The following is a 57,671-nucleotide window of genomic DNA, read 5'->3' on the forward strand; positions in this document are numbered from 1 at the left end:
TTGGGTCTGCGGTTATCCTTTCGTTTTTCCGGCATGCAGAAATCAAAACAGAGCATAAGAGGATATAGGCAATTACTACACGCATAATTCAAATATGAGAAATTATTCAGCGAAAGCCAATGCCGCAATGCTAACTTTTGCTGCGCCTTGTGCCAATAGTTCATTTGCACAAGCTTCAAGCGTTGCGCCCGTGGTAATCACATCATCTATCAGTAAAACATGTTTATTTAAAACAGTTGCTGCATCGGTTACTTTAAAAACCGATTTCATATTTTCATATCGGGTGTACCGGCTCTTTTTGGTCTGGCTATCCGTGGCAACGTCTCTAATTAAAGTATCTTCAACTACTGGAATTTCCATCGCTTTAGAAACACCTGCTGCAATAAAGCTGCTTTGGTTGTAACCCCTTGTTCGCAGTTTCTTTTTATGAAGTGGCACCGGGATAATCAAATCTACCATTAAATAACCCTCACCGGCTTTTAATCGGTTTCCCAATAGCTCCCCTAAAACTACCCCTAAATCTGTTTTACCATTATACTTTAAATTATGCACCAGGTTCTGAACCTTGGTTGCCTTTCTAAAATAAAACATCGCCATGGCGGCATGAATAGGTAATCGTCCCCAAAGTTGTTTGGCTACACGGTTTTCAGCGTAAAGGTGATAGTCGGTAAAAGGCAGGTCGTACAAGCATTTGGTGCAAATAAGCTGCTCTTGCCGAAGCAAGCTTACCCCACAGGCATTGCAAAGATTAGGGAAAAGTAATCCCAGTAAATCAGCTGGCCATTGTTTGAGCGTTAACATACCTAAATCTATATAATAATTGTTTGATCTCCAAAACCTGCATTATTTCTCCCTGTTCAGGTCCTGATTAGAAAATCAGTATCCTCTGTACTTCGGTTGCAGCAGTCCCGCCTTCCTTCCAAATCCCTGGTCTCGTAAACTCAGCCAGGGGTTTTCCATCCAGTCGGGTTTAGGGCACTCAGCTAAGGCGCGCTTCTGTCACAACCTTTCCATCGCTTCATTGAAAATCTCAAAGCCTTTTTCAGTCTCATCAATTGCCCTTCTTTACGGGCGCTTTGGATTTAGGGTTTATGCCCATCCACATGCTCATTCTATTCTATCTTGTTTCTTCTTCTTTATTTTTTTGATTCACTTAAACCGCTCCAAACACCATTGCTTCAATAAAGTTTTAATTTATTAATATTTTTTCTTGTTGATAATCATTGTTTTAGGTGTTTTATTAAAAATAAAAGTTGCCTGGTGTTTGCAGTTGCAAATTGTTTTTCTACCTTTGCAATCCCAAACGGAAACGAAAGGGGTTCCCGGAACGGCGGATGTCGGAAAGGGTTTAAAAAAGAGATACAGACGAACTTCGGTTCAGAAGATATAAAAGAGATCGGCCGTGAGGTTTACCAGATCAATAAGTTCTTAAAAGAGATGTCAATGTAGCGTAGCGGGGTAATGAAGTACGCATTCAAGTACAGAATACCGTCGCTTTATTTTAAAGTCAGTGACTAACAGACAAAATTAAAAAAGAAGACTATTTTTAACATAGTTAAAACTGGTCAGTTTCAAAACACATTTTACAATGGAGAGTTTGATCCTGGCTCAGGATGAACGCTAGCGGCAGGCCTAATACATGCAAGTCGAGGGGTAGAGGAGAGCTTGCTTTCCTTGAGACCGGCGCACGGGTGCGTAACGCGTATGCAACCTACCTTTATCAGGGGGATAGCCCGGAGAAATCCGGATTAACACCGCATAAAATCACAGTACAGCATTGTACAATGATCAAATATTTATAGGATAAAGATGGGCATGCGTGTCATTAGCTAGTTGGCGGGGTAACGGCCCACCAAGGCGACGATGACTAGGGGATCTGAGAGGATGGCCCCCCACACTGGTACTGAGACACGGACCAGACTCCTACGGGAGGCAGCAGTAAGGAATATTGGTCAATGGAGGCAACTCTGAACCAGCCATGCCGCGTGCAGGAAGACTGCCCTATGGGTTGTAAACTGCTTTTATCCGGGAATAAACCTGCTTACGAGTAAGTAGCTGAATGTACCGGAAGAATAAGGATCGGCTAACTCCGTGCCAGCAGCCGCGGTAATACGGAGGATCCAAGCGTTATCCGGATTTATTGGGTTTAAAGGGTGCGTAGGCGGCCTGTTAAGTCAGGGGTGAAAGACGGTGGCTCAACCATCGCAGTGCCCTTGATACTGACGGGCTTGAATGGACTAGAGGTAGGCGGAATGAGACAAGTAGCGGTGAAATGCATAGATATGTCTCAGAACACCGATTGCGAAGGCAGCTTACTATGGTCTTATTGACGCTGAGGCACGAAAGCGTGGGGATCAAACAGGATTAGATACCCTGGTAGTCCACGCCCTAAACGATGAACACTCGCTGTTGGCGATACACAGTCAGCGGCTAAGCGAAAGCGTTAAGTGTTCCACCTGGGGAGTACGCCCGCAAGGGTGAAACTCAAAGGAATTGACGGGGGCCCGCACAAGCGGAGGAGCATGTGGTTTAATTCGATGATACGCGAGGAACCTTACCCGGGCTTGAAAGTTAGTGAATTATCCAGAGATGGATAAGTGAGCAATCACACGAAACTAGGTGCTGCATGGCTGTCGTCAGCTCGTGCCGTGAGGTGTTGGGTTAAGTCCCGCAACGAGCGCAACCCCTATGTTTAGTTGCCAGCATGTAATGGTGGGGACTCTAAACAGACTGCCTGTGCAAACAGAGAGGAAGGAGGGGACGACGTCAAGTCATCATGGCCCTTACGTCCGGGGCTACACACGTGCTACAATGGACGGTACAGAGGGCAGCTATACAGCAATGTAATGCGAATCTCACAAAGCCGTTCACAGTTCGGATTGGGGTCTGCAACTCGACCCCATGAAGTTGGATTCGCTAGTAATCGCGTATCAGCAATGACGCGGTGAATACGTTCCCGGGCCTTGTACACACCGCCCGTCAAGCCATGGAAGCTGGGGGTACCTAAAGTATGTAACCGCAAGGAGCGTCCTAGGGTAAAACCGGTAACTGGGGCTAAGTCGTAACAAGGTAGCCGTACCGGAAGGTGCGGCTGGAATACCTCCTTTCTGGAGTAGCATTGACTACTCGCTGCGCAACATGATACTCTAATAAAAAGTTAAAAAGTTGAACGTATTAAGTTATAAGTTGAAAAGGCCACCTGGTCTTGATAGGATATACTTTATACTAACGACTAAAAAAGACACACCCAAAAGATTAACCACTCAGTGGCTTTAACAAATCTTTGAGAGGCGAGATTGAAATTGAATTACGATTTTTGATTTACGGTTTGCGATTGCATTAAATCTAAAATCGTGGGTCAGGAAATCTAAGATCAGAAAGTCCCGTAGCTCAGCCTGGTTAGAGCACTACACTGATAATGTAGGGGTCTCCAGTTCAAATCTGGACGGGACTACAAAAGAGGATATCTTTCGGGGAATTAGCTCAGCTGGCTAGAGCGCCTGCCTTGCACGCAGGAGGTCAACGGTTCGACTCCGTTATTCTCCACTGGAAGTTATAAGTGGTAAGTAATAAGTTATAAGTTATAAAACTTGCAACCTGGAACTTACAACGGTTATAAGTGTTAATTATAAGTTATAGGTTTTAAAACTTACAACCTGGAACTTAAAACTTACAACTCGAAACTTACAACTCAAAAACAAAGCTACCTGGATTGGTAGTATACATTGACATCAAAAAAAAGAAGAGAATGCCATCGGGGCACAGAGAAACGGTTCGAGCCCGCAATTTTCACTAACGAAGCTGTGACAAGGCTTAGGTTGGGGCACATGACACCCTACACCTTTATACCCTTGGTTTTCGGTTTCAGTAAAGTTCTTTGACATATTGGAAGAAGTTAAAAAAGAAGAGCAAACAACAATAGGCGACTGTTGTGTTTGTGCTCACCATTGAAGGGGCAACCTGGATATGGTATGAGACATCATAACAAGAGCAAAAAAGCATACCATACGGCGCAAAAGGCGTATGCGTAGAAGAAAGTAAAGAAGAGTACACGGGGGATGCCTTGGCTCTCGGAGGCGATGAAGGACGTGATAAGCTGCGATAAGCACCGGTGATCTGCAAATAGGAACTATACCCGGTGATTTCCGAATGGGGCAACCCGGCATGTTGAAGACATGTCACCATAATGGAGCAAACCTGCCGAACTGAAACATCTAAGTAAGCAGAGGAAGAGAAAATAACAATGATTTCCTGAGTAGTGGCGAGCGAAAGGGAAAGAGCCCAAACCACACCTGTTACGGCATGTGTGGGGTTGTAGGACTGTGATGTGGTTACAATGTAATGAAGTGGAACGGGATGGGAAGCCCGGCGACACAAGGTGATAGCCCTGTACACGTAAATACCATTGGCCTAACAGTATCCTGAGTACCGCGAGGTCGGAGACGCCTTGTGGGAATCTGCCGGCACCATCCGGTAAGGCTAAATACTCCCGAGAGACCGATAGTGAACCAGTACCGTGAGGGAAAGGTGAAAAGAACCCCGAACAGGGGAGTGAAATAGAACCTGAAACCGTGTACTTACAAGCGGTCGGAGCATCCAGGTGGTGTGACGGCGTGCCTTTTGCATAATGAGCCTACGAGTTACTCTTCTCTGGCAAGGTTAAGTGCTTCAGGCACGGATCCGAAGCGAAAGCGAGTCTGAATAGGGCGTATAGTCAGAGGAGGTAGACGCGAAACCTTGTGATCTACCCATGGACAGGTTGAAGGTGCGGTAACACGTACTGGAGGACCGAACCGATAAACGTTGAAAAGTTTCCGGATGATCTGTGGGTAGGGGTGAAAGGCTAATCAAACTGGGAAATAGCTCGTACTCCCCGAAATGTTTTTAGGAACAGCGTGGATATTAAGTTTCATAGAGGTAGAGCTACTGATTGGGTGCGGGGGAGTCAAATCCTACCAAATCCAGACAAACTCCGAATGCTATGAAATATGATCTGCAGTGAGGCGCGGGGTGCTAAGGTCACGCGCCGAGAGGGAAAGAACCCAGACCATCAGCTAAGGTCCCCAAGTTACAGTTAAGTTGAACTAACGAGGTCCGGTTGCACAGACAGCTAGGATGTTGGCTTGGAAGCAGCCATTCATTTAAAGAGTGCGTAACAGCTCACTAGTCGAGCGGCCGGGCATGGATAATAAACGGGCATTAAATTGTACACCGAAGCTATGGGATTGAAATATATCGGTAGGGGAGCATTCTAGCGGCAGTGAAGGTACCTGGTAATGGGTGCTGGAGCTTCTAGAAAAGCAAATGTAGGCATAAGTAACGATAAGGCGGGCGAGAAACCCGCCCACCGAAAGGATAAGGTTTCCTGATCAACGCTAATCGGATCAGGGTTAGTCGGGACCTAAGGAGAACCCGAAGGGGATATTCGATGGACAACTGGTTAATATTCCAGTACTTTTTATAACTGCGATGTGGGGACGGAGTAGTGACACTGCCGCGATCTGACGGAATAGATCGTTGAAGGCTGTAGGTATACATTTGGTAGGCAAATCCGCCGAGTGTGCTGAACGCTGATAGTACCGCGAGCCTTCGGGTAAGTGGATAGTGCAGGTAATCAGACTTCCAAGAAAAACCGCTAAGCTTCAGGTTATAAAAACCCGTACCGCAAACCGACACAGGTATCCGGGAAGAGGATTCTAAGGTGCTCGAGTGAATCATGGCTAAGGAACTCGGCAAAATGGCCCTGTAACTTCGGGAGAAGGGGCGCTGGTAGCAATATCAGCCGCAGTGAAAAGGCCCAGGCGACTGTTTAACAAAAACACATGGCTTTGCAAAATCGAAAGATGAGGTATAAGGCCTGACACCTGCCCGGTGCTGGAAGGTTAAGAGGGGATGTCATCCGCAAGGAGAAGCATTGAATCGAAGCCCCAGTAAACGGCGGCCGTAACTATAACGGTCCTAAGGTAGCGAAATTCCTTGTCGGGTAAGTTCCGACCTGCACGAATGGTGTAACGATCTGGGCGCTGTCTCAGCCATGAGCTCGGTGAAATTGTGGTCCCGGTGAAGACGCCGGGTACCCGCAACGGGACGGAAAGACCCCATGCACCTTCACTACAATTTAACATTGACATTGGGTACAGGATGTGTAGGATAGGTGGGAGGCTATGAAGCGGTGTCGCCAGGCATCGTGGAGCCAACGTTGAAATACCACCCTTTCTGTATTCGGTGTCTAACTCCCTTAGTGGGAGGACATTGTTTGATGGGTAGTTTGACTGGGGTGGTCGCCTCCAAAAAGGTAACGGAGGCTTTCAAAGGTAAGCTCAGTACGCTTGGTAACCGTACGGGGAGTGCAATAGCATAAGCTTGCTTGACTGTGAGACATACAGGTCGATCAGGGTCGAAAGACGGATATAGTGATCCGGTGGTTCTGCATGGAAGGGCCATCGCTCAAAGGATAAAAGGTACGCTGGGGATAACAGGCTGATCTCCCCCAAGAGCTCATATCGACGGGGAGGTTTGGCACCTCGATGTCGGCTCGTCACATCCTGGGGCTGGAGAAGGTCCCAAGGGTTCGGCTGTTCGCCGATTAAAGTGGCACGCGAGCTGGGTTCAGAACGTCGCGAGACAGTTCGGTCCCTATCTGTTGTGGGCGTAGGAATTTTGAGTGGGGCTGACCTTAGTACGAGAGGACCGGGTTGGACCAGCCTCTAGTGAATCTGTTGTTCCGCCAGGGGCATTGCAGAGTAGCTACGCTGGGAATAGATAAGCGCTGAAAGCATCTAAGTGCGAAACTAGCCACGAGATGAGAATTCCATATAGGGCCGTAGCAGACTACTACGTTGATAGGTTACAGATGTAAAGATGGTGACATCACAGTCGAGTAATACTAATCACCCGAAGCTTTCAAAGCAACACAAGTTGTTTGCTCTTCGAAACTTAACTTCTTTCAATAATATGTCATTTAAGTTGATGGTTATAAGTTATAGGTTTTAAGTAAGTTTTACTTACAACTTAATACTTACCACTTATTACTTAAATAAAAATATTCAGGTGCCTATATCGGCGGTGTCCACCTCTTCCCATTCCGAACAGAGAAGTTAAGCCCGCCAGAGCCGATGGTACTGCGGTAACACGTGGGAGAGTAGGTCGGTGCCAGATCTTAAACGGAACCCCTCAGTTAACTCTGAGGGGTTTTCGTGTTTTATAGGGGGTTTGGAGTATCCAAGGGCACATGGTTGAAAACTTTGACCTTTCAGCTCTTGACTCAAGACTCATGACTTAAGACTCAGAACTCACGACTCACGACTCCCAACTCCCAACTCCATACTCAGAACTAAGGACTCTTTTTAATAAAATCCCTTATCTTCGCAGCAAATTAAACACAGATTAGTGCAGACTTTAAAACAACTCCTGAATGGAGAATTGAAAGGAGCGATTTCTTTAAAGCTCTCTGAAAATCTCACCGAATTTCCTGAGGCCATATTCAGCTTAGCGGATACATTAGAAACACTGGATTTATCCGCCAATAAATTAACAACCTTACCCAAGGATTTTGGTAGGTTAAAGAACCTTAAGATTTTCTTCTGTTCTGATAATGGCTTTCGGGTTTTGCCGGAAGTATTGGCAGATTGTCCGTTATTGGATATTGTTGGTTTTAAATCTAACCAGATTGAATACGTCCAAGGAAAAGCTTTAAATACTAATCTAAGGTGGCTTATTTTAACCAATAATCGCCTCGCAAGCCTACCTGATGAAATAGGAAATTGTAAAAGATTGCAAAAATTGATGCTTGCAGGAAATCGTTTATCCGAGTTACCTGAAGCCCTTGGCAATTGCAGTAATTTAGGCTTACTTCGGATTTCAGCCAATCAAATCAAGGCATTGCCAGGCTGGCTGTTCAAACTGCCGAAACTGGCCTGGTTAGCTTTTTCTGGTAATCGATTTAACAGACAACCTATTCTTAACCATTTACCAGTAATTAATGACGATAGCTTACTGCTTAATCATAAACTAGGAGAAGGAGCATCAGGAACTATTTATCAAGCCAGAAGATTGAATAACGAGCATAGTCCTTTAGTGGCAGTCAAGATTTTTAAGGGTAGTGTAACCAGCGATGGCTTTCCGGAAGACGAAATGAATGCATTTATCGCAGCAGGAGAACATCCAGGCCTGGTAAAACTGCAGGGAGCAATAGCATTGAAGGAAGAAGGAAAAAAGGGTTTGGTAATGGATTTGATCCCCGGAGATTATTATAACTTAGGAAATCCGCCCAGTTTGGTAAGTTGTACCCGGGACGTCTTCAGTTTAGTAAATCCACTTTCGATAGCGCAGGTTATAAAAATAGCTTCTACAATCGCCTCGGTTGCTGCACAATTACACAGTAAAGGAATTAAACACGGCGATTTGTATGCACATAATATTTTGGTGAATGCCAAAGGAAGTACCTTGTTTGGTGATTTTGGAGCAGCATCATTTTATGATGAAAAAAATGAAAGCCAGGCATTTTTTCTGGAGCGAATAGAAATCAGGGCTTATGGTTACCTTTTAGATGATTTATTATCCATATCAATCCAAAGCGATGCATCCGGCATACTTCCAATATTGGAAGATATCAGAAACAGGTGTTTAGCGATGGATCCGGCAAGCCGGCCCTCATTTAAAGAGATAGTAACTGCGTTAAATCACTTAGACTAATTCAAACTTGAAAATTAAGCTTCTTTAACCGCAAGCTGGCCACAGGCTGCATCAATATCTTTCCCCCTACTGCGGCGAATATTGGTTGTAATGCCCTGGCTTTTGAGGTAATTAGCAAAAGCATCAATTTTATCGCCTTCCGCATTTTTAAAATCGGCAAAAGAAATGGGATTGTACTCAATCAGGTTTACTTTACAAGGGATATGCTTACAGAATTTAGCCAATTCCATAGCATCTGAAAGTTCATCGTTAAAATGATTAAAAACAATGTACTCGTACGTTACAGGATTTTTGGTTTTAGCAAAATAATATTTCAGGGCTTCAGAAAGTGCTTTTAAAGAATTAGCCTCGTTAATAGGCATTATTTCATTCCTTTTCTGATCATTAGCGGCATGTAATGAAAGGGCCAGGTTAAACTTAACGCCATCATCGCCTAATTTCTTTATCATCTTTGCAATACCTGCTGTAGATACGGTAATGCGTTTATAACTCATGTTTAAGCCATCAGGAGCTGTAATCCTTTCAATTGACTTGAGTACATTGGCATAATTAAGCAAAGGTTCACCCATCCCCATATATACAATATTGGTTAAGGGATAATTATAATTCTCTTTAGCTTGCTTATCAATCAATACCACCTGATCATAAATTTCATCTGCATTAAGATTGCGTTTCCTGTCCATGTAGCCTGTTGCGCAGAACTTACAGGTTAAACTGCAACCTACCTGCGAACTTACACACGCAGTCATGCGATCATCTAAAGGAATTAAAACCCCTTCAACAATATTACCATCTGCTAAACGAAAAGTGTTTTTTATGGTTTGGTCATTACTAAACTGAGAATTATTAACCTGTACGGCATTAATGGTAAAGCTGTCAGATAAGGCCTTGCGCAGATCCTTTGAAAGATTGCTCATCTCTTCAAAACTCGTTGCTGATTTTTCCCAAAGCCATTGATAAATTTGTTTGGCCCTGAATGCAGGTTGCTGCATAGCAACAAGATGCTGCTGTAATTGAGGCAAATCTAGTGCACGAATATCTGTCTTTTTTGCTGTTACCATTTGTTACAAAGGTACTTAAAAAAGCGGTAAGGTAGAAAGAATGAAGCTTTAACTCACTATAATTGATTAAATTTTACATTAATAGGCGGCAAGGAAAAATTCTGATACCGCAAGATAACCACACAAAGGAACATAGTATTGCCGATCGTAGCGGGCAAATAAGGTGTTATTTATCTTTCTGAAAATGCCAATATATCGAAAATCGCCAATCGTACGGATGAGGAAGATGAAAGCGATAACATAGCGCAGGTAATGCGGTACATCAATTTCAAAATGAAAATTATGGGCAAAAGTAATTGCTGCAAATGCTACCAGCCCCAAGGCCACAACTAATGTGCCCCATTTACCGGGATTAAAAACCAAATTGTGATCAGATGTGGCAGGTACTGCAGCTTCTATGCCCCATCTGCCACCCGTCATCCAATAAAAATGTAAGCCTGCCAGAAAAAGGAAAATAGCGGTATTAAAATAGATGATACTGTTCATTAGCGGCCTCGTTTTCTGTGATGTGATTTATCCGTTGACTTGGGTTTTGATGGTCTCGCATTTCGGTTACCCGGGTTACTTTTACCAGCTGTTTTTGATCCTCCTGTAGCAGGATGTTTTTTACCAGCTGTTTTTGAACCGGTAGATTTCGAGTGTGTAGTAGACTTTTTCGCAGGGGCAGCTTTAAATTCAGGAAGCTCTTCCCAGCTATTAACTTTCTTTTTTGACGGCTTAGCAGGTTTAGTTTTACCCTCCGATGATGATTTCTCAACCATTTTCATGATTGAAGCCATTTCCTGCCCATCAAGCTCACGCCATTCACCCAGGGGAATTCCTTTTAAGCTGATATTCATAATCCGAACGCGCTCCAGTTTGGTAACCTCATAGCCGAAATATTCAGCCATCCGGCGGATTTGTCTGTTTAAACCTTGTATCAAGGTAATGTTGAAAACATTTGCGCTAACGCGTCGTACCTTACATTTTTTAGTATTAACACCTAAAATGGGTACACCATTGGCCATGCCCTCAACAAATTCATCCGTTACAGGCTTATTTACGGTTACAATATATTCTTTCTCATGGTTATTACCTGCCCTAAGAATCTTATTAACGATATCCCCATTATTGGTTAGAAAAATAAGACCTTGAGAATCTTTATCTAAACGACCAATGGGGAAAATGCGTTGGCTGTAATTTACATAATCGACAATATTGTCTCTCACATTGGCCTCTGTAGTACTGGTAATACCCACAGGCTTGTTAAAAGCTAAAAGCACAAAGTTTTCCTCCTCCTTGGGCTCAATATGATTGCCATTTACAGTTACCCGATCTCCTGCATAAACCTGGTCACCAACCTTCGCTTTCTTTCCATTGATGAAGACGTTGCCACGCTCAATAAATTTATCGGCCTCTCTACGAGAGCACAATCCACTTTCACTTATAAATTTATTTAAACGGGTGGCAGAAGTATGTTGCATAGCTTTTTTAAGTTATGACAAATATAAACTAAAAGCCTAAATTGATACAGTACTTTCTTTTTGGCTGAGCCACTTAGCGCAGGGCCGGATGATTAGGAAGGGAACCTTATCGGTAATCTGACAGGTTGGAGAAAAACTCGGCCAGGAAAATCATCCCGGCCGAGTAAGCAAACGGCTAAAAGCTTTGACTATCGGCACTAGGGCCGTAACTTCCCGGAATAGGAATATTTAAAAGTCTTAAGTAAACACCCAACTGGGCACGGTGATGGGAGGTTTGGCTCAAAGAATGGCGAATTGTTTCATATTTGGAATAATCTGCCAATACCTGATCGCCATTTTTCAGCACCCAACGGCCATTCAAATCTTCTTCTTTAGCATTTTCTAAAGCAGCCTTACCAGCAGCAACACTTTTTTCCAGAATAGCCAGAATTTCAGCAGTATTGTTAACTGATGTTGGTTCAAAACCAGTAACGGCAAAATCTAATTCATCAGTAGTTAAGGCTAAAGTTACCCAGTTCGGAATATCTGCTAAATGGGTAGCTAAGAATTCCATCTTCATGCTTTTTTCATGTGGTGCCCAATCATATTTATCCTCCGGCACCAAGGCTAAAAATTTACGGGTAGTTTCTGCCTCACGCTCGTATTCGGTGAGTAATAGTTGAATAATGTCCATAGTTTTATGTTTTGTTTTTTCCATTAAGTTTAATTCCATTAGTAATAAATCGGGCATGCTCATGGTCTGTAGGGTTTTGTTAACACAAAGAAAATACCCCGGAGTGACAACCCTATGGCAGTGTAAAAAACGAAATGAAAAAAAATTAAAAATTAACAGGAAGCATGCTCATATAATCGTTTAATGGCATATGATCAACTTTAAGAAAGGGTTTTTCGAGTGATTTTAAACAGATAATCCGGGTTAAATTAAAATCCCGATACTGCCCGCGCATATGGCACCAGGCAATCAAGTGCCAGCTAAAAGCATAAAAAATGAGCCCGATTGGCTCTACCTCTCGCTTACTCACTTCCGCCTTGGCATTTTTATATTCCAAACTCACCATCAGTTTTTCTGAAATGGCATGTTGAATCAGCGATAAGAAATCAAAATTATAAGTTAATCTTTCTGGAACCTGCAAACGAATATGTTGGTTCAGCTTTTCCAGTTTTTCCTTTTGAGCAGATTTGAGTACCGCCTTAACTTTGGTCAGCGCAGAGGAATAATGATTGCGGATAGAAAGATCTGCAAATCCATCTACCAGACTTTCTACCAGCAGTAAGGCGTTTGCTTCTTCCATATTAAAAGATACCGGAGGCAGAAAATAGCCTTGCACCAAAAAATAACCCCGATGTTGCTCAAATCCTACAGGTATTCCTTGCTCTTGCAGGGCCTTTATATCCCTGTAAACCGTACGAACACTCATGTTAAAGCGATCAGCAATCTTATCTGCTGAAATGTATTTCTTAGACTGTAAAAGGGTCAGGATTCCAAATAGGCGGTCAATGCGGTTCATAGGTTAGGGCTTAAGCTAAATTAATTAAATATTTCGTTCTATTGTGCATTTTGCCTTACTTAATGAATGAAAACTAAAATGCCCTTGGTATGTTATTTGTGTGGAAATGGTATGCTTTGCTCAAAAAATACGTTTAATAAATATAGAGCAGGTAAATGGTGATTAAATGGCAGTAGAAATTCAAAAGCGCTTCTTAAGGGCAGTAAAAGGCAAAGTAATTATCGGATTTCTTTTTGCCTGTTTTGCGTTGCTGATGGCTTGGGGCATCAGTAAATTTGCTTTTACCAGAATGCTGGATACTGTTGAGGAAATTTCGGCGCCTAATGACCGGCTGCGTTTGGTGAACGACCTCTCCCATAAAATTGCGCGTTTAGATCAGCTGCAGCGTGATGAAGCAATTAATAAGCAAGGCAATCAGACTTTTTTAAAGGAATCACGAAAGCTTAGGGCAAGTTTAGATACACTCAAGAAATTATATGTGGGAGATTCTGCTCAGCTGACCAGGATAAAATCCATCAAGAATTTACTCAGCGACAGGGATAAGCAGTTCATCATGTACCTCAAAGTACGTGAAACCCTGGTGAATACCAAGTCTTTTTCTGAAGAAGTACAAAAGCTAAATGATTTGGTAACTACACGTGCCAAACAAACGGACAGTGCCGTTTTAACTACCGAAACCACTACCTCTACTACTACGGTTGCTCCCGATGAAGAACAAAAATCGCGGGGCTTTTTAAGTAAGCTCTTCGGTAAAAAGAAAGCCGATGTTTATAAAATCATCAATGAAGAGTTTAAAGTAAAACGCGATACCCTTAATGCCAAAGCCGAAGACAGCATTATGAAGAGTATGACCGGCTCTTTAAAAAATATTGAAAAGGAACAACGGCAGAAAAGTCAGAAATTCCTAAAACGAGAGGCCGATTTATCTATAGCCAGTAATGCCCTTACCGGACAAATGCTTCAGATTTTAAGAGAAGTAGAAAGTGAAGCTGTTGCCCAGGTAGATTTGAATGGCATTCAGGCTAAACAGGTAGTTAACGACGGTATTACACAGATTACCGCTATTATTATTGCATTCTTTTTAATTACTGTGATCTTACTATACCTCATCCTTACTGATATTACAAAAAGCAATCGGTATAGGAGAGAGCTGGAGCAGGCCAAAGACGAGGCAGAATATCATGGTAAAGCCAAGCAAAGGTTTCTATCGAATATGAGTCACGAAATCAGAACCCCTTTGCAATCCATTTTAGGTTATGCCGAACTCATTTCTCAGCAGGATAATCCCAAGAAAAAAGATATTGATGCTATTTATCAATCCTCCATACATCTTTTGCAAATTGTTAATGAGGTTTTGGATTACAACAGGATCATTTCAGGTGAGTTTAGTTTTCATAACCAGGATTTTAATATCCGTAAGGTATTGGATGAAGTTGTTTCGGTTATGCGGCCACTCGCCGAGCAGAAATCGTTAAAACTCATTACCCAACTGGATATTGATGACATTGAATTTGTAAAAGGAGATGCCTTCCGCCTAAAGCAGATTTTGTTTAATTTATTGGGTAATGCGGTAAAATTTACCCTTAAAGGTGAAATCAGTTTATTGGTTTCATGTAAAAAACAAGGCCAGGATCTCCATTTCAATTTTAGCATCAGGGATACTGGGATTGGTTTCGCTGAAGCAGATATTGACCGTATTTTTAATGAATTCGAACAGGTTGAATCTCCGGAGAAATATGTAATTAATCAAACGGGTACAGGTTTAGGATTACCAATTGTAAAAGCGTTAATTGAAAGTCAGGGGGGAAGGATTTATGTGAAGAGTAAACCTAGCAAAGGCACTACATTTAATATTTATCTGAAATATGAAGCCTCAGATCAAAAAAATCAGGATATTTTCGATCTGGAACACTATGCTGTAGTAAATTCTGGTACAGTATGGATTATTGATGATGACCGGTTGATCCTGGATTTATGCGGATTAATTTTTGAAAAGAACAGGATCCCGTTTAAACGTTTCAGTCATGTGGCGGATATTTTACATGAAGTTCCGGATAACGAGCTGAAGTACGTACTTATAGATATGCGTATGCCTGAAATGACGGGTATTGAGTTGTGCCATTTACTCAGAAAAAGACTTCCAGAGCATGTAAAATTCTATGCCATAACTGCTCAGGTGCTTCCCGAAGAACGCGAAATGGTATTAAGTGAAGGATTTGACGGGCTGATTTTAAAGCCATTCAGAGCAGCAGACCTGTTATCAATTTTTGACAAGATGGCCATTGCGAATGAACCCCAACCTGAATTTGACTTTTCATCAATTGAAAAAATGACTTTCGGTGATCAGCAGATGCTGGAAAAAATCCTGAATCGATTTAAGCAAGATTGTATAGATGATGTAGCAGTACTTCGTGATGCTTTGACCCAACAAAATGGAGAAAAAAGCCGGCTAATTGTTCACCGATTAGCGGGAAGAACTGCACAAATGGGGGCTAAAACTCTGGCTTCCGCACTCAGACAGCTTGAGCTTGAGATTGCGCATGACGGACTTAATCTGCAAATTAATGCAGCTGTTCTGGCCGAACTTAAAAAACTCGAAGCCTTAATCGCTTTTATGCAGGAAATGGATTATGCCACTGGCTAAAGGTTTTTATTCAATTCCGTAGCGTTCCATCTTGGCATACAGTGTTTTTCGGTCAATATTCAGCATCTTGGCCGCCTTAGATTTATTGTGTCTTACTTTAATCAGTGTTTCAGCAATCAATGTCTTTTCGTTTTGCTCATTCAATGCTTTAAGATCAGACGGATTACCGGCTGAAGTTTGCTGTTGTACAGCAATAGTCATTTCATCGGGCAGGGCAGCAATTTGTGCTGTTTCACCAGGCGTAAGCAGAACCATCCTTTTAATTACATTACTCAACTCACGTAAATTGCCTGGCCAATCATAATTTAACAGAAGCGATTTGGCCTCAGCAGAAATATTTTTCACATTTCTGCTCAAATCACGGTTAGAAAGCTGAACAAAGTGGTTAATAAACAACTCGATATCACTACCACGGTCTCTTAATGGAGGCAATTGTATTTTAAATTCATTTAAACGATGGTATAAATCCTCCCGAAACTCTCCCTGTTGCATGCTTCCGGTTAAATCGTCATTGGTAGCGGTAATAATTCTAACATTTACGGGAATTTGCCTGGTGCTGCCCAGGGGTTGAATTACGCGTTCTTGTAAAGCCCTGAGCAATTTAATCTGTACTTCATAGCTCAAATTCCCAACCTCATCCAGAAAAAGGGTACCGCCATCAGCAGCTTCAAATTGACCAATTTTATCATTAAGTGCTCCGGTAAAAGCGCCCTTAACATGGCCAAATAGTTCGCTGGCGGCTAAATCTTTAGAAAGTGCACCACAGTCAATAGCTATAAACGGCTTATCTGCACGTTTGCTTTCCTGATGAAGTGTTCTGGCTGCAAATTCTTTCCCTGTTCCACTTTCCCCTTGAATAATAACCGACATGTCTGTAGGGGCAACCAAAGCAATGTGTTCATATAATCGATCTGCAATGGCACTTTTGCCCCTGATTAAATCAGATTCTATTACCTGACGCTCAGTAGCGATATGGTCTTTTTTGGTTAAGGAGTTTTTGATTACCATCAAAAGCTCGTCAGGATTTACAGGTTTGGTAATATAATCAAATGCACCCATCTGCATAGATTTTACAGCTGTTCTTACATCATTAAAACTGGTCATGATAATGAGCGGAATAGCTAAACCTAAATCGCGGATATGGGAAAGCACATCTAACCCAACACCATCTGGCAGGCGGTAATCAATTAAAAGGAGATCGAATTCCTGGCTTTCTATCGCTTTAAATGATTGTTTGATGTGGGTTACCAGTGTAATGGTATGCCCGTTTTTAGTTAAAAAACCTTCAAGTAATTGAGCAAATGTTGTATCGTCTTCTAAAATCAGGATTCTCGCCATACACAAAAATAAGAAAAGCCAGTTAAAAACTGGCCTTTCTTGTACTAGGTAGATGTAATATTTAAGGGTTATTGTACGGGTTTACCGTCTTTATCAATTTTCACTGAACCTGTTTCAGCTTCTTTTTTAACATTGATCAGGTAATATTCTTTTGTACCTTCTTTTACCGACCATGCTTCTGTAGCGGTCCAGCCTTTATAAGCATCAGATTTTAATGCTGTTGTTACCGGCTCAGGTAGTTCTTCTAATTTCACTGGGGTTTTAACCGCACTATCCTGAACAGCTACGATTGCTGTAGTTTTCAAATCTTTTACTTCGCTTGCGTTTGCTGCTGTTAATCCGGCTAGAGCTAAGAATGTAGCTGATAAAATGAACTTTTTCATGTTGTTTTATTTTAGTTTGCAACGCTAGGCATTGCTGTTATCAATTCTATTTAGTTTTAGAGCGCGTTTATTTAGCGTAATCTTATTGAACAGGCTTACCGTCTTTATCAATTTTCACTGAACCTGTTTCAGCTTCTTTTTTCACGTTGATTAAGAAGTATTCTTTAGCACCTTCTTTAACCGACCATGCTTCTGTTGCAGTCCATCCTTTGTAAGCATCAGATTTTAATGCTGTTGTTACCGGCTCAGGTAGTTCTTCTAATTTCACTGGGGTTTTAACCGCACTATCTTGAACAGCTACGATTGCTGTAGTTTTCAAATCTTTTACTTCGCTTGCGTTTGCTGCTGTTAATCCGGCTAGAGCTAAAAATGTAGCTGATAAAATGAACTTTTTCATAGATATATATTTAAAATTATTTGTGTAACAATACTGGCTAAGGTTTCATAATGATGCCAAAGCAAGGGTTTGCATTTATGTTACTGATAACCAACATTTTAAGTGTGTGCCAGAAATTTATAAACTGTGGAATTTCTCCACATATTGTGGGTATCGGCTACAAAAAAGGTAGATTATATTGTGAAGGCAATAAGGCAATAGCAGTGTTATATGCATTATTAAGTTGGTCCCGCTGTAGATATCCTTTTTTATCCAGCTTTAACCAATACATTATCAAACAGCGATAATGCTTTGATCATTGGTAAAGCAGAAAAAAATAAAAATTCCCTTTTCAGAAAAGAAGTTTTTTTTCTATACTTGCAGCCCGAAAGAAAGCCTCCTTAGCTCAGCTGGTAGAGCAACTGACTTGTAATCAGTAGGTCATTGGTTCGATTCCGATAGGAGGCTCTTTTTTACGTCATCAGGCATAATTTTTCCCTCTTTTTTACAATTCTTTAGGAAAATCAGCGCCAAATAATTCTTTTGCATCAGTGTATTCCGCTTAATTTGTACCCATGCTTAAGTATATTTCTGCCGATTGGATTTTTCCTGTTACCAGCAAACCCATTAAAAACGGAATAATCGTATTTAATGACAAGGGCGAGGTTAAAGCCATTTTAACACCTGAGGATGCTACTGATATTAAAGAGGATATTGTTGCTTATAAAGGCGCAATTATTCCTGGTCTGATCAATACACACTGTCATTTGGAGCTATCTCACCTGCTTGCGAAAATTCCGGAGCATACCGGGTTAGTTAAATTTGTGCAGCATATCATTAAAAATAGGAATGCTGAGGTTGCTGAAATAGAAAATGCCATGTACAGGGCCGATGCTGCCATGTACCAAAACGGAATTGTCGCTGTTGGCGATATTTCCAATCAGACAGTTTCCAGGAAGATCAAAAGCAACAGTTCCATTTACTACCATACCTTTATAGAAGCGATGGGCTTTAATCCCGAAAGGGCAGAAGCCATTATGGAACATGCCAGACTAACAAAGACACATTTTGATCCTCTTCCTGCCTCTATTGTTCCGCATGCCCCTTATTCTGTTTCTGCCGAATTATTTAATTTAATTGAGCGTGAAGCTGAAAAAGACAACAACATATTGAGTGTCCATAATCAGGAATCATCGGCAGAAGACGCTTTCTTCAGAGATAAAACAGGCGATTTTCTGAAATTGTACGAATTTTTAGGTTTAGACATTCATTTCTTTCAACCGGCTGGCAAAAGCTCATTACAAACCTGGCTGCCCTATGTAAATCGACATAAAACTTTACTGGTACATAACACATTTACCCAAGAGGCAGATATTGCATTTGCAGAAGCTCAAAATCCGAATGTGTACTGGTGCCTTTGTCCGCAAGCGAACCTTTATATAGAGCATGCTTTACCAGATGTAGATTTATTACGAAAGTCTACCGTAAAAATTACTTTAGGTACCGACAGTCTGGCGAGTAATCAGCAACTGAATATTTTGGCAGAAATGATAATCCTTCAGGAACAAAAACAGGTGCCATTTGAGGAATTACTCCGCTGGGCAACTTACAACGGCGCCCAATTTTTAGGTGTAGAGAATCAACTGGGCAGCATTGAAGTAGGCAAAAAGCCGGGTTTAAATTTAATACAGATCAGCGCTGACTGGAAAATTTTGAATGATCAGGTAGAAAAGATAATTTAAGGTTTATGAATCTCATCTGTAAACTCTTCAATATAAAGTATCCCATTATACAGGCCGGAATGGTATGGTGCAGCGGCTGGCGCTTAGCTTCAGCGGTTTCCAATGCGGGCGGTTTAGGGATCATCGGTGCAGGTTCCATGTATCCTGAAGTACTCAGAACACATATCCGGAAATGTAAGGATGCAACAGCTAAACCCTTTGCGGTTAATATTCCATTGCTGTATCCGAATATACAGGCAATCATTGATATTGTGATTGAGGAAGAGGTAAAAATAGTTTTTTCTTCTGCCGGTAATCCAGCTACCTGGACAGGTTTTTTAAAAGAAAAAGGAATTACAGTGGTGCATGTTGTGGCCAATACCCGGTTTGCCTTAAAAGCACAGGAAGCCGGCGCAGATGCAATTGTTGCAGAAGGCTTTGAGGCAGGTGGGCATAATGGTAGAGAAGAAACCACAACACTTTGCCTTATACCGATGATTAAAGCCGCGGTAAAAATTCCTGTAATTTCAGCTGGTGGCATTGGTAGTGGCAAGGCTATGCTGGCAGCTTTTGCATTAGGTGCTGATGGTGTCCAGGTGGGCTCGGCATTCGCTATTGCAGAAGAATCGTCTGCGCACCCTGCATTCAAAAATAAAATCATTGCAGCAGCAGAAGGTGATACCAAACTGGCCATGAAGCAACTGGTTCCGGTAAGGCTGTTAAAAAATGAGTTTGCGGAAGCTGTTGCAACTGCAGAGGCTAATGGCGCAAACAGAGAAGCACTAATAGAGCTGTTGGGTAGAGCCAGGGCAAAACTCGGAATGTTTGAGGGCGATATGGAAAATGGCGAATTGGAAATCGGACAAGTATCGGCGATGTTAAATGAAATTAAACCCGCGGCAGAAATCTTACAAAATATCTGGGAAGAATTCCTGGCTGAAAAAGATCGGATTACGAAACTCGGATTTTAATGCGAAAGGCAAATCTCTCTACTTAAAAAGATAAAATCAGAAATTAGTTTTACTTTTGAACGCAGCAATCAGGCTTAAAATCTATGAGTAAACAAGGAGAACATAACGCTTCATCAGGACTTAAACACCTTAATATAGTGGTTACGGGGAAAGTGCAGGGTGTATTTTTCAGGGCCAGTACCAAGGCTGTGGCCGATCAAATGGGGATTAAAGGTTTGGTGAAAAATCAAAAAGATGGTACTGTTTACATCGAAGCAGAAGGAAAGCCTTTCCTGCTAGATGCGTTTGTTGATTGGTGTAAGGAAGGGCCGGAAAAAGCAGTGGTAGAGGATGTTACTGTAACCGAGGGTGAGTTAAAACCACATCAGAACTTCGATGTTGTGAAAAAAAATCTCCTTTGGTAACCTGATTGTATTAAATAAATAGTGTGAACAGATTTATCCTATTGGAACGTTCTGATAGGTAAGCATAAAATTAAATCCATTGTCTGTATATAAGAAGTTTTTGGGTCAAACCATGGTTTATGGGATCAGTACCATCGTATCAAGGTTGCTGAACTTTATTCTTACACCCATTTTTACAAGAAGTTATGGCGCAGCATCATTAGGGATTTTCACCAAAATGTATGCCTATGCCTCCTTAATAAATGCTGTGCTTGCCTTTGGGATGGAAACTACCTTTTTCCGGTATCTTAACAAGCACGAAAACCAGAAGCAACAGGTATACAATAACTCCTTTATTATCGTTGCATTCATCTCCACCTTATTTTTAATCACTGGCCTGGTATTTATTGATCCCATAACAAAATGGTTATTGAATAATGATATGTCTCATTATCAGGACCAACGGCGATACGTGCAGTACTTTTTATGGTTACTGTTTTCGGATGCCATTTGTGTAATTCCATTTGCTAAAATCAGGGCCGATGGAAAACCTTTTCGCTATAGCATTATCAAGTTCATCAATATATTCAGCTATGTAAGTATCAGCTTGTTTTTTATATATGGTATTCCGCTAATTATTAAAAACAACTGGCCATTTGCTGAATTTTTTGAGAGCTGGTTCAGAGATAAATGGGTAGGATATGTATTTATAGCCAATTTAATTGCCAGTGTAATTACTTTTATTTTACTCGTACCCGAATTTTTAATGGTTCAGTTCAGGTTTAATAAAGCAATGTTTAAAACCATGCTTTCCTACAGCTGGCCGGTTTTGGTTGCAAACCTTTCCTTTATCATTAATGAGAATTTAGATAAAATTTTATTGGATAAATATACTACTGAAGCACAGGTAGGTATTTACGGCGCAGTTTGTAAGCTGGCCATTTTTATCAGTATTTTTAATATGGCTTTCAGATTAGGTGCAGAGCCCTTTTTCTTCAGTTATGCGAAAAATGCCAATGCTAAGGATACCTACGCTAAAATTCTTCAGTACTTTGTTATCGCATTATCCATCATTTTTGTAGCCTTAACGGCCAACATAGAAATACTCAAGTATTTTATCAGCAGAGATGAAAAACACCTTGCCGAGTACTGGGTAGGGCTGCCGGCAGTTCCTTATTTGCTTTTAGGTTATGTATGTTTAGGTGTTTATATGAACCTATCCATCTGGTACAGGCTGTCAGATCAAACGAGGTTTGGCCTATATATTTCCCTGGTTGGTGCAACAATTACGATCGTTTTCAATATGGTGCTTATTCCCCGCTATAGTTACATGGGGTCGGCCTGGGTATCAATGGCTACTTATGGTACCATGATGATAATCTCCTATGTACTTGGTCAAAAATATTATCCCATACCTTACAACCTTAAAAAAATACTTCTGTATTTAATTATATCTACGATTATCGTATTTACATCATTCTTTGTCTTTAATCGGAATATCTATATTGGAAATGCCATGCTGCTCGCTTTTGTTGCCGGCATATTTTACCTGGAGAAAAAAGATTTAATGAAGATCCTGAGAAAGGGATAAAAAAATAATTTATGCAAATCAAAATCATCAATAAATCGGCACATGCCTTACCTCAATATGAAACTGCTCATGCTGCTGGTATGGATTTAAGGGCTGCAGTTTCCGAACAAATTATACTTAAACCTTTACAGCGGGCCCTGGTTCCAACCGGTCTTTTTATAGAGTTACCTGTTGGTTATGAAGCACAGATCAGGCCCAGGAGTGGTTTGGCTTACAAACATGGAATCAGTATTGTAAATGCACCCGGAACCATTGATGCAGATTATCGTGGAGAATTAAAAGTTTTACTCGTAAATTTATCTGATACGGATTTTACCGTTAATGATGGTGACCGGATTGCACAAATGGTGATTGCCAAACATGAAACGGTTACCTGGCAAGCGGTAGAAGAACTCGGGGAAACAGCCAGGGGTGAAGGTGGATACGGACATACGGGTAAATAGTTTTGAATGAGTGAGGGATTGAAGGAGTGAATGAGTGGATGATTGAATGAGTGAGTGGATGATTGAATTTTAGAATGTTGCCATGTTAAAAGGATATTTATTTATTGCAATAACTTGCCTGAGTGCTCAGTTGTATGGGCAAGGGCTTCCTTTGCCTGCTACCAATCGGGACAGCAATATGGTAAAGCAACTCTTTTTTGCTGGCTTACGCGAAAAAATGTCTGATAATTACCTTTCTGCATCAACCAGTTTCAATAAAATTATCGGCCTGGATCCCAATAACCATGCAGCATATTTTGAACTGGCCAACGCTAATCTTAAACTGGATAAGTTAACAGAAGCTGAATTCAATATCCAAAAAGCAATTAAGCTCAGTCCGGATAATAAATGGTACTGGCGGTTTTTAGGCGAATTGGATAAACGAACCAATAAGATGACCGACCTTATAACGGTATTTAACCAATTGATTCGTTTAGAACCTCAGAATGATACTTATTATTTCGATAAAGCCAATGCACAATTTTTGGCCAATCAACCCGAAGAAGCCAAAAAAACCTATAATGAAATTGAAGCTAAATTTGGAGATAGCAGGGATTTAGCTAACGCCCGCAAACGCTTTCTTCAGGCGGGAACATCTACCGAAAGTGATATTGTTAAGCTGTTAGAAGGTAACCAGGCGGATGTAAAGAACTACCTTTACGCAGCAGGTCTTTTACTGCAAAAAGGTAATCATCCTGAAGCTTTAAAGGTGCTGGTTAAAGCCCATGAGCTTGAACCGGAGAATTTTGAAGTAAACCTTGCGCTGGCAGACATCTATCGCAAGCAGGGTAACGATGAAGCTGCCTTTTCCGCTTTAAATAAAGCCTTTCAAAGCAGTCAGATGCCATTAACAGAGAAGTTCAAGATCATTGCAGGGCTTTTCCCTAAAATGAACCAGGCAGCTGTTGCTAAATATGCGCTTGAACTAAGTAGGTTGCTGGCAGAAAAAAATCCAAATGACGCCAAAGCCTTAGCGCTTTATGGTGATGTACTTTACCAGCAGAATAAGCTTAAAGAAGCCTTACCTCAATATCAGGCAGCGTTAAAATTAAATGAACAAATTTATGCCGTTTGGGAACAGATTATTAATATTCAAACCTTATTGGGGCATTATGGCGAGGCCGTGAAGGTGGGCGATGAAGCCTTAACTATTTACCCTAACCAGGCAGGCTTATACTATTACATGGCTTATGCTTTATTTAAAACAGGTAAGCTGGAAACTGCCCAGAGTAATCTAAAAACCGCACTTCAGTTGGATGTAGACAATAAGAGCCTGCAGGCGCAGGTTTATGCTTTGCAAGGCGATATCTATATCAATCAAAATAACTTTGCCGCGGCTAAAACTGCTTTTGAAAAAGCCATAACTGTAGAGCCAGATAATTATCTCATCATGAATAATTATGCTTATTATTTGGCGTTAAGGAATGATGATTTAGCCAAGGCTGCAAAATATGCAGAAACAGCTGCCAATGCTATGCCGAATAATCCCTCTGTAATGGATACCTATGCGTATATACTCTTTAAACAACAGAAGTACGACCTCGCAAAAGGTTGGATAGAAAAGGCCTTGCAAAACAATAGCGATAAGAACGGTGTTTATTTGGAGCGATACGGAGATATTCTTTTTATGAAAGGTGAAAAAGAAGCGGCAATCATTCAATGGAATAAAGCAAAGGAAGCAGGAAATGACTCTGAGTTATTAATTAAGAAAATAAATGAAAAGAAGTATTTTAAATAGCGTTTTGATATTAGCTGCAGCCAGCTTTTTCTCGGCCTGCAAACCCAAAAAAGAAATCGTAGTAGCACCACCTAAACCAACAGAAACTAAAGTTGATAATACTAAAGCAGAAGCATTAGCACTATTAACGAGCAAACAACTTAAATTCACTACGCTCTCAGCAAAAGCCAAAGCCACATTGGATTTAGATGGTAAATCTAATGACGTGACCATGAATCTGCGCATTAAAGATAAAGAAACCATTTGGGTAAGCATCACTGCATTAGGAGGTATGGCCGAAGTTGCCAGGGCTTTAATTACGCCAGACAGTATTAAAATTATCAATAGATTATCAAGTACTTACCTCAATAAACCATTTAGCTATATCTATAAGTTCACTAACAAGCAGGTTAATTTCAATACGCTGCAAAGCATCCTAACCGGAAATGCAATTGATGACTTCATGACAGAAAAGTCTGACCTGAAGCAAGCAGCCGGAGTGTGGGCCTTATCGGGTAGCAAGGAAGATCTGGATTATCGCTTGCTTTTTAATACCTTGTTTAAGGTGACAGAAACCAACCTCAACGATGCCAAAAACGGTCAGGCACTTAAGGTAACGTATGGCGAGTACCAGAAATTAAATGACTATTTATTTCCAAGTACCCTGGAAATCAATACCCTTTCAAAGGCTAAGAAAATCAATATCAGCATGCAGTTTACCAAAATAGATGGCAATGTTCCGGTTGAATTTCCGTTTACAGTACCAAAGCGATTTACTTTAGCAAATTAGTCACTTGTTTTACTTTGCTGCAGCAGAATGAAGATTGGATGAAGCGGGTTTCTATCTTGAAGATTATGGCTTTAGTATCTCAATTTTAATACTTTTTACTGTAAAATTTTTATACTTTTGGCTTAATGAAGCTACACAAACTTGTATTTATCCTGTTTTTAAGCGTATGTGCCTTTTCGGCTACTGCACAGACCGAGAGTCAGCTTAGGCGAAAAAAAGAAGCAATCCAACGTGAAATTGAGCAACTTCAAAAGAACTTAAATAAAGCTGCAAGTGGTAAAAAACTTACTTTGCAGCAAATCAATGCCATTAACGCGCAAATTCGTCTGCGCCAGGATAAAATAGGAACCATCAATTCTGAAATAAAAAATCTCGACGGACAAATCTCCCAGAACACCAATACCGTACATACTTTACAAGGTCAGCTTGGTGATCTTAAAAAGGAGTATGCGGCTATGATTCGCTTTGCACAACGCAACAGAAACTCATACGATAAAATGATGTTTATTTTTGCAGCAAGAGATTTTAACCAGGCGTATAAAAGAATTAAATATTTGCAACAGTTTAGCCAATACCGCAAAAAGCAGGCAGGCTACATTGAGAATACACAGCAAGAGCTAAACGGTAAGATAAAGATCTTAGACAGAACACTAAAAGAGAAGAGCAATCTTTTAAGAGAACAAGAGCGGGAGAAAGAAAGATTAGGCAAGGACAAGAGTGAGCAGGCGGTTACCTTGAATAAACTGAGTAAACAGGAAAGACAATTTAAACAGGATATTGCCACACGTAAAAAGCAGCAGGTTCAGATAGATAAAGCTATCCGTGCAGCCATTCAGCGTGCTATTGAAGAAGCCAGAAGAAAAGCGGCAGAAGAAGCGAGAAGAAAAGCCGCAGAAGAAGCCCGTATTGCAGCAGCGAAAGCCAAGGCAGAAAATAAACCAGCGCCTACCGCAACACCGGTAAGAGAGAAAACAACTAACGAATTGTTAACCAATGATGCCGGTTCGGCAAAACTGGCAGCAGGATTTGAAAATAACAGGGGACGTTTGCCTTACCCGGTTGCAGGTACCATTACAGAGCATTTTGGTGTGCACAAGGTAGACCAGGCTTCGATGAATAATGAAGGGGTAAACATTACGGCTTCAGAAGGCGCAGCGGTAAGGGCGGTATTTGATGGAGAAGTGTTGGCTGTAAGTTCAATTTATGGTAAATATGTTGTGATCATTATGCACGGAAATTACTTTACCATCTATCAGAATTTAAGGTCTGCAAGTGTGAGTAAGGGAGATAAAGTATCTACAAGACAGACGATTGGCGTGTTGGCCAACACCGGAGATGTAGCCGAACTTCACTTCGAAATTATGAGGGGGCAAACGAAGTTAAACCCGGAAGCTTGGATTAGTAAGTAAACATTAGACATATTAATTGTCTATATTTGTATAAATTATATTAGTGATGTATCAAGGCACGTTATTAGAGTTTTTAAACATGGGCGGATCAGAGATTGTGCTCATATTAGTGGTAGTACTTTTGTTATTTGGAGGTAAAAAATTACCCGAATTAGCAAGAGGGCTAGGGAAAGGAATCAGAGAGTTTAAAGATGCCTCAGACGGTGTTAAACGTGAAATTCACAGAAACATCAATGCAATGGATTTAGATAAAGAGGAAGACGAAGCAGTAGCGAGAAATAATCAGCGTCATCATCCAACAGAAGAACCTGCTGCTGATGATAAAGTCGGTTCAGATGTACCATCCCCTTCAAGTACTCCAGTTGACGAAAAAATTGAAACTGACAACCAAAAAGTTTAAACAAAAAAGTTATGTTAAATACAACAATAGCAGCAATGCTTGGCACACCAGAACTAATCATTATCGGAGTAGTGGTTCTTTTATTGTTCGGTGGTAAAAAAATTCCTGAATTGATGAGAGGTTTAGGTAAAGGTGTTAAAGAATTTAAAGAAGGTAAAGATGGTGTAGATGGCGATCAGGTTGATCCATCAAACCGCGATAAAACCGTTTAATTTCAATCATTTTTAGTTTTGAAAAAATACAGCTCTCTTAAGGAGATTCAAGCGCTCATTTCAGAAGGAGCTTTAACTTTACCGGAATTATTGGCTTATTATTTTAAGCAAATTGAAGAACACCAACACCTCAATGCATTCAATGAGGTGTTTTTTTATTCGGCCGAAGTTCAAGCCAAAGCAGTGCAGAGCAAGATAGAAGCAGGTACCGCAGGTAAGCTGGCAGGTATGGTTATCGGTATTAAAGATAATATCTGCTACAAAGATCACGTAGTAACTGCCTCCTCCAAAATGTTGGAGGGCTTTGTTTCGCCGTATTCTGCCACCGTGGTGGAGCGATTGCTTAAAGAAGATGCTGTAATTATTGGCCGCTTAAATTGCGATGAATTTGCAATGGGTGGTTCAAATGAAACTTCTTATTATGGTGCCGTTAAAAATGCGGTAGATCATGAACTTGTTCCTGGCGGATCATCAGGAGGTTCTGCTGTTGCTGTGCAGGCAGATATGTGTTTGGCAGCATTGGGAACAGATACTGGTGGTTCGGTTAGGCAGCCGGCAGCTTTCTGTGGTCAGGTAGGTTTAAAACCTACTTATGGCCGTATTTCCCGTTATGGTGTTATTGCCTATGCATCATCATTTGACCAGGTAGGGCCAATTACTTCTTCGGTAGATGACGCTGCCGTACTTTTGCAGGTTCTGGCAGGTGCGGATGACAATGATTCTACTGTATCTCCTATAGAAGTGCCTGATTACCCGGCATTACTTCAGCAGGATGGCAAGAAGAAAATTGCCGTACTAAAAGAAACCATTGAAAGTGACGCCCTAGACCCGGAAATTAAAACCGCTATTTTAAACGCAATAGAAGATTTGAAGGCCAACGGACATACCGTTGAATATGTCTCTTTTGACTTGTTAGATTACCTGGTTCCGGCTTATTATATTTTAACAGCGGCAGAAGCCTCTTCTAACCTTTCCCGTTACGATGGCGTTCATTATGGCCACCGCAATATGGAAGCTAAATCTCTGAATGAGCTTTATAAAAAATCGCGTGCAGAAGGTTTTGGAGAAGAAGTTAAACGCAGGATTTTATTGGGAACTTTCGTGTTAAGTGCCGGTTATTACGATGCCTATTATCAAAAGGCTCAAAAAGTGCGAAGATTGATCAGAGAAAAATTAGATGAACTTCTGGCCAGTTATGATTTGATCTTATCTCCGGTAGCACCAACAACACCATTTAAAATCGGCGATAATATGCAGGATCCTTTGGTAATGTATATGGCCGATATATTTACCGTATTGCCATCGCTGAGCGGAAATCCAGCCATAGCTTTGCCTTTGGGCAATAATTCGGAAGGTTTACCGTTAAGTATGCAGTTTATAGCCAAACATTTTGAGGAAGATAAGCTCCTGGCTTTTTCTCAGGCTTTTTTAAAATAAGCGTAATTTTTATCCAGTTACGCCCGGCATTGTATTAGGTTGAATGGCTCTATAGCTTAAAAGGTTAAGCCAGATCACATTAATTCAATGCTGAATTAAACAAATAGCCCATGATTAAAAAATTACTTTTTACCTCTATCTGTGCATTATTAGGACTTGTAACTTACACTTCAGCGCAACAAACACTTAAATTAGATAGCCTCCCAAAAGGGCAGAACAACATCTTCATCAATACCGATACCATTGCCATGCCGCAGGTTATCGAAAATCCGTTGATGATGAGCCAGAATTATATCTATAAGCTCAGGCTCGATTCAATTTCTAAATCAGTTCCGCTTCCTTATAACGAATACGTTCAGCAATATATAGATATATACGCCAAGCGAAAAGATATGTTTGGCAAAATGCTGGGCCTTTCCAACTACTATTTTCCCATCTTCGAAAAGGCTTTAAAAGAATATAATATTCCAACAGAGATAAAATACTTAACCATAGTAGAATCGCAAATGAATCCGCATGCCATTTCAAGGGTAGGCGCCACAGGAATCTGGCAGTTTATGTTTGGAACAGGGAAAGCTTATGGCTTAAAAATGGATAATTTTGTTGATGAACGTAAAGATCCGATCCAGGCCAGCTATGCTGCCGCGGCTTATTTTAGAGATGCCTTTGAAGAATTGGGCGATTGGCTGTTAGCCATTGCTGCCTATAATTGTGGCAAGGGTAATGTAACCCGGGCCATTGATAAAGCCGGTTCAAGAGACTTCTGGGAGATCAGGCAGTTTCTCCCTAAAGAAACCAGAAACTATGTTCCTGCCTTTATTGCTGCAATGTATGTAATGAATTACCCCGGCAAGCACCAAATAAACGCACAAGCCTGCAACATGTTCTTAAAAACAGATACGGTACAAACCAACCGTTTTGTTTCATTGGAAATGTTGGCAAAAGCCTTGAATGTAGACGAAACCGCACTTTTCGCATTAAACCCATCATACAAAAAGAAGATTGTAAACGGAACGGAAGATGAACCTAAGCGTATTGTAATGCCTAAACTTAAAGGCATCGATTTCGCCAGCGTTTATGAGGTACTCAATAATGATGCTGAAGTTGATATGAGAATTATCCAGGCCAGTACAGATGATGTGCGGGAACTGAGAAAAAAACGCGTAGTAACCGCCGGTAAGAATATGGTTTACCATAAGGTTACACCGGGGCAAAATCTTACTGCAGTAGCACTCAAATATGGCGTTGAAGTACAGGATTTAAAAGTTTGGAACGGCTTAAAAAGTAAAACCATTGTACCCGGACAGAAGCTCAAAGTTTATACAAAAAACCGTAATACATTAAAAGCACCCGCCTCTTTCTTAAGTTATAAGGTACAGGCAGGTGATACACTTTCGGGTATTGCCGAGAAATTTAACGGCGCAACAGTTCAGAGTATCAGAAAAGACAATGGCCTAAGCAAAGCATCTTTGCAGCCGGGTATGATATTAAAAATTAGTAAGGGCTAGTTTTCTATAGCTAATCAGGTAAAATTCCTAAATACATCAAAGCTGATTTTCATTTAAACTCGTTTAGCCAGCCTTACTGTTTTAAAAGAAACTCCAAAATGCGGTAAAGACATCTGGGTTTTCTCTCTTAATTGGCAGTACAACGCTATTGAATAAATTTGCTTGCCAAAGACTAATACGTCAAACGGAACCAACATAGGCGTAATAATTCTTCTATTAAAAACAATCCTCTTCGGGGAAAATTGTACCCAAATCGGGGAAAAAATGTAATGTTTATTTAGGCGGCAATAAAGTGCGAGAAACGGCTAAGTGTTTTCTCTGCTATCAGCAAACGATTTCTTTGCTGAAAATACCATTGTAGAAAGATTGGCACATTTATTTGACTCTTCCCCAGAGGAAAAGTGCCATCGACATGAGAAATATAACTTATAGTAACCGTTATGTTATCGGCTTTATTTTGATAAGTCTGTTATCATTTATAATCGAAGTATACCTGTTTATCGGTGCTGATACCTCGCAATCTTTACTTAATACTTCAAAGTACTTAGGCTTAACGATTACCTTGATGGTGGTTGTGATTGGTGTAGCCTACATACACTCGCTTATTAGCAATAATCGCCAATTGCAGCAAGCTGCCCATACTTGTTCGAAATATTGTTTACTCATTATTGCCCTTTATTCCTGGATTTTTCTGGTGCCCTAACACTAAACCTATGAAGACATTAATTACCCAATTGTTTATTCTTCTGCTTATTCCTGGTGCATTTGCCCAGCAATTAAATCATGAAGATTTTAACCCCAATAGCAGCTGGATCAAAACGAAAGGGGTTAAATTTTCTGAATCATCTGAGGTAGATAGCTTATGTGATAAGGCTAAAATGCATTATATTAAAGCACAATACAATGATGGTATTTTACTTTTAAAAAAGGCGAATGCAAAAGAAGAAGGTAATTACCGGATCAAAACAGCCATGGCATGGGCCTATCTTCAAATAGGCGATTATGATTCTGCCATAATGGGTTTTAATACGGCGCTTAAGCTCCAGCCTAATGACAGTTGTGCCCGGCGGAACTTAATTTTATGCTATGCACAAAAGCGCGACTATAAAGGTGCTTGTGCAAAGGCGCGTGAATACATCAGGAGCTATCCCGATGATCCGGGTGGTTACTATACTTTTATGCTTGCGCAGTTCAGCCATGATCGCTACGGCGCAGCCATCGAAAATGGACAAAAAGCGGTAGCACTATTCAGGAAAACTAACAATAAGGCCATTTATTCTGCACAGTACTGGCTGGCCAAATCCTATTATGCAGAAAAAGATTATGCCCATTCCGATGAAGTATTTCAATGGTTAAGGGATCAGGGTGTAAAGGTAGAAGAGAAGTACAGGGTACATTTGTGATGTTGCAGCTGAAATCCAAAACCATAAACACCACCTTCGTTCCGTTTTAACCACTCAAATTTATAACCAGATATTCCGGTGTAGCTGCTCATGGCAGTGCTTTGCCTTTCATCTGGGGTAAATGAAATCCAGGTATGAATATAGCTTCCCTATTCATACATGGATGTCAATCTGCTCTACACCATCACTTCTCCTGGTGCCGCCAATTTAAAATATGCCCGCTGGTCTTTTGCACTCGTAAGACCTGGCCGCATGCTGTGCAGTTATCATTCGCAGTTTAGATTTGAAATTGTATTCAACCCTGATAAAGGGAATTAAGGGCTGGAGGAAATACTGCATCCATGTAAAACCAGTTCTGCAGGCCTTTTGATTAACCGTGCTCTTTTTGTTTTTTGAACTTAAGCCCGGTACGGTAATGCTTCCATATCTACTTTTCCTATAAACCACTATTGATTCCGTTCTTAAATGTTCCCAAGATATGCAAAGGGTTATAAGCTGGTATCTATCTCAGTAAATTTAGTTCAGGTTTAAAACGCATTTTGTTCGGGTACATTTGTCACAAGTCCGAACCAACCCCGTACTAACCCCGTTTTAATTTCGTTTTAAGGGATATTCTTTCTTGCTCGTTTTCCATTTTAACCAACATGACTTGGGCAAGTTAATCTAGAAATCTCGCCCAATTTAAATCTCAAATTGGGGAAATTTTGTGGATTTATCTCCACAAAAGGTAATAAACTATAAATCTTGATATTGCTCTATCAGGTGTATTTATGGATAATAATGTGTTGGCATGGTATTTCTATTTAATTTAATAGGATCACTTCAAATTAACCTTACTATGAACCGATTTATTACCCAATCAGTCTTTGAAAGCTTAATATTTTATGGTAAGATTTTTTAAAGGGAGCTGTTTGGTTCTAAGTTTGTTGATCTTGCATATTTTGCTAAAAGCTTGTTCTCAAGAGCACTCCAGAGGGGATATTGAAGAAAAATTACAGGGCACCTGGGTAGGAGTGGTCAGGGACTTTGATTATTCCCTTAGAAATAGGCTAGAGATTAAGATTTCTGGGAACAACTTTGCTGTGAGGAAAAATGACTTTTTCAAAGGCAATACACCAATGATTAAAGTTCCTGATTATGACATGTCTTACCGTGTTTTTATTCATTCAAAAGGAGATACGATTGTGGAAAGGAGATATGGCTTACCAAAATCGCTCAGTAATGAGCCTACATATGCAAAACTAGAGATGATCAATCTTGATACAATAAGGCTTATTTTCCTCTTTAAAATGAGAGAAGGCGTGTTTACTAGCGATCAGGTAACAGGTTTGTATTTAAAGAAAATCAATTAAATCTGCATATCGGGCATTGCTATGGCTTTTTCTGGATTAATCTGGAATAGCCCAAATCATGGTGTTAAAGAATGTTCAATTCGACTAAAAAGCAATACATGAAATTAATAGCCATCTGCAACAGGTGGCTACATCGATTTCCAACAGATATAGACTCGTACTACATACGCGGCATTTATGCGGAAAGGGCAGGCGAGTTGACATCAGCAACTACTGATTTCATGCTTGTTCTGGAAAGTTTAAATCGTACTCCTTTCGATATGGCAGAAAGTAGGGATAAGAAATTGATTGACGAGGCTATTGCTATTGCCCTGGTGTATTTTGGAGCAAATGATATAGATAAGGCAATTGCCATCATTGAGAAAATCAAGGTTAATTATGCTAATAATAGTAAAGTAATATCTGCCAATGAAATTATAAGTGTCAGAACCCGTGATGAATACCTTAACCAATACATAGCAGAAAGATCTAAACGGTTCGCTAAAAGAAATAAATGAAGATTATACAAAGCTATTGGTCGAGAGGTAAGACAAATATTTTGACAGATCAGTCCGGATGGGTTGCGCCTGAGTATAATTTAATGAGCTGGGCCCTAAGTTGTTTACAACTTAAAAAATTCTATAAAAATGTAATTCTATATGCTGATTCTACCACAAAAAAGATATTAATAGATGAGTTAAGGCTGCCTTATAGTGAGGTGAATTGCGAGCTAGATGTGCTCAATCCGTACGATCCTGAGTTATGGGCCTTACCTAAGATATATGCTTACTCTGTACAGAACTCACCCTTTTTACATGTTGATGGTGATGTTTTTATTTGGAAAGCTTTTGATCAAACGCTGCTCAATCATGATCTGATCGCGCAAAATCTAGAGAGTGCGAGTAAGTATTACAATGAAATCATGCACGAATTAGAAATGCATCTTAGCTATTTTCCAGGGGAAATTATTTCCGAACGAAAGGCTAGAAATTTGATAAAGGCTTATAATGCAGGTATATTAGGAGGGCAAGATTTCAATTTCTTCAAGGAATATACTCGCAAGGCATTCGATTTCGTCAATAAAAATATTCAACAACTTTCAAACATTCAGGTACATAATTTTAATATTTTCTTTGAACAATATCTTTTTTATTGTTTGGCTAAAGCAAAAAACAAAAATGTAGGAGTACTGCTAGACAAAGTGTATGGAGACAATGACTATAAAGGATTCGGAGATTTTATGGAAGTTCCGCACAACAAGCAATACTTACATATTTTGGGTACTTATAAAAGAAATGAAACGGTTTGTGTTCAATTAGCTAACAGACTACGATTGGATTATCCAGACTATTATTACAGAATAATAAGACTGTATAAAAAACATAATATTTCACTTCTGCATGATTACTACCATTCTGGTAATATCATTCCGTCTAGTAAAGAAAGTACTGGACTTAAAAATAAATATGTATTGGAAATGCTACCAATTGAGGATGGAGAGGTGGATCAAACACAAATATTAGCAACAACTAAACCGTTTTCAGGCTTGAGCCAAAATCAAATCATAGATTTAGATTCATTTAGGGCCGATTTGAATTCAATAAAACGCAAAAAGTTCCTAAGATTATCGAAGTCATTTTTATACGGGAGAGACCTGAATCACACCGCTTACTTTGGATTTCTATTTAACGATTTATCTAAGATTTATGTTAAAAATTTGATTGCGTTGCCAAATTACGGAATTATTAAAAGTGATTACGATTGGAGTAAAATTAATAGCACTCCATTTTATGTGGAAAATACCAAACCTGGTAGTAAGTACACACTAGTGGTCCCCGAATGTGATCAGAACGGTTATTCACTTGCTAATTTAGACCTATTGGATATTGAAATACTTAAGCGCTTAAAAACCCCAAAATCTGTAGGCCGTTTGCTAAACAACTGTAGACGAATGTTTTTTACAGATGACTTAAAAGTATCTGAGAAGGAATTCGAAGCGCTAATTTTTGGTAGAATAAAAAAAGGAATTCATAATAAAGTTATTAAGGTAGTCTGATAATGGTTTTATAATATAAATGAGAACTTTCAAAACAAGTGGTTTTAGGCTTAGTTGTTTTTTTCTGTTGCTCTTTCTTGAATCCTGTGTACAAGATACTTCCAGAAAAGATATTGAAAAAAAATTACAGGGCACCTGGGTAGGAGTAGTCAAGGACTTTGATTCTTCAGTTATAAATAGGCTTCAAGTAAAAATTAAAGGGAACAACTTTGGCTTAAGAGACATTAAATTTTTCGAAAACGATAAATTAAAAAAAATAGTCCCAGATTATGACATGTCTTATCGTGTTTTTATTCATTCAAATGGAGATACGATTGTCGAACGAAAATATGGCTTACCAAAATCGCTCAGTAATGAGCCTACATATGCAAAACTACAGATGATCAATCTTGATACGATAAGGCTTATTTTTCTCTTTAAAATGAGAGAAGGCGTGTTTACTAGCGATCAGGTAACAGGTTTATATTTAAAGAAAATCAATTAAATCAGCCTATCGGGCATGGCTATGGCTTTTTCTGGATTAATATAGAATAGCCAAAACATGGTAATAAAGAATGTTCAATTCAACTAAAAAGCAATACAAAAATTAATAGCCACCTGCAACAGGTGGCTACGTTCAAAGGGGAATTCTGCAAGTAGTTAAACCATTTCATTGAATATCAATATCCCCAAATTGGGGATTATAATGAGGAATTATTTCAACAACATTTCTCTGCCGTTGTAGGCCAATTGTTCGGGAATCTATTTCTTGTGGCTATTTTACCAATAATAGAAGGTTGTTTTTCTAATGAATTAGTTGGCATGGTGTTTTTACTGATTGACGTAACTAAAAGCTCAAATAATGAAAAAAACTAGATTAGCGTTCGACCTTCTAGAGAAGGAAATGCCGATACTTCATAAAGCCAGTACTCAGAAATTACTAGTAGGCTTACATTTTGATAATTATGAAGATCCTATAGCTTTTATTCTAAATTATGACGTAACGGATGAAATTGCTGGCAAAACCTATTTCTCTGGAAGTAATGGGACTTTAATGAACTGCCAACCAGTACAATTGATAGTAACTTGGTAAACACGCTTGTTATGATATTCCACAATAAACAGGAGATAGCATATGATATGAAACCACTGGCGGTTAAAGAAATGAAAAGGATGTCAATATTCTTGATATTCTTTTTGGGTCTTAATATCATGCATGTTTCGGCTCAAAGGAATAAGATTGATACGATTAGGATGAAGATCGCGTTGCTTGAATGCTACATTCAAAATCCAAAAGGGCCCGGTAATTATCTTGATATATTTAGCGATAAGTACATAATTGAATTAGATAATGCTATTGAAAATTCAATGGGTTACCTTGATTTATTGCGCCACAATACAGAAATTATTGATGGGGTATTAATTTATAATGATGACCTATTAACATATAATTTGGGAGGGATGGGCAATATGGGGTTGAATTTTACAAAGTTTTTTGATAAAATACCTGCTTTTGGGTATATGGATAATGTAAAACCCTTACAGGTTGATTATTTTAAAAACTACCGTTATTATACCGCTTATAAATTTGATGTAGAGTGGGTAAAATACACATTTATCTACCAGACCCAAAAAGATGATGTTTGGGCAGAAAGATATTGGGGACAGAGACCTAAAGCACCTAAGAATATCTTTGTTTATTATGTGTTAAATAGGATTTTCTCAAAAGCCCAAATGGAATGATAAAATTAAGCCATGAAAAATATATTTTTTACAGCATTACTCTTCTTAGCCTATAGTTCACATCTGTTTGCCCAAAAAATAAAAATTGACACCATCAGGCAAACAATAGTGTTTATACATTGTGCTGTTATAACTCCAGACGATACTTCGTCACGTATTGACTACCGCGAGAAAGATTTTATATGGTCACTTAAAAATAAAGCTGATCTAGAGAGCAAGAAATATCTTGAAGCCATTAAAGGGAATCCAGAAAACAGCTTATATATTTTTGATGAGGATTTGCTGGTGTATAATGGTGTAGAAATTACCAGATTAGGCTTGGAGTTTATACCATTAATCGATCATATGTTGAAGATGGGTTATATATATGATCACAAAAACCTTTTGCCACCGCCCTATGATACCCAATATAGAAGTTACTCGGCATATAAAATGGATACCCAGTGGGTGAGGTATACTTTTTATGATCCTTCGAAAATAACGAAAGACTGGCAAAGGGGTTATCTATCGCAAGTACCTAAAGCTGATGGAAAGAACTATTGTTACTATATTTTGGATAAGGTTTTTTCTAAGACTTATATAGAATGATTACCCTGAAACAACCGATAGCTAAAGCGATGAAAATAATTGTTGCATTTGTGGTATTTCTGATCACATTTCATGTAAACCTGTTTGCCCAAAAAATAAAAAAGGACACCATCAGGCAAACGATGGTGTTACTTCATTGTACTACAATTCCAGTTGATGATTATCGTGATTATATTGATATTTCTCAAAAAGACTTCATCTGGTTCATAGATAATGAAGTTAGTATTGGAACGAAGAATTATCTTAATGCAATTATTCAAAATAATGTTAATGGTTTGCTCATTTATAATGAGGATTTATCGATGCTTCATTGGCATGCGATTAAAATGTTAGGATTGAACTTTCCTCAGGTTATTAAAAAACTACCCGATTTAGGATATCTGGGAGATAGGCCAAAAGCATTACCGGCTCCTTATACTAAAAGTTATAAGCGTTTTTCTGCCTATCGGATGGAAACTCAATGGATAAAATATACCTTTTGTAATTCTTCCAAGACTAAAACCAATTGGAAAACAAGATATCTATCCCAAGTACCTAAAGCTGATGGGAAAAACTATTGTTACTATATTTTAGATAAGGTATTTTCTAAGAAATACATAGAGTGAGGAGGATATTTGGAAAGCCGAATGAAAGGAATGCAGTTATACTTGCATAGAGATGATGCATAGCGCCTTACCAATAATTGTTAGCGATGTAGATGGTCTAAAAGAAATGGTAAATGACGACTGCGGCATTCGCATTAAGGTGGATCTTAAGGAAGATAAAGTTTCGATAAATGAAAAGGATAAATCTCCACCTGCCTTCTTCCATTATTTTAACCACCTGTTACCCAAACTGAACAAAAAGATCAGGGCGAAATAAGCGTTAAGTCGCATCTTTGCTAATAGCTGGCTGAAATAGAGCTCCAGAGGGAGTTTTATTGCCTGATTTTGCTGGGAATATTTATTTTCTGCCTAGTAAAAGAATTGTACCTTTGCCCCGGTCACTAATAAGTTACGTAATGAGTAAAACGAATAGAAAGCAAGATGCGCTTGATTACCACTCGCAGGGTCGTCCAGGGAAGATACAAGTAGTACCTACTAAACCTACGAATTCGCAAAGAGATTTAACTTTGGCTTATTCTCCGGGTGTTGCAGAACCATGCTTACAAATTGCAGAAAATACTGAAGATGTTTATAAATACACCGCTAAAGGTAACCTGGTTGCGGTAATTAGTAACGGTACAGCCGTTTTAGGATTAGGCGATATTGGCCCTGAGGCAGGTAAGCCGGTAATGGAAGGTAAAGGATTACTTTTCAAAATCTTTGCTGATATTGATGTATTCGATTTAGAATTGGATACTAAGAATGTAGATGATTTTGTAAAGATTGTTAAGGCATTAGAGCCTACTTTTGGAGGTGTAAACCTCGAAGATATCAAAGCTCCGGAGTGTTTCGAAATCGAGCGTCGCTTGAAAGAAGAAATGAACATTCCGGTAATGCACGATGATCAGCACGGAACGGCGATTATCTCTGCTGCAGCATTAATCAATGCCTGCGAAATCCAGAAGAAAAAAATGGACAAGATTAAGATTGTGGTAAACGGTGCTGGTGCCGCTGCAATTTCTTGTACTAAACTATACGTGTCTTTGGGCGCGAAAAAGGAAAACATTGTAATGTGCGATCGTTCGGGTGTTATCCGTAAAGACCGTGAAAATTTAGATGCGATTAAAGCTGAATTTGCGACAGATAGAAAAATCAATACGCTTGATGAGGCCATGGTCGATTCGGATGTATTTATCGGACTTTCATCTGCAGATTGTGTAAGTGCAGAAATGTTAAACTCGATGGCTAAGAACCCTATTGTTTTTGCCATGTCGAATCCAAATCCGGAGATTAACTACGAACTGGCCATTAAAACCCGTAAAGATATCATTATGGCTACCGGCCGTTCTGATTATCCTAACCAGGTTAACAATGTACTGGGTTTCCCATATATCTTCCGTGGTGCGCTGGATGTGAGGGCAACAGCGATTAACGAGCCCATGAAGATTGCTGCCGTTAAAGCAATCGCTGAATTGGCTAAAAAATCAGTTCCAGAGGCAGTTAACTTAGCTTACAACGCGCGTAACCTCAAATTTGGTAAAGATTATATTATCCCTAAACCGGTAGATTTCCGTTTAATTACCGAAGTTTCTACAGCTGTAGCCAAGGCTGCAATTGTAAGTGGGGTTGCCCGTAAAATCATCACCGACTGGGATGCTTATACAGAGGAACTTAGAAAACGTTTAGGCTTAGATGATGCCATTATGCGTGCCATCACCATTAAAGCTAAATCTGATCCTAAGCGGGTAGTTTTTGCTGAGGCAGATAACTATAAAATCCTGAAAGCGGCTCAGATTGTTAATGATGAAAATATTGCCATTCCTATCCTTTTAGGTAACAAAGAAAAAATTCAGGCCATCATAGATGAGCACGGATTAGAACTGGATGGTGTGCAGATCATTGATCAGATGCAAGAGCCTGAAAAAACAAAGAAATATGCAGATGCACTTTATAAAAAACGCCAGCGTAAAGGCGTTTCGGCAAGTGATGCAGTTAAACTACTGAGAGACCGTAACTATTTCGGGGCTTCAATGGTAGAGTTTGGCGAAGCAGATGCATTAATTTCGGGTTTAACAAAGAACTATGGTTCAACCATTAAACCAGCACTTCATGTAATTGGTGTAGAGCCTGGGGTTAAACGTGTTGCGGGAATGTATATGATGATGACCAAAAAAGGACCTGTTTTCTTCGGTGATACTACTGTAAACGTAGATCCAACGGCAGAAGAACTGGTAGATATTACTTTGTTGGTAGATAAATCTGTTAAGCAGTTTAACATTAAGCCGCGGATTGCCCTACTCTCTTATTCTAACTTCGGTTCTAATGATGGCATAACCCCAAATAAAGTTCGCGAAACAGTTAAATTGTTGCATAAAAACCATCCTGAAGTAGTAGTTGATGGAGAAATGCAAGGTAACTTTGCTATTAATAATGAGTTGTTAAAAGACAATTTTCCTTTCAGCACGCTGGCAGATGCACCTGCGAATACCTTAATTTTCCCTAACCTGGAATCAGGTAACATTGCTTACAAGCTGTTGCAGGAACTGGGTGGTGCAGAAGCAGTAGGCCCGATTTTATTAGGCTTAAATAAACCTGTTCATATTGTTCAATTAGGAAGCTCGGTACGGGAAATCGTAAATATGGTTACTATTGCAGTAGTAGATGTTCAAGCTAAAGAAGAAATTGCGGGAACTTCAAAACGAAAAGGTATATTTGGAAAAACAACTAAAAAGTAGAATTACATGTACGCCTATATTGATGGTAAACTTACATTTAAAAACCCGGCCTATGTTGTGGTTGAAGCTGGAGGTATAGGTTATCATATTAACATCTCTCTGAATACATACAGCAATCTTAGTGATAGCGAAAGGTGTAAATTATATACCTGGCTGCATGTTAAGGAGGATGCACACACTTTATACGGCTTCGCTGATGAAGGCGAACGCCGTTTATTTTTACATCTTATCTCGGTATCTGGCATAGGGCCAAATACCGGGAGGATGATTTTATCATCCATAACCCCTGAAGAAATCCAAACTGCAATTGTGAAGGCTGATCTTCCTTTAATACAGCGTATTAAAGGTTTAGGAGCAAAGACAGCCCAACGTTTAGTACTGGAACTTCAGGATAAATTGAAAAAAGAAGGAGCAGATTCATTAATTTCTATTCCTCAGCACAATACAATTAAAGATGAAGCGTTATCAGCATTGGTAATGCTCGGATTCGCCAAACAAACCGCCGAAAAAACTATAGATCAGATTTTAAAAGTGACAGAGGGGACACTTTCGGTAGAGCAACTAATTAAACAAGCTTTAAAAAAATTATAGATCGTAACGCCTTTGAAGAGAATTTCTACACTCCTATTTCTCATCCCCATTTTCCTGATTGCTTCTAAAAACGTCTTTTCTCAAGTTGTTCCGAGCAAAACTGATACTGTTGCGTCTAAAAATAATTTTAGTTTACGCGAAAAGCAGCTACTTGGTCTTAGCCCATCTACAAACCCTTTCTACCCATTGCCCAGCAATTCTAAAAGGCTTGTAGAGTACGACGCGAAAAATAAACGGTATATCGTAAAAGAACTCATTGGGGACAAGTATGTTACCCAAACACAATACCTTACTGTTGATGAATATCAACGTTTGATTAACAGTGAAATTAAACGGGGCAATTGGAGAAGTATTTCCAATGCGGAGGTGAGCGATTATAGAAATACAGGCGTTATTCCTCAAATTCAGGTGAACAGTAAATCGTTCGAGAAGCTTTTTGGCGGATCAACAATCGATATTCAACCCCGGGGTGAGGCTGAGCTGACTTTCTTAGGCCGGATCAATAAAAACGAAAATCCACTTTTTAACGAACGCCAAAGGGTACAAACCAATTTCGATTTTAACCAAAGGATTCAAATGGATCTTGTGGGTAATATCGGAACGAAGTTAAAAATCAAGAGTAACTACAACACTGAAGCACAGTTTGATTTTGAGAACCAGATTAAATTGGATTACACCGGTGGTGCTGACGAAATTATTCAGAAAATAGAGGCAGGTAACGTAAGTTTACCACTTAACACCAGCTTAATTACAGGAACACAGGCACTTTTTGGGGTTAAAACCCAGCTTAAGTTCGGTAAATTGAATGTAACCAGTGTATACACGCAGCAAAAATCTGAGTCGAGAGAGTTAAGGATTACAAACGGGGCACAACAAAATACAACTACAGTAAATATTGATAATTACGAGGCCAACAAGCATTATTTCCTAGCACAATATTTCAGAAATAATTACAATAAGTACCTCGCTAATGCACCAATTATCACCTCACCCATCCAGATTACTAAAATAGAAGTTTGGATTACCAATAAGGCAGGAAGTACTACCGATTCAAGGGATGTTTTGGGGCTTTTGGATTTGGGTGAAAACCAACCTTATAACCCGCTTTTTGTGGGCAATGGTTCGGCGTTGCCGGGCGGAACTACCGCTACAGGTTTCCCGCAACAATCAAATAATTTATTGGCCTCACTTCCTGCAGCAGCAAGGTTTACCAATGACAATGCCATTATTAACTATTTCCAGGGCTCTGGGGGTACAGATAACTTTGCCAAGCTAACCTACGCCCGTAAGCTTACAGAAAGGGAATTTACTTTTCAGCCACAACTGGGATACATTTCCCTTAATAACCCGCTAAATGCAGATGAAGTACTTGCGGTAGCTTATCGTTATACCTACAATGGTGTAGAATATCAGGTGGGTGAGTTTTCTACAGATGTGTCTTTCGATTCTAATAATCCGAAGATGTTGTACGCAAAGTTGCTTAAAAATGAAACGACTAAAATAGCTCTACCAACCTGGGATTTGATGATGAAAAACATCTATTCCATTGGTGGATACCAGATTAGTACACAAAACTTCAGATTAGATATTTACCGTATCGACAATGGAACAGGTGTAGAGAACCCGGTGATGACGGAGGGGCAAAATACCGCTAATAAACAATGGATTGCCTTAACTGAATTTGACCGTTTAAATCAGCAAAATGAGCGTCAGCCGGATGGGATTTTCGATTTTGTGGCCTCGAACAATGCATTTGGAGCCTATTCCACCAGTGCGAATACAGCCAATACGCCTTTTGGTTCTAACCTTTCTGCATCAGGTTTATCTTCATTGGTAACCAATACCAACAAGGGCTACATTACCATCGATCCGGCTAACGGGCGAATTATATTTCCGATTATAGAGCCTTTTGGGAAGGACCTTGCCGCCAGATTTTTACCCGGTGAGCAGGCTTTAATTGACAAATATACTTTTACAGCACTTTATGATTCAACTCAAACCATAGCCAAACAGCTTTTTCAGGATAAAAACAGGTATGTAATTAAAGTTAACTATCAATCGGAAGTATCTTCTGAATTTTCTTTAAATGCCATTAATGTGCCAGAAGGATCGGTAAAAGTTTTTGCAGGAACCATGCCTTTAACAGAGGGGGTAGATTTCACTGTAGATTACCAGGGAGGCCGTGTAAGTATCATTAATCAGGCCTTGTTGGTATCCGGACAACCGATAAGAATTACTACTGAAAACAATGAACTTTTCGGACTTCAGCAAAAATCGCTTTTTGGAACCCGTTTAGACTACCGCGTAAACAACAAGTTGAATTTAGGCGGTACTTTCATGAACCTCACTGAAAAACCACTAACCCAAAAAGTAAATATTGGTGATGAGCCCATTTCAAATACCATTTGGGGGGCAGATATCAACTACAGTTCACCATCAAGGTTTTTAACCAAGTTGGTAGATAAAATTCCATTGATTTCTACTAAAGTACCATCAAGTGTAACCTTTTATGGAGAGTTTGCGCAATTGGTTCCTGGGCATCCAAGAGCATTAAATTTTGCAGGTAGTGAAAACGGAGTAAGTTATTTAGATGATTTTGAAGCATCAAGATCGGTTATTGATTTAAAAAGTGCGATTGCCTGGCAGCTTTCCGGAACGCCTCAAATGTTTAGTGAATCGCAACTGGTAGATGACTTAGCTTATGGTTACAACAGGGCACGTGTAGCTTTCTATAATATCGATCCTACCTTTTATAACTCGGCAGCTTCAACTACACCGACCAATATCAGGAACAACCGTAACGAACTTTCTAACCACTACGTAAGGGAAGTTATTGAGCAAGAGGTTTTTCCTTTTAAAGAAACCGCTACAGGGCAGGCCTTAAATATTACTACTTTAGATGTGGCTTACTATCCAACAGTAAGAGGACCTTATAACTACCGTACCAGCGGTTTCAAAACAGATGGTTCATTGCTTTTGCCACAAAATAATTGGGGTGGTTTTCAGCGTAAAATCGAAACCAATGATTTCGAAGCGTTGAATGTTGGTTTCATTGAATTCTGGGTAATGGATCCTTTTATCTACAAACCCAACTCTGCAGGGGGTGATGTTTATTTTAACCTGGGTAACATCTCCGAAGATATTTTAAAAGATGGAAGGAAATCATTGGAGAATGGTTTGCCGGCAACAGATGACCCAAGCAAGTATGATGAAACTAAATGGGGAAGGGTTCCTAAATTACAACCCGTAATACAGGCTTTTGATAATGACCCCAATGCAAGACGCGCCCAGGATGTGGGTTTAGATGGTTTAACCGATGCCAACGAAAGGGCCAAGTTTGCTGCAGATCTTAATCTGATTAAAGCACAGTTAAGTCCTACCGCTGCTGCTGCGTTAGAGGCCGATCCGTCTTCCGATAATTATACTTATTTCAGAGGCCCGGCATTAGACCAGATTAACGCCGGCATTTTAAAACGCTACGAAAAATACAACGGTCCCGAGGGTAACTCTAAAACTTCACAGCAATCGCAGGAAGAGTTAGGTTTAGAAAACTCGGCCTCTACATCTTTACCTGATGGGGAAGATATTAACCGCGACAACAACATGACGCAAAGTGATGAGTATTTTCAATACAAAGTTTCAATGCGACCTGGTGATTTAGTTGTTGGCCAAAATTTTATTACCGATAAAGTTACTTCACAAGTAAAATTAGCTAATGGTAATACACAGGCAGTATCCTGGTATCAGTTCAGGATTCCGATTGGAAATTACCAGCAAAAGGTTGGTGGCATCCAGGATTTTAAATCAATCCGTTTCTTCAGAATGTTCATGACCAATTTTGCCGATACTGCTGTAATGCGTTTTGCTAAACTACAATTGATCAGGGGAGAATGGAGAGCATTTAACGCTTTAAATGAAGCGGCTCAGGTTATTGTAGATCCATCACTACCGGCATTGTCGCCAGATAATTCTACCATTGAAGTTTCTACAGTTAATATTGAGGAAAACGGTAAACGTTCACCAATTCCTTACGTTACACCTCCAGGTATTTTAAGAGAGCGCGATTATAGCAACTACCGAGGCGATACGCGCTTAAACGAACAATCGCTTTCAGTTACGGTTAAAAACCTAAGGGATGGATATGGCAGAGCTGCATTTAAAACGGCTTACAGTGATTTCCGCTCATACAAACATTTGGAGATGTATGTTCATGCGGAGGCAACGAACAATCAACCCATATATGATAAGGATGTAGCGGCATTTTTGAGAATTGGAACAGATAACCTGGATAACTATTACGAATACGTAATGCCATTAAAGATTACCAATCCAGGTACGAGTGATCCTGATGCCATCTGGCCAGAAGCCAACAGGATGGATATCGATTTAACGCTTTTCCAAAATGCTAAATTAGCCCGGAACAACGCCCGGCAGGCTAACGGTCAGCCATGGCCAATTAATGTTCCTTACACCTATTCTGATGGCGCCAGAACCATCATTGTAAAAGGACAGCCTGATATGAGTAAGGTTCGGGTGTACATGTTGGGTGTAAAAAATCCGCTGCGGAACCTGGCCCAGGGCGAGAGTGATGATGGACAGGATAAAACAGTGTTGGTTTGGTTTAATGAGTTAAGATTAACCGAATTTGATGAAAGGGGAGGCTGGGCAGCAACAGCACGTTTAAACCTGAAGCTTGCTGATTTTGCCGATGTTAATATTTCAGGGAGTAAATCAACCATAGGTTTCGGAACAATAGATTCTAAAGTAAGTGAGCGTAACCGTGCAGATAATGTGCTGCTTGATGTTTCTTCATCAGTTGAGTTAGGGAAATTCCTGCCACAAAAGTCAGGGGTTAAAATTCCAATGTTTGTAAGTTACTCTAAACAGGTATCTACACCACAATATAACCCGCGAACACCAGATATTGAATTGAAGAATGCACTGGATAATTCGACTAAAGAACAAAAAGATAGTATTTTAAATTTTGCTCAGGATTATACCATCAGACGAGGAATTAACTTTACCAATGTGCGTAAAGAACGAACCAATACCGCTAAGCCAGTGCATTTATGGGATATAGAGAACTTCTCTGCAAGTTATGCTTATACACAATACAACCACCGCGATTTTATCAATCAAAGTAGTATCCAGAATACCTACAGGGCATCTTTGCAGTATAACTATTCAAGAGAAGCCAAAACAATAGCTCCATTTGAGAAGATTATCAAATCAAATATGCTGGCGCTGTTGAAAGACTTTAACTTTAGCATATTTCCAAGCGCAATTAATTTTAGAATAGATGTAGATCGTTTATATTCTGAAAATACATTGCGTAATAACGACCCTAATAACACCATCGGTGTTTTTAGAAACGGATATGGTACCACCTTCAATAAAAACTTTACCATGAGCCGGATTTATGGTATTGCCTGGAACTTAACCCGATCACTACAATTGGATTTTAATGCTACCAATTACTCCATCATTGATGAACCTAACGGCAGGATTGAGGGCTTAAAACGGGATACGGTTTGGGAGAACTTAAAACGTTTGGGAAGAACTACAGATTATAACCATAACTTAAATGTAACTTATAACCTTCCGATAGATAAAATACCGGGGTTAAACTGGGTGGTGGTAAAAACCCGTTATGGAACCAACTTTAACTGGCAAACCGAGCCTCTGGCTACCCTTAGAGATCCGAATATTAATTTAGGGAATACAGTTCAAAACAGCAGAACCGTTCAAATTAACCCGACCTTAAACCTCACAACATTATACAATAAGTTTGGCTTTATTCGAAAGTCGGGCAGTAGCCAGGAAGGCGGAGGGGCGAGGAGTTTCTTCGTTAATTTACTCACAAGTTTAAAGAATATTAATGCCGCCTATACACAAACTAAAGGAACATTCTTACCCGGGTATTTGCCTAAAACTTCTTACTTTGGAATTGATAATGTTACAGGAGCCCCAGGTTTAGGTTTTGTATTTGGAAGCCAAAGGGATATTCGGGATATGGCATTGGGTAATGGCTGGTTAACCAGCGATACCTTGCAAACGCAATTCTATGTCACTACATTGAGAGAAGACTTAAGTTTAACGGGACAACTGGAACCTTTTAAAGATTTAAGAATTACTTTAAAAGCGAACAAAGCCCAAACCAAAAACTATTCTTCAAATTTTAGGTATGTAGATAGTCAGTCGGGTTTCGAAAACCTGAGTGCAACCACACAAGGTGATTACAGCATTTCGTATATCGCTTTAGGAACTGCTTTTAAAGAAAGCAATGCCAGTACCATATCTACGCTGTTTCAGCAGTTTATGGCCAACAGAATTCTGATTTCGAGAAGGCTGGGAGCGCAGAATCCAAATTCTTCTGGTACAAATGCAGGGTTTGCAGATGGCTATAGCAAAGAAAGTCAGGATGTAATTATTTCAGCCTTCATGGCGGCCTATAGTGGTAAGGATCCCAATAAGATCAGCATGAATGCTTTTCCGAAGATCCCGCTTCCTAACTGGAGCTTAACTTACAGTGGCCTAACACGCATTCCTTTCATCGCAGATCGTTTCTCTTCGATTGATATCCGACATGGTTATCGCTCAGCTTATAATATTAATGGCTTTAACTCTTTAATCAGATATTCAGAGGTGAACGGCTACTCGAGCAACAGAGATGCGAATAATAACTTTTTACCTGAATTTCAGTTTGCACAGGTTACCGTATCAGAGTATTTCTCTCCTTTAGTGGGCGTTGATACCCGGTTTAAAAATAACCTGACCGCTTCATTCGAGTTGAACAGATCGAGGTTACTGGCCTTAAGCTTATCGAATAGTCAATTGGCTCAATTGTCAGAAAACAACATGGTTTTAGGTATCGGTTACCGTACCAATAAATTCAGATTTCCATTTGGATGGTTTAAGAGCCTGAAAATGGATAACAATATGGATTTCAAACTGGATGTTGCCATTAGAGACAATAAAACAGTTATACACCGGGCTGATGTTGTGGATGCAGAAGTGTCTTCGGGCGCTAAAAACATTACCTTAAGACCAAGTGTGGATTATGTATTGAATCAGAAATTTAACATCAAACTTTTCTATGATTCTAACATCACCAAGCCTTATACTTCTCAAACCTTCAATACCTCATTTAGTAACTTCGGGTTTAGTTTGAGGTTTACGTTGAATTAATTAGAGAAGGATTGAATTAGAGAATGATTGAATGAGAGAATGAGTGGATGGTTGAATGAGAGAATGAGTGGATGGTTGAATGAGAGAATGAGTGGATGATTGATTGAGAGAATTAGGGAATGAGAGAATTGCTAAATCAATTCAATCCTTCAAATCTCCCTAATTAATCTTTTTATCATTCCAACATATTAATTAACTTTGGAAAACTAATTTATAAAGACAAATGAATTTTCCATCAGAATTAAAATACACGAAGGACCACGAATGGGTTAAGGTTGAAGGTAATGAAGCATATGTAGGTATTACTGACTTTGCTCAGCGCGAATTAGGTGATATTGTTTATATTGACATCAACACTGTTGGTTCAGAAGTAGCGAAAGATGAAGTTTTCGGTACTGTTGAAGCAGTTAAAACAGTTTCAGATTTATTTATGCCGGTTACCGGAACCGTTTTAGAAGTAAATGCATCTTTAAACGATAACCCTGAATTGGTAAATTCTGATCCTTACGGTGAAGGCTGGATGGTAAAAGTTTCATTGGCTGATGCTGCTGAGGTAGAAGGCTTACTTACCGCAGAAGCTTATCAGGCATTAGTTGGCGCATAATTTTAACCGCGATATTTTGTACAAAGCACTAAAACGACAGCAATGGGCCATTATTTGGACACTGATCGTTTTGGTGCTTTGTAATATACATATGCCCGAGTCAGAAGGAGAGGGTTTCTTCTTTGATGGATTCGACAAAATGGCTCACCTTGGTTTTTTCTTTATCTTAAGTGTGCTGCTGTTTTACGGCAAAATAAAATATCAGCATAGTTTTGGTTTCAGAACTTTAACGATATTTAAGATTCTGGTAATCAATGCTGTTATTGGTGGCGGGATTGAAATATTACAATGGAAAGTTTTTACCTATCGTTCTGCCGAATGGTGGGATTTTACCTGCGATATGCTGGGCGCTTTAATGGCAGTGTTCAGCTATGTTTTACTCCATAAATTGAATTTCAATGAAAAAGCTAGCTAGTATAATAGGTTTAGTTGTGATGGTTAGCTTTTCGGGCTGCAGTGTCTTCAAAAAAGATTGCAACTGCCCTAAAGTTTATTACCGTAGCTACCCTGCACAACGCTAAAACAAACAAGTTTCCTCCCACAGGTTTGTAAATTGGCCATCCGGCTGTATTTAAAATGTTACCAAGCATTTAACACATCTTAACAAACCTTTCCGGCTTTGCTTAGTCTGATAGCATAGTTTTGTACTAATATTATCTAAAATTTGATGAAGAGAAACGTTCAAAGAGCAATTTTTATTGTTCTTATTTTTTGTGGATACATCGCTCAAGCACAGAATACTGGCTCAATCAGCGGCAAGGTGATCAATGCTAAGGACAAAAAGCCGATTGATTTTGCAACTATTGCAATCAGAAATCTTAAAGATTCGACTGTTGTTACCTCCGGACAAACCAATCCTGACGGAACATATAATTTTAAGGGCATTGCTCCCGGTAAGTATAGGGTGTATGCTGCATTCTTGGGCCTGCAAACCACTACGAAAGATGTAGAAGTAGCCAAAGCCGCGGTTACCGTTCCCGATATTTTAATGGCCGATGATGGTGTGGATTTAAGTACGGTAAATGTTACCGCAACCATTCCCATCGTAGTGAAGAAAGATACCCTGGAGTTTGATGCCAAATCTATAAAAGTGAGGGAAAATGCTGTCGTTGAAGATTTATTGAAAAAAGTACCTGGAGTGGAGGTGGCAAAAGATGGTAGCGTAAAAGCACAAGGAGAAACCATTACCAAAGTTAAGGTGGATGGTAAGGAGTTCTTTGGAAACGATCCGCTACTGGCGACAAAAAATCTTCCTGCAGATATGGTGGATAAAATCCAGGTGATTGATGAATTATCTGAACAAGCTCAATTTACCGGAATAGATGATGGAACGAGAAATAAGATTTTAAATATTACGACCAAAAGCGGGATGAAGCATGGTTATTTTGGCAATAGTACCGTAGGATATGGCTCAGACGACCGTTATGATGCCAGCCTGAACGTTAATAAGTTTGATGATGAAAGGCAAATCAGTTTCATTGGTCAGTTCAATAATGTCAACAAACAAAACTTTGGTCAAGGTGGTGGTGTTGGAAATGGTTTTGGTGGCGGCGGTCGTGGCGGCTTCGGCGGTGGGGGTGGTGGCGCTAGTACAAGCTCCGGATCGGGGGGAATTACCAATACGAATGCAGCCGGACTTAACTTCGCAGATACGTTTAATGATGGAACGCAATTTCAGGGGAGTTACTTCTTTAACAAGGCGAGTTCAGAGAGTATCCAGAACTCTAATGTTCAAAATCTTGCTGGTGCCCGTACATCCAATATCAATGAAAACTTAAACCGAACAACAGACCGTATAAACCATCGTTTTAATTTTATGGTGGATACCAAGATAGATCCATCATTATCCATAAAAATCCAGCCCAATATTTCCTACACCGAAACCGATGGTAGCAGTCTTAGTGACTATACCCGCGATTATGTAACCACTTTAACCAAAGGCTCACAAGAAAATACCACTACTGCTGCAACGCCATCAATCAGCAATAACTTATTGGTACGCAAAACCTTTAAACGTCGTGGCCGTACGCTTTCACTTAATGTAAATACCAATATCAATGATAATGACGGTACAAACTTAAACTACCGTTCAGACAAGATAACGACTGGTACGGTAATAAGAGACTCCGTAACGAATCAATTAAATAATACCAATAGCCACGCCATTAGCAATACGACCAGATTGGTTTATACAGAACCCATTAACAAGACATTAAGTGTGGAGTTTAACTATCAAAATGGCTATTCAAATAGTGATTCTCACCGTGATGTATATAATTTCAACCCGGTAACATTGCAATACGATTTAGTAGATAATACTTTTTCTAATATTTATAATAACAGAACACTTACTAACGCTGCTGGCTTAAGTTTTACCACTACAGAAAAAAAATACAACTGGAATATAGGTGTTGCGGCTCAGCAAACCAATAGGGTAAATACCAATTTAAGCACCGGGTTAGTACGCACGCAGAATTTTATCAATATCACCCCATCTGCACAGTTCAGGTATAATTTCAGTAACCGTAAACGTTTATTCATTAATTATCGTGGTTCAACCACACAACCGAGTATAGATCAGATTCAACCGATTCCGGATAATACCAATTCGCAAACCTTTTATGTAGGTAACCCTGCATTAAAACCCTCTTTCAACAACCAGTTAAGGGTTAACTTCAATAATTTTAATATAGAAACCGGTAGATTTTTCTTTGCAGGATTAAACTTAACACAAACATTTAACAGCATCGGGAATACAGTAATTCCCCTGGCTAACGGTGTGCAACAGGTAAGCTATATTAACGTTGATGGTGTTTACGCAGGAAATGCGAACGCTACCCTATCTTTACCTTTAATGGCCGAGCGTAAACTAACACTAAACATTTCTGGAAATGGTTCATACAACAGGAACGTTAACTTTATCACCATTGGAAATACTAACGACCTGGTAAAAAATGTAACCAACAGCTACACCCTCTCTAACGGTTATAAATTGGTTACAAATGTTGATAAGTTTGATTTAACGGGAGGCATTACCGGAAGTTATACCAATTCTGCTTTCTCTGCACGCCCAAGCTCAAATACTCAATTCTATACTATTAACCCAAGTTTTGACGTGAGTTATCTTTTACCGGGTAATATCAGATTGGCGATTGATTTAGATTATTTCAGAAATTTTGGTGGCGGAGACTTATATAACCAGGAGTATACCATTCTTAACCCTTACATCAGTCGCCAGTTTTTTAAGAACCGTGCCACCTTTAAGTTTTCTGTAAATGATGCACTTAATCAAAATACAGGAATTAGCAGAACGGCAACAGGTACATCCATTACCGATCTAAGTTATAATGTATTGAAACGATACTACATGTTTTCTTTCACCTATTCATTAACACGCATTGGCGGAAGAACGATAAGTGGAGATATCCCGGTTCCTGGTCAAGGTGGGGGCAGGGAAATGCGCATGAGAATGTAAACAACAAAATAAATGAATTGGCCCGTTTAACGGGCCTTTTTTTTTTGCACCCGGAATAATAAGCGTGTGCCTGACAATTAATGTATTTCAATTGTTACGAAAGGGCAAACAAACCTTTTGTATTGTGGCTAGTCTACCAATCAACACACAATTAAATCAACCCTGACCAAATGAATAAATTCTTTACCCTACTTCTCATTTTATGCACTTCTGTGGCTTACGCCCAAAAAACCGGAACCGTTACGGGGCGAGTCATTCAATCTAAAGATAGGAAACCTGTAGATTATGCTTCAATTGCACTTAAAAATACTACAGATTCCAGTGTTGTGGGCGCTATAAACACTTCAGAAGATGGGCGGTTTACCTTTAAAAACCTAAAACCTGGGAGTTACCGTTTGTACGCAGCCTTTTTAGGATTAAAAAACGTAAATAAAGATTTTTCAGTTACCGCAGAGAAATTGGAAATCAACCTTGGCGATATTATTTTAGAAGGTGGTGCTATTGATTTACAAACGGTAGAAATTAAGGCAGAAATTCCGCCTATTGTAGTAAAAAAGGATACTTTGGAATTTAATGCCAGCTCATTCAAAGTAGTAGAAAATGCTGTAGTCGAAGATCTTTTGAAGAAACTGCCAGGGGTAGAAGTAGATAAAGCCGGAACAGTTAAGGCTCAGGGCGAAACCATAACCAAAGTTAAAGTAGATGGGAAAGAGTTTTTTGGAAATGATCCGCTTCTGGCTACAAAAAACCTGCCTGCAGATATGATTGATAAAATTCAGATTATCGATGAGCTATCAGATCAGGCCCAATTTACCGGAATAGATGATGGTTCCAGAACTAAAATCATCAATATTACCACCCGTAAAGACCGTAAGAACGGCTACTTTGGCAATAGCACAGGCGGCTATGGATCGGATAACCGATATGACATTGGCGCCAACATCAACCATTTTAATCAGGATCGCAAACTCAGCGTTATTGCGCAGTTTAACAATGTAAATAAACAGAATTTTGGCGGTGGCCTCGGTGGAGGAAACGGTGGCGGTAATGGAGGAAGAGGAGGAATTACCAAAACCAATGCGGGTGGTTTCAATTTCAGTGACGAATATGCAGATGATACAGAAATTAACCTCAGCTACTTCGTTAATAAATCAGACAATCTGATTCTTAGAAATAGCGTTACCCAAAATTTGTTGGGGGATGTGAAAACCATTTTTAATAACAACCAAAACAACAACGCGGATAGATTAAATCACCGTCTTAATTTTGCTATAGATACTAAACTGGATTCATTAACCTCTTTAAAAGTTCAGCCCAACTTAAGTTATACAGATAACGAAAGCTTAAATACAAGCGTTTATTCCCGTGATTACAGCACTTATAAAATTAATGGTAATCAAACTTTAACCAATCACAATACCGCACCATCTTTCAGCAATAATATTTTATTGAGAAAGAAATTCATGAGAAGAGGACGCACGCTATCGCTCAATTTGAGTACCAGTATCAATAATAATGATGCAGATAATTACAACAATATTTTAGACAATACCATTAATGGTACAAGCGCTACACAAAAAAGTACCAATCAATTTAACGATCAGGAGAGTGAATCGCTTAACCAGAATACGCGATTGGTTTATACAGAGCCACTTTCCAACACTTTGAGCTTAGAGTTTAATTATCAGAATGGCTATAATCACAATACTTCAGACCGGTTCACCTATAATTTTAATCCGGCAACATTAGCTTACGATTTGCTGGATCAAACCTATAGTAACTCCTATGAAAATACGATCCTGACCAATGCAGCAGGTTTCAGTTTCAATAAAATGGCTAAAAAATACAACTGGAATGTGGGGATGGCCGTACAAAATACCGATAGAACCAATAATAACATCACCAGGGGATTTGTATTAAAGCAAAATGTGTTTAATTACACGCCATCGGCGATGTTCAGGTACAATTTTAGTAACAGTAAACGCTTTGTGGTAAACTACCGTGGAAGCACCAATCAGCCCACCATCCAGCAATTACAACCCATCCCAAATAATACCAATACCCAGAGTATCCCTGTAGGGAATCCAGATTTAAAGCCAGAATTTAACAACACACTGCGCTTGGCTTACAATACTTTTACGGTGGGTAAAAACCGTTCGTTGTTTATCAATATGAACTTCACCCAAACCTCTAATAGAATTGCCAACAGCAGCAGCTTAATCGAAAGTGGTATTAATCAAGGTAAGCTTGCTATCCTTCCGGTTAACGTAAATGGTGTTTATTCGGGATCTGTCTCCTCTTCGTTAAGTCTGCCCATTATGGCAGAAAACAAATTGAATTTTCACATCAATATTGGTGGTAACTATGACCGCGACGTTAACTTTACCAATAGTTTAAAAAATATCACCAATAGCTGGGCCATATCCAACGGCTATCGCCTGGTGTCCAATCTGGATAAGCTGGACCTTACAGCTGGTGTTAACGGTTCTATAAACAGGGCAACGTACTCCGTTCAGCCTAATTCTAATACCCGGTATTATACATTCTCGCCAAATATCAGTGTCAGTTACCTGTTCCCTGGCGATATTCGCTTTGCTATCGATGCAGATTACAACCAGAACACCGGTAGAGGTGAGGCTTTTGATACGCACTTCACCCTCGTAAATTCCTACATCAGTAAACAGTTCTTTAAAAACAGGGGCACATTAAAAGCTGCTGTTAACGATTTGCTAAATGAGAACCAGGGCATAAGTCGTACAGCTAACAACAATACGATACAAGATGTGAGTTATAATGTGTTACAGCGTTATTTTATGTTCTCTTTCACCTACTCGCTAAACAGAATGGGCGGGAGAAACAGGAACAGAGGAGGAGAAGGGCGCGAAGGCCGGAGAGAAGGTATGGGCGGTGGCGGCAGACAGCAATTTTAAATCATACCAAAGTAATCGTTAAATTTATCTATCATCTCCGGTTGATGTTATTTGGAATAAATCTAAAGAAAGGTTAACTTGCGCCCTTATTTAGCACATGAAACCTTTAGCTTTAAAATAAGTTATTTTTTAAGTCTAGGGTGTCATCTGACCATTAATTAATAATAACAGATGAAACTTTCGCACCTTAAAGTAGGAGAAACAGGAACCATAGTAGCCTTCACAGATCTTGACATGTCAGTTAAACTGATGGAGATGGGCTGTTTGCCTGGAGAGGTAGTAGAAGTTGAGCGTTTTGCTCCACTGGGCGATCCCATGGCTATTCGTGTTGCTGGTTATCAGCTATGCTTGAGAAAAAGTGAAGCTGATGTCATTATTATACAATAATTAGGCTGATTTGGATATTAAAGTTGCGTTAGTTGGTAATCCCAATACAGGTAAATCTACTTTATTTAACCGCTTAACCGGGTTAAATCAGAAAATAGGAAACTTTCCAGGTATAACTGTTGATAAGAAGACTGGTTTTACCCGATTGGATGCTACCAGAGGGGCGGAGATTATAGATTTACCCGGTACGTATAGTTTGTATCCGAAAAGTAAAGATGAAAGTATTGTTTTTCAGGTGCTGGCCGATAAAAAAAACAATAGCCATCCTGATGTTATCGTTCTCGTAGCTGATGCATCTAACCTGAAACGCAATATGCTGCTTTATTCGCAGGTGGCAGATTTAGGCATTCCGATGGTTTTGGCTTTAAACATGGTCGATCTTTCTGCTAAGCAGGGCATTGAAGTAGATGTAGACAAGCTTGCAGAAAAACTGGGAATCCAGGTTGTACCGATATCAGCCAGAAATAATACCGGCATTGATCAATTAAAACAGGCCGTAGCCAATACCAATAAAATAGCCACCCAAAACCTCGAGGTTGATGTTAATTTTCTGGCGCCAGAGGCCATTAATGCCATTAAACGCCACATTAATGCCGATAATGATTATTATGCACTCCAGGTACTCCACCAGCATGAACATTTAACATTTTTTACCGATCAACAACAAGTAGAGATTGAAGAAATTGAGCAATCTCATGGATTTGAATCTGCCAAAGTTCAGGCAGCAGAAACCATCGCACGCTATAAACACCTCAGTACCATTCTTTCGGATGTAATAACAGATAAAGGAACGGCAAAAAAGTTTTCTTTCAGCGATAAACTGGATGGTATTCTTACCCATAAAGTTTGGGGCTTTGCAATTTTCCTGCTGATTCTTTTTATTATTTTCAATGCCATATTTGCCTGGTCATCTTATCCAATGGATTTAATTGAGTCTACCTTTGGATGGATAACAGCTTATGGCCATGAACATTTACCTGCAGGGATGCTTACAGACCTGTTATTAGACGGGGTTATTGCCGGCTTAGGTGGGATTTTTGTTTTCATTCCACAAATTGCTATTCTTTTTGCATTTATTTCCATTCTTGAAGATACCGGCTATATGGCCAGGGTAACCTTTATGATGGATAAGATTATGAGCAAGGTTGGATTGAATGGTAAGTCTGTAGTGCCAATGATTGGTGGATTGGCCTGTGCGGTTCCTTCTATTATGGCCGCAAGGAATATAGAGAACTGGAAAGACAGAATGATTACCATTATGGTTACACCATTGATCAGCTGTTCTGCACGACTACCCGTTTATATCCTGATTATCTCTTTAATTGTACCCCAGGAAACGGTTTTCGGTATCTTCAGTAAACAAGGCTTAGCCCTGATGATCATGTATCTGGTGGGCGTTATCGCTGCGGTTGCAGTGGCCTGGGTAATGAAATTCATCATTAAAACAAAAGAGCGTTCTTATTTTATTATGGAGCTGCCCATCTATCGTATGCCGAGATGGAAGAACGTACTTTATACCATGTATGAGAAATCGAAAACTTTTGTTTTTGAAGCAGGAAAAGTAATTATAGCAATATCGATTATCCTTTGGGTAATGGCTTCCTTCGGACCGGGAAATCGCTTCGAAAAAATTGACCAGAAATATGCTGCGGCCTTAGCCGATACTGCCCGAAATACCACGCATATTGAAACACTTGTGGCCACAGAGAAACTGGAAAACTCTTACGTGGGAATTCTTGGCCATTTTATTGAGCCTGCTATCCGTCCACTGGGTTACGACTGGAAGATAGGCATTGGACTAATTACTTCATTTGCGGCTCGTGAAGCCTTTGTAGGTACCATGGCAACCATTTATAGTGTTGATGGGGGAGACGAAGACAGCGTCACTATCCGGGAGCGTATGGCAGCATCTGTTAATAGTAAAACAGGTTTGCCGGTTTATACTTTTGCCACGGGAATATCCCTGATGTTATTTTATGCATTTGCCAT

General features: G+C 39.7%; 45 protein-coding genes, 3 tRNA genes and 3 rRNA genes (2 of these 51 only partly in view). 41 read left to right on the forward strand and 10 right to left on the reverse strand.

Going from position 1 to position 57,671, the window contains the following annotated elements; genetic code table 11:
- Positions 1-85, reverse strand: partial view of a hypothetical protein gene (locus ACQY77_RS13795; RefSeq protein ID WP_421941567.1) — the 5' end (the start) only. It extends 1,289 nt beyond the left edge of the window; the window shows 85 of its 1,374 coding nt (coding positions 1-85); the start codon lies at positions 83-85; its stop codon lies off the left edge, out of view.
- A 17-nt stretch (positions 86-102) separates the two neighbouring features.
- Entirely contained in the window at positions 103-801 is a 699-nt protein-coding gene (locus ACQY77_RS13800; RefSeq protein ID WP_421941566.1) for a ComF family protein, read from the reverse strand.
- Between the two features lie 784 nt (positions 802-1,585).
- Here ACQY77_RS13800 and ACQY77_RS13805 point away from each other — a divergent pair.
- From ACQY77_RS13805 to ACQY77_RS13830, 6 genes are all read left to right on the forward strand, one after another.
- Positions 1,586-3,107, forward strand: a 16S ribosomal RNA gene (locus ACQY77_RS13805).
- 272 nt (positions 3,108-3,379) lie between these two features.
- A tRNA-Ile gene (locus ACQY77_RS13810) sits at positions 3,380-3,454 on the forward strand.
- Positions 3,455-3,472: 18 nt separating this feature from the next.
- Positions 3,473-3,546, forward strand: a tRNA-Ala gene (locus ACQY77_RS13815).
- 485 nt (positions 3,547-4,031) lie between these two features.
- Positions 4,032-6,909: ribosomal RNA gene (locus ACQY77_RS13820) — 23S ribosomal RNA — on the forward strand.
- 137 nt (positions 6,910-7,046) lie between these two features.
- A 5S ribosomal RNA gene (gene rrf / locus ACQY77_RS13825) occupies positions 7,047-7,158 on the forward strand.
- Together the 16S, 23S and 5S rRNA genes with 2 tRNA genes alongside form the textbook arrangement of a ribosomal RNA operon.
- A gap of 231 nt (positions 7,159-7,389) precedes the next feature.
- Positions 7,390-8,694, forward strand: coding sequence for a protein kinase (locus ACQY77_RS13830; protein ID WP_421941565.1), 1,305 nt, complete (start codon positions 7,390-7,392; stop codon positions 8,692-8,694).
- A 14-nt stretch (positions 8,695-8,708) separates the two neighbouring features.
- On the opposite strand, the gene rlmN is transcribed toward ACQY77_RS13830, so the two are convergent.
- From rlmN to ACQY77_RS13855, 5 genes are all read right to left on the reverse strand, one after another.
- Entirely contained in the window at positions 8,709-9,755 is a 1,047-nt protein-coding gene (gene rlmN, locus ACQY77_RS13835; RefSeq protein WP_421941564.1) for a 23S rRNA (adenine(2503)-C(2))-methyltransferase RlmN, read from the reverse strand.
- 78 nt (positions 9,756-9,833) lie between these two features.
- Positions 9,834-10,241 (reverse strand): DUF3995 domain-containing protein, encoded by a 408-nt coding sequence (locus tag ACQY77_RS13840; RefSeq protein ID WP_421941563.1) that lies wholly within the window; start codon positions 10,239-10,241, stop codon positions 9,834-9,836.
- On the reverse strand, positions 10,241-11,218 hold the full coding sequence (gene rluF, locus ACQY77_RS13845) for a 23S rRNA pseudouridine(2604) synthase RluF (protein WP_421941562.1): 978 nt from the start codon (positions 11,216-11,218) through the stop codon (positions 10,241-10,243). Before rluF ends, ACQY77_RS13840 begins: the two co-directional genes overlap by 1 nt.
- Positions 11,219-11,393: 175 nt before the next feature.
- A complete protein-coding gene (locus ACQY77_RS13850; RefSeq protein WP_421941561.1) occupies positions 11,394-11,915 on the reverse strand; it encodes a DinB family protein in 522 nt (173 codons plus the stop codon).
- A gap of 121 nt (positions 11,916-12,036) precedes the next feature.
- Positions 12,037-12,726: a helix-turn-helix transcriptional regulator gene (locus ACQY77_RS13855; RefSeq protein WP_421941560.1), complete on the reverse strand. Its 690-nt coding sequence runs from the start codon at positions 12,724-12,726 to the stop codon at positions 12,037-12,039.
- Positions 12,727-12,892: 166 nt separating this feature from the next.
- On the opposite strand from ACQY77_RS13855, the gene ACQY77_RS13860 reads away from it, so the two are divergent.
- Positions 12,893-15,370, forward strand: coding sequence for an ATP-binding protein (locus ACQY77_RS13860; RefSeq protein ID WP_421941559.1), 2,478 nt, complete (start codon positions 12,893-12,895; stop codon positions 15,368-15,370).
- Positions 15,371-15,376: 6 nt separating this feature from the next.
- Here ACQY77_RS13860 and ACQY77_RS13865 read toward each other — a convergent pair whose 3' ends face one another.
- The 3 genes from ACQY77_RS13865 to ACQY77_RS13875 all read right to left on the reverse strand — a co-directional run bounded on the left by ACQY77_RS13865 (position 15,377) and on the right by ACQY77_RS13875 (position 17,488).
- Positions 15,377-16,708, reverse strand: coding sequence for a sigma-54-dependent transcriptional regulator (locus ACQY77_RS13865; protein WP_421941558.1), 1,332 nt, complete (start codon positions 16,706-16,708; stop codon positions 15,377-15,379).
- A 68-nt stretch (positions 16,709-16,776) separates the two neighbouring features.
- Positions 16,777-17,091 (reverse strand): hypothetical protein, encoded by a 315-nt coding sequence (locus ACQY77_RS13870; protein WP_421941557.1) that lies wholly within the window; start codon positions 17,089-17,091, stop codon positions 16,777-16,779.
- An 82-nt stretch (positions 17,092-17,173) separates the two neighbouring features.
- Entirely contained in the window at positions 17,174-17,488 is a 315-nt protein-coding gene (locus tag ACQY77_RS13875) for a hypothetical protein (RefSeq protein WP_090887888.1), read from the reverse strand.
- A gap of 374 nt (positions 17,489-17,862) precedes the next feature.
- On the opposite strand from ACQY77_RS13875, the gene ACQY77_RS13880 reads away from it, so the two are divergent.
- The 34 genes from ACQY77_RS13880 to feoB form a co-directional block, all read left to right on the forward strand.
- Positions 17,863-17,935: transfer RNA gene (locus tag ACQY77_RS13880), tRNA-Thr, on the forward strand.
- A gap of 107 nt (positions 17,936-18,042) precedes the next feature.
- On the forward strand, positions 18,043-19,209 hold the full coding sequence (locus ACQY77_RS13885) for an amidohydrolase family protein (protein ID WP_421941556.1): 1,167 nt from the start codon (positions 18,043-18,045) through the stop codon (positions 19,207-19,209).
- Positions 19,210-19,214: 5 nt separating this feature from the next.
- Positions 19,215-20,159, forward strand: coding sequence for an NAD(P)H-dependent flavin oxidoreductase (locus ACQY77_RS13890; RefSeq protein WP_421941555.1), 945 nt, complete (start codon positions 19,215-19,217; stop codon positions 20,157-20,159).
- Positions 20,160-20,242: 83 nt separating this feature from the next.
- Complete coding sequence (locus ACQY77_RS13895; protein WP_421941554.1) at positions 20,243-20,563, forward strand: acylphosphatase; 321 nt, start codon at positions 20,243-20,245, stop codon at positions 20,561-20,563.
- 79 nt (positions 20,564-20,642) lie between these two features.
- A complete protein-coding gene (locus ACQY77_RS13900) occupies positions 20,643-22,133 on the forward strand; it encodes an oligosaccharide flippase family protein (RefSeq protein WP_421941553.1) in 1,491 nt (496 codons plus the stop codon).
- A gap of 11 nt (positions 22,134-22,144) precedes the next feature.
- Positions 22,145-22,576, forward strand: coding sequence for a dUTP diphosphatase (dut, locus tag ACQY77_RS13905; RefSeq protein ID WP_421941552.1), 432 nt, complete (start codon positions 22,145-22,147; stop codon positions 22,574-22,576).
- Between the two features lie 82 nt (positions 22,577-22,658).
- Positions 22,659-24,353, forward strand: coding sequence for a tetratricopeptide repeat protein (locus ACQY77_RS13910; protein ID WP_421941551.1), 1,695 nt, complete (start codon positions 22,659-22,661; stop codon positions 24,351-24,353).
- Positions 24,331-25,122, forward strand: a complete 792-nt coding sequence (locus tag ACQY77_RS13915) for a DUF4292 domain-containing protein (RefSeq protein ID WP_421941550.1) — start codon at positions 24,331-24,333, stop codon at positions 25,120-25,122. Before ACQY77_RS13910 ends, ACQY77_RS13915 begins: the two co-directional genes overlap by 23 nt.
- A gap of 125 nt (positions 25,123-25,247) precedes the next feature.
- Positions 25,248-26,531: a murein hydrolase activator EnvC family protein gene (locus tag ACQY77_RS13920; RefSeq protein ID WP_421941549.1), complete on the forward strand. Its 1,284-nt coding sequence runs from the start codon at positions 25,248-25,250 to the stop codon at positions 26,529-26,531.
- 46 nt (positions 26,532-26,577) lie between these two features.
- Positions 26,578-26,931, forward strand: coding sequence for a Sec-independent protein translocase subunit TatA/TatB (locus tag ACQY77_RS13925; RefSeq protein ID WP_421941548.1), 354 nt, complete (start codon positions 26,578-26,580; stop codon positions 26,929-26,931).
- Positions 26,932-26,942: 11 nt separating this feature from the next.
- Positions 26,943-27,143: a Sec-independent protein translocase subunit TatA/TatB gene (locus tag ACQY77_RS13930; protein ID WP_217643887.1), complete on the forward strand. Its 201-nt coding sequence runs from the start codon at positions 26,943-26,945 to the stop codon at positions 27,141-27,143.
- A gap of 18 nt (positions 27,144-27,161) precedes the next feature.
- Positions 27,162-28,580, forward strand: a complete 1,419-nt coding sequence (gene gatA, locus ACQY77_RS13935; protein ID WP_421941547.1) for an Asp-tRNA(Asn)/Glu-tRNA(Gln) amidotransferase subunit GatA — start codon at positions 27,162-27,164, stop codon at positions 28,578-28,580.
- 110 nt (positions 28,581-28,690) lie between these two features.
- Positions 28,691-30,088, forward strand: a complete 1,398-nt coding sequence (locus ACQY77_RS13940) for a transglycosylase SLT domain-containing protein (RefSeq protein WP_421941546.1) — start codon at positions 28,691-28,693, stop codon at positions 30,086-30,088.
- Positions 30,089-30,500: 412 nt separating this feature from the next.
- Positions 30,501-30,791, forward strand: a complete 291-nt coding sequence (locus tag ACQY77_RS13945) for a hypothetical protein (RefSeq protein WP_421941545.1) — start codon at positions 30,501-30,503, stop codon at positions 30,789-30,791.
- A 10-nt stretch (positions 30,792-30,801) separates the two neighbouring features.
- On the forward strand, positions 30,802-31,491 hold the full coding sequence (locus tag ACQY77_RS13950; RefSeq protein WP_421941544.1) for a tetratricopeptide repeat protein: 690 nt from the start codon (positions 30,802-30,804) through the stop codon (positions 31,489-31,491).
- 159 nt (positions 31,492-31,650) lie between these two features.
- On the forward strand, positions 31,651-31,809 hold the full coding sequence (locus tag ACQY77_RS13955; protein ID WP_428429946.1) for a hypothetical protein: 159 nt from the start codon (positions 31,651-31,653) through the stop codon (positions 31,807-31,809).
- A 566-nt stretch (positions 31,810-32,375) separates the two neighbouring features.
- The gene (locus ACQY77_RS13960) at positions 32,376-32,843 is read left to right on the forward strand and encodes a hypothetical protein (protein ID WP_421941543.1); all 468 of its coding nucleotides are present in this window, start codon (positions 32,376-32,378) and stop codon (positions 32,841-32,843) included.
- A gap of 98 nt (positions 32,844-32,941) precedes the next feature.
- Positions 32,942-33,340: a hypothetical protein gene (locus tag ACQY77_RS13965; protein ID WP_421941542.1), complete on the forward strand. Its 399-nt coding sequence runs from the start codon at positions 32,942-32,944 to the stop codon at positions 33,338-33,340.
- Entirely contained in the window at positions 33,337-34,878 is a 1,542-nt protein-coding gene (locus ACQY77_RS13970; protein ID WP_421941541.1) for a DUF6734 family protein, read from the forward strand. The genes ACQY77_RS13965 and ACQY77_RS13970 overlap by 4 nt, the downstream gene beginning before the upstream one ends.
- 19 nt (positions 34,879-34,897) lie before the next feature.
- The gene (locus ACQY77_RS13975) at positions 34,898-35,362 is read left to right on the forward strand and encodes a hypothetical protein (RefSeq protein WP_421941540.1); all 465 of its coding nucleotides are present in this window, start codon (positions 34,898-34,900) and stop codon (positions 35,360-35,362) included.
- Between the two features lie 357 nt (positions 35,363-35,719).
- On the forward strand, positions 35,720-35,950 hold the full coding sequence (locus tag ACQY77_RS13980; protein WP_421941539.1) for a hypothetical protein: 231 nt from the start codon (positions 35,720-35,722) through the stop codon (positions 35,948-35,950).
- An 11-nt stretch (positions 35,951-35,961) separates the two neighbouring features.
- Complete coding sequence (locus tag ACQY77_RS13985; RefSeq protein ID WP_421941538.1) at positions 35,962-36,600, forward strand: hypothetical protein; 639 nt, start codon at positions 35,962-35,964, stop codon at positions 36,598-36,600.
- 12 nt (positions 36,601-36,612) lie between these two features.
- Positions 36,613-37,188 (forward strand): hypothetical protein, encoded by a 576-nt coding sequence (locus ACQY77_RS13990; RefSeq protein ID WP_421941537.1) that lies wholly within the window; start codon positions 36,613-36,615, stop codon positions 37,186-37,188.
- Positions 37,185-37,793 (forward strand): hypothetical protein, encoded by a 609-nt coding sequence (locus ACQY77_RS13995; protein ID WP_421941536.1) that lies wholly within the window; start codon positions 37,185-37,187, stop codon positions 37,791-37,793. The genes ACQY77_RS13990 and ACQY77_RS13995 overlap by 4 nt, the downstream gene beginning before the upstream one ends.
- A 52-nt stretch (positions 37,794-37,845) precedes the next feature.
- A complete protein-coding gene (locus tag ACQY77_RS14000) occupies positions 37,846-38,049 on the forward strand; it encodes a hypothetical protein (protein WP_421941535.1) in 204 nt (67 codons plus the stop codon).
- 139 nt (positions 38,050-38,188) lie between these two features.
- A complete protein-coding gene (locus tag ACQY77_RS14005; protein ID WP_421941534.1) occupies positions 38,189-40,507 on the forward strand; it encodes an NADP-dependent malic enzyme in 2,319 nt (772 codons plus the stop codon).
- A gap of 6 nt (positions 40,508-40,513) precedes the next feature.
- A complete protein-coding gene (ruvA, locus tag ACQY77_RS14010; protein ID WP_421941533.1) occupies positions 40,514-41,098 on the forward strand; it encodes a Holliday junction branch migration protein RuvA in 585 nt (194 codons plus the stop codon).
- A 12-nt stretch (positions 41,099-41,110) separates the two neighbouring features.
- On the forward strand, positions 41,111-48,286 hold the full coding sequence (sprA, locus tag ACQY77_RS14015; RefSeq protein ID WP_421941532.1) for a cell surface protein SprA: 7,176 nt from the start codon (positions 41,111-41,113) through the stop codon (positions 48,284-48,286).
- Between the two features lie 223 nt (positions 48,287-48,509).
- Entirely contained in the window at positions 48,510-48,890 is a 381-nt protein-coding gene (gene gcvH, locus ACQY77_RS14020) for a glycine cleavage system protein GcvH (protein WP_421941531.1), read from the forward strand.
- Positions 48,880-49,305: a VanZ family protein gene (locus tag ACQY77_RS14025; RefSeq protein WP_421941530.1), complete on the forward strand. Its 426-nt coding sequence runs from the start codon at positions 48,880-48,882 to the stop codon at positions 49,303-49,305. Before gcvH ends, ACQY77_RS14025 begins: the two co-directional genes overlap by 11 nt.
- A gap of 252 nt (positions 49,306-49,557) precedes the next feature.
- Positions 49,558-52,365, forward strand: a complete 2,808-nt coding sequence (locus ACQY77_RS14030) for an outer membrane beta-barrel family protein (protein ID WP_421941529.1) — start codon at positions 49,558-49,560, stop codon at positions 52,363-52,365.
- Positions 52,366-52,535: 170 nt separating this feature from the next.
- Positions 52,536-55,295 carry an outer membrane beta-barrel protein gene (locus ACQY77_RS14035; RefSeq protein WP_421941528.1) on the forward strand — a complete coding sequence of 920 codons (2,760 nt, stop codon included), beginning with the start codon at positions 52,536-52,538 and terminating at the stop codon, positions 55,293-55,295.
- A 171-nt stretch (positions 55,296-55,466) separates the two neighbouring features.
- Complete coding sequence (locus ACQY77_RS14040; RefSeq protein WP_421941527.1) at positions 55,467-55,682, forward strand: FeoA family protein; 216 nt, start codon at positions 55,467-55,469, stop codon at positions 55,680-55,682.
- A 10-nt stretch (positions 55,683-55,692) separates the two neighbouring features.
- Positions 55,693-57,671, forward strand: the 5' portion of a protein-coding gene (gene feoB, locus ACQY77_RS14045; RefSeq protein ID WP_421941526.1) for a ferrous iron transport protein B. The gene runs 130 nt beyond the window's last position; 1,979 of the gene's 2,109 nt are visible here — the first part of the coding sequence; it begins with the start codon at positions 55,693-55,695; its stop codon lies off the right edge, out of view.

Source organism: Pedobacter sp. (assembly GCF_965279535.1).
Classification (GTDB): domain Bacteria; phylum Bacteroidota; class Bacteroidia; order Sphingobacteriales; family Sphingobacteriaceae; genus Pedobacter.

What these genes read in the sequence shown, in the direction of transcription:
- ACQY77_RS13800 (WP_421941566.1), bottom strand. Translation starts at nt 801, where the DNA reads ATGTTAACGCTCAAACAATGGCCAGCTGATTTACTGGGATTACTTTTC.
- rlmN (WP_421941564.1), bottom strand. Translation starts at nt 9,755, where the DNA reads ATGGTAACAGCAAAAAAGACAGATATTCGTGCACTAGATTTGCCTCAA.
- ACQY77_RS13840 (WP_421941563.1), bottom strand. Translation starts at nt 10,241, where the DNA reads ATGAACAGTATCATCTATTTTAATACCGCTATTTTCCTTTTTCTGGCA.
- rluF (WP_421941562.1), bottom strand. Translation starts at nt 11,218, where the DNA reads ATGCAACATACTTCTGCCACCCGTTTAAATAAATTTATAAGTGAAAGT.
- ACQY77_RS13850 (WP_421941561.1), bottom strand. Translation starts at nt 11,915, where the DNA reads ATGGAAAAAACAAAACATAAAACTATGGACATTATTCAACTATTACTC.
- ACQY77_RS13855 (WP_421941560.1), bottom strand. Translation starts at nt 12,726, where the DNA reads ATGAACCGCATTGACCGCCTATTTGGAATCCTGACCCTTTTACAGTCT.
- ACQY77_RS13860 (WP_421941559.1), top strand. Translation starts at nt 12,893, where the DNA reads ATGGCAGTAGAAATTCAAAAGCGCTTCTTAAGGGCAGTAAAAGGCAAA.
- ACQY77_RS13865 (WP_421941558.1), bottom strand. Translation starts at nt 16,708, where the DNA reads ATGGCGAGAATCCTGATTTTAGAAGACGATACAACATTTGCTCAATTA.
- ACQY77_RS13870 (WP_421941557.1), bottom strand. Translation starts at nt 17,091, where the DNA reads ATGAAAAAGTTCATTTTATCAGCTACATTCTTAGCTCTAGCCGGATTA.
- ACQY77_RS13875 (WP_090887888.1), bottom strand. Translation starts at nt 17,488, where the DNA reads ATGAAAAAGTTCATTTTATCAGCTACATTTTTAGCTCTAGCCGGATTA.
- ACQY77_RS13885 (WP_421941556.1), top strand. Translation starts at nt 18,043, where the DNA reads ATGCTTAAGTATATTTCTGCCGATTGGATTTTTCCTGTTACCAGCAAA.
- ACQY77_RS13890 (WP_421941555.1), top strand. Translation starts at nt 19,215, where the DNA reads ATGAATCTCATCTGTAAACTCTTCAATATAAAGTATCCCATTATACAG.
- ACQY77_RS13895 (WP_421941554.1), top strand. Translation starts at nt 20,243, where the DNA reads ATGAGTAAACAAGGAGAACATAACGCTTCATCAGGACTTAAACACCTT.
- dut (WP_421941552.1), top strand. Translation starts at nt 22,145, where the DNA reads ATGCAAATCAAAATCATCAATAAATCGGCACATGCCTTACCTCAATAT.
- ACQY77_RS13910 (WP_421941551.1), top strand. Translation starts at nt 22,659, where the DNA reads ATGTTAAAAGGATATTTATTTATTGCAATAACTTGCCTGAGTGCTCAG.
- ACQY77_RS13915 (WP_421941550.1), top strand. Translation starts at nt 24,331, where the DNA reads ATGAAAAGAAGTATTTTAAATAGCGTTTTGATATTAGCTGCAGCCAGC.
- ACQY77_RS13920 (WP_421941549.1), top strand. Translation starts at nt 25,248, where the DNA reads ATGAAGCTACACAAACTTGTATTTATCCTGTTTTTAAGCGTATGTGCC.
- ACQY77_RS13925 (WP_421941548.1), top strand. Translation starts at nt 26,578, where the DNA reads ATGTATCAAGGCACGTTATTAGAGTTTTTAAACATGGGCGGATCAGAG.
- ACQY77_RS13930 (WP_217643887.1), top strand. Translation starts at nt 26,943, where the DNA reads ATGTTAAATACAACAATAGCAGCAATGCTTGGCACACCAGAACTAATC.
- ACQY77_RS13940 (WP_421941546.1), top strand. Translation starts at nt 28,691, where the DNA reads ATGATTAAAAAATTACTTTTTACCTCTATCTGTGCATTATTAGGACTT.
- ACQY77_RS13945 (WP_421941545.1), top strand. Translation starts at nt 30,501, where the DNA reads ATGAGAAATATAACTTATAGTAACCGTTATGTTATCGGCTTTATTTTG.
- ACQY77_RS13950 (WP_421941544.1), top strand. Translation starts at nt 30,802, where the DNA reads ATGAAGACATTAATTACCCAATTGTTTATTCTTCTGCTTATTCCTGGT.
- ACQY77_RS13955 (WP_428429946.1), top strand. Translation starts at nt 31,651, where the DNA reads ATGGATGTCAATCTGCTCTACACCATCACTTCTCCTGGTGCCGCCAAT.
- ACQY77_RS13960 (WP_421941543.1), top strand. Translation starts at nt 32,376, where the DNA reads ATGGTAAGATTTTTTAAAGGGAGCTGTTTGGTTCTAAGTTTGTTGATC.
- ACQY77_RS13965 (WP_421941542.1), top strand. Translation starts at nt 32,942, where the DNA reads ATGAAATTAATAGCCATCTGCAACAGGTGGCTACATCGATTTCCAACA.
- ACQY77_RS13970 (WP_421941541.1), top strand. Translation starts at nt 33,337, where the DNA reads ATGAAGATTATACAAAGCTATTGGTCGAGAGGTAAGACAAATATTTTG.
- ACQY77_RS13975 (WP_421941540.1), top strand. Translation starts at nt 34,898, where the DNA reads ATGAGAACTTTCAAAACAAGTGGTTTTAGGCTTAGTTGTTTTTTTCTG.
- ACQY77_RS13980 (WP_421941539.1), top strand. Translation starts at nt 35,720, where the DNA reads ATGAAAAAAACTAGATTAGCGTTCGACCTTCTAGAGAAGGAAATGCCG.
- ACQY77_RS13985 (WP_421941538.1), top strand. Translation starts at nt 35,962, where the DNA reads ATGATATTCCACAATAAACAGGAGATAGCATATGATATGAAACCACTG.
- ACQY77_RS13990 (WP_421941537.1), top strand. Translation starts at nt 36,613, where the DNA reads ATGAAAAATATATTTTTTACAGCATTACTCTTCTTAGCCTATAGTTCA.
- ACQY77_RS13995 (WP_421941536.1), top strand. Translation starts at nt 37,185, where the DNA reads ATGATTACCCTGAAACAACCGATAGCTAAAGCGATGAAAATAATTGTT.
- ACQY77_RS14000 (WP_421941535.1), top strand. Translation starts at nt 37,846, where the DNA reads ATGATGCATAGCGCCTTACCAATAATTGTTAGCGATGTAGATGGTCTA.
- ACQY77_RS14005 (WP_421941534.1), top strand. Translation starts at nt 38,189, where the DNA reads ATGAGTAAAACGAATAGAAAGCAAGATGCGCTTGATTACCACTCGCAG.
- ruvA (WP_421941533.1), top strand. Translation starts at nt 40,514, where the DNA reads ATGTACGCCTATATTGATGGTAAACTTACATTTAAAAACCCGGCCTAT.
- gcvH (WP_421941531.1), top strand. Translation starts at nt 48,510, where the DNA reads ATGAATTTTCCATCAGAATTAAAATACACGAAGGACCACGAATGGGTT.
- ACQY77_RS14030 (WP_421941529.1), top strand. Translation starts at nt 49,558, where the DNA reads ATGAAGAGAAACGTTCAAAGAGCAATTTTTATTGTTCTTATTTTTTGT.
- ACQY77_RS14035 (WP_421941528.1), top strand. Translation starts at nt 52,536, where the DNA reads ATGAATAAATTCTTTACCCTACTTCTCATTTTATGCACTTCTGTGGCT.
- ACQY77_RS14040 (WP_421941527.1), top strand. Translation starts at nt 55,467, where the DNA reads ATGAAACTTTCGCACCTTAAAGTAGGAGAAACAGGAACCATAGTAGCC.